Origin of the sequence: Blautia sp. OF03-15BH, assembly GCF_003463065.1 — a bacterium.
In the GTDB taxonomy this organism is placed as follows: Bacteria; Bacillota; Clostridia; order Lachnospirales; family Lachnospiraceae; genus Limivivens.
Genome location: NZ_QSCM01000007.1, coordinates 29,827 through 87,497 on the forward strand (window position 1 = coordinate 29,827; position 57,671 = coordinate 87,497).

Here is a 57,671-nt window from a genome sequence, read left to right on the forward strand (position 1 = left end):
TAATAGAAAAGTACCAAAGAAAGGCAGCTTTATGACAAATATACAAAGTACAGATGAAAAATACATGCGTGAAGCCCTGAAACAGGCAAAAAAAGCACAGGCTCTCGGAGAAGTTCCGATTGGCTGCGTCATTGTCCATGACGGGAAGATCATTGCCAGGGGCTACAACCGCCGCAATACGGATCAGAGTACCCTTTCTCATGCAGAGATCACCGCGATACGGAAAGCCGGGAAGGTTTTAAAAGACTGGCGGCTGGAGGGCTGCACTCTTTATGTGACCCTGGAACCCTGTCAGATGTGTGCCGGAGCAATCGTGCAGGCACGGATTCCCAGAGTGGTTATGGGAAGCATGAATGCCAAGGCGGGATGTGCCGGCTCCGTTCTCAATCTTTTGCAGATGAAAGCCTTTAACCATCAGGTGGAGATCAAAAGGGATGTGCTTCGGGAGGAATGCAGTGCGATCCTTCAGGATTTTTTCCGTGAAATGAGGGAAAAGCAGCGGGCAGAACGGGCACCGGGAACGCTGCTCAGGAGTCTTCGAGGGAGTCTTCCGGGTTATGTGATCGTGGAAGGATCCGAAGAAAATGCAGCGGATATCCAGAAGCTGATGGCAGGAAATGAAGCGTATTTTCATCTGGTGCAAGAAGAAATCCCGACGCTGGAGCAGGCAAAAGAGAGTTATACGGTCCTGCCTCCTGGTACCGGCCGGGATCAGAAGACCTTTGCCGTCTTTTATAAAAAAGGAAAATGTATGGCAGTACTGGATTTCATTTGGGGATATCCGGAAGAAAATACAGGCTTTATCGGACTTTTCATGGTGGCAGCGGATGGTCAGGGAAAAGGGATTGGAAAGAAACTATTCCGGCACATTCGCAAGGCGGCAAGGGAGAATGGTCTGGAAAAACTGCGCCTCGGCTGCTATGCCTCCAATGAACCTGCCCGGAATTTTTGGGAAAAACAGGGATTCCGAACAGTGGATACCCGGGAAAAGGAAGCCGGAGAATTGCTGGTTATGGAGCTGTAAAAGCTTTTACCGGAATGCTCCGGAAGCTTCCTGCTGCAGGTGCTTTGGCGCGAACGGGTAAAATTCAGTTGACAAGCACTCATTTTTCAGTTACAATAGTCTGGTATAAATTTTGTCATAAAGCTTCCGCGCAGCCGGAGAGTTAGCGGTGCTCTGAACCTGCAATCCGCTATAGCAGGGGTGATACCAATCCGAGGACTTTTCGTTGTGGGGCTGCCTTTTATAAGTGGCGTTGACGTCTGGGTCTTACGCAACAGGACTCTGTGAACCGTGTCAGGGTAGGAATACAGCAGCACTAAGCAGATTCTCCTGTGTGACGTGAGGCAGCCTGGGCTGAGCTGGCTGTAGGAGTAACGCCTGTGGCGTATTTTCGAAGTGCGGTGCGCGGATTAAAATATAAACAGAAAAAGGGAGTAGCTGCCAATCTGTTCACAGAGAGCAGAATGGTACATGATGGCGTCAGGACGATAGCAATATCCGCGTCATGTAAGTGATTAGCGAGACTTTTATCTAAGATATAGAGATGCTTAGGTAGAGGTCTTTTTTTATATCCGTTTTGCCGGACAGATTTTTGTTTCCAGGGCAGTCTGGAAATAAAAATCTATCTGGCAGGAAGCCGATAGAGCAAAACGCAAACACCGGTTTTCAGGAAACAGAAACCGGGACAGTCATGAATATGGAGGAAAGATATGGAAGAACAGAATCAGAACTGGAAGGATGTTGTATACGAACAGGATCCGGAAGAAAAGAAACAGAAAAAAGGCAGAAAAAAGATGCCGAAACGAATGAAACTTGTCATAGGAGCTGCAGTGGCGGCAGTGGTCCTTCTGCCGGCAGCAGCAGGCTCCTTCTATCAGATCCAGGAACAGGAGCAGGCGGTGCTGGTGACCTTTGGAAAGCCAAAAGCCGTGACAGAAACGGGACTTCACTTGAAACTTCCGCTGATCCAGCAGGTGAAGAAAGTGAATACCACGATCCAGGGCTTTCCGGTCGGGTACAACGAAGCAGATAATGAAGTGGTGGAATCGGAAAGCATTATGATCACTTCCGATTATAATTTTATCGATGTGGATTTCTTTGTGGAATACCGGATCTCAGATCCAGTGGCGTATCTCTATGCATCCAGAGAGCCGGAGCAGATCTTGAGAAGCATTTCTCAAAGCTGTATCCGGAATGTGATCGGAAGTTATGTCGTTGATGATGTGCTGACTACCGGAAAAAGTGAGATCCAGGCGAAGATCAAGGAAATGATCATGGAGCAGCTGGAAGAGCAGGAGATCGGTCTTATGCTTACCAATATCACGATGCAGGATTCCGAACCGCCCACAGCAGAAGTCATGGAAGCCTTTAAAAAAGTAGAGACAGCCAAACAGGGAAAGGAAACGACCCTGAACAATGCAGAAAAATACAGGAGTGAAAAGCTTCCGGAGGCAGAAGCGGAAGCAGATCAGATCATCAAAAAAGCAGAGGCGGCAAAGCAGACCCGTGTCAATGAAGCAGAAGGACAGGTAGCCCGCTTCAATGCCATGTATGAGGAATACAAAAAGAATCCGGAGATCACAAAAGAACGGATGTACTACGAAGCCATGGAGGATGTTCTTCCTGGTGTCAAGCTTGTGATTGACAGTGGTGACGGGGTGGAAAAGCTTCTGCCGCTGGAAAGTTTTTCCGGTGGCACAGACGAAAACACTGCAGATGAACAGACGGGCGAAACAGAAGAAAGCACAGAGAAATAACGAGAAGAACGGAGGAAAACAAATCTATGAAAAAGAAAATGGCAGCAGGCCTTGCAGTTTGTCTGATCGGAGCGGGAGCACTGGCTTCCTCTCTGACAGTTGCACAGCAGAATGAATACCAGCTGGTCCGTCAGTTTGGTAAGGTAAAACGGATCATTGCGGAACCCGGAATTTATTTTAAGATTCCTTTTGTGGAGTCGGCATCCACGCTTCCCAAAGAGACGCTGATCTATGATCTGATACCTTCCGATGTCATTACGAAGGATAAAAAGACCATGATCTGTGACAGTTATGTTTTATGGCGGATCAAGGATCCACTGAAATTTGCCCAGACCCTGAATTCATCTGTCAGCAATGCGGAGAGCAGGTTGAACACCAGTGTATACAATGCCACCAAGAATGTGATCAGCAGTATGGATCAGGATCAGGTCATCAGCGGAAGGACCGGAAGCCTTTCGGAAAAGGTGATGGAAAACATCGGAACCAACATGGAGCAGTATGGTATTGAACTTCTTTCCTTTGAAACGAAACAGCTGGATCTTCCCAATGATAATAAGGAAGCGGTCTATGAGCGGATGATCTCAGAAAGAGAAAATATAGCAGCAACTTACACGGCAGAGGGTAATTCAGAGGCCAAGGTGATCCGTAACACGACGGATAAAGAAGTGGCCATTCAGATTTCCGATGCGGAAAAACAGGCAGAGATCCTGGAGGCAGAAGGAGAAGCAGAGTATATGCGGATCCTCTCAGAGGCCTATGCGGATGAGGAGCGGACAGAATTTTACACCTTTGTACGCAGCCTGGATGCCCTGAAGAAATCTATGAAGGGCCAGAACAAAACCGTGGTTCTGGATGAAACATCCCCTATTGCCGGAATCTTTTATAAAGAATGAGTAATCCCTCAATCCCCCGCAGAGCAGGCAAATGTCTTCTCTGCGGGGGATTTTTGTGCGGAAATCTTACAGAGGTTTACGAGGATTTTACAAAGCTGCGCTTTTTGACTTTACATTTCTTTTCTATACTTGGAAACGTAAACGAGGTAAAGAAAAAAGAAAGCTCGGAAAAAGGGCATAAAAAAGGAGATTATATTATGAGAAAACTAGTTGCAGCAGCTTTAGTAGGAGTTATGACTATGGGCCTTACCGTATGCGGCGTATCCGCAGATGGAGATTTTGACTCATCCGAAGATATCACCGTTGTTTCCCGTGAGGACGGTTCCGGTACCAGAGGCGCTTTCATCGAGCTGTTTGGTGTTCAGGAAGAGCAGGATGGCGAGAAAGTAGATATGACTACAGAGGAAGCAAACATCACCAACAGCACTTCCGTTATGATGACCACAGTGGCAGATGATGAGTATGCGATCGGTTACATCTCTCTCGGTTCTCTGGATGACAGCGTAAAGGCAGTAAAGATCGATGGCGCAGAGGCAAGTGTAGAGGACATCAATGACGGAACCTATAAAATTTATCGTCCTTTCAACATTGCAACCAAGGGTGATGTAAGTGAAGCAGCTCAGGATTTTATCAACTACATCATGAGCAAAGACGGACAGGCTGTTATCGAAGAGAACAAATACATCTCTGTCGGTGAGCCGGAAGAGTACAAATCAAACGGAGCTGAGGGCAAGGTTGTAGTAGCAGGTTCCTCTTCCGTATCTCCGGTTATGGAAAAACTGAAAGAGGCTTATGAGAAAGTAAACGATAAAGTAGAGATCGAGATTCAGACCAGTGATTCCACCACCGGTATGCAGAATACTATCGATGGTATCTGTGACATTGGAATGGCATCCAGAGAGCTGAAAGATTCAGAGACAGAAGCAGGTCTTACCGCTACCGTTATTGCCAATGATGGTATCGCAGTCGTAGTAAACAATGACAATCCGATCGATGAGTTGACCTCCGATCAGGTAAAGAGCGTATTCACCGGTGAGACAACCACCTGGGCTGATCTGGAGAAATAATCACAGGGGACATGAAATATCAGGAACATGGCGGGCCTCTTCTTTCGGCCCGCTGTTTCTGATACTACGATCGGAGAATAAGAATGATGAAAGAAAAACTCATGCAGGCGGTCTTTTTCATTGCGGCCTGTACCTCTATACTGGCAGTTGCACTGATCTGCCTGTTTCTTTTTGCAAATGGTATTCCGGCAATCCGGGAAATCGGTGTTTTCAAATTCCTTCTTGGTACCAGATGGAAACCGGGAAATAATATTTTCGGTATCCTTCCTATGATCATGGGCAGCATTTATGTGACGGCAGGAGCGATCATTATCGGTGTTCCCATTGGAATCATGACTTCCATTTTCATGGCAGAATATTGTCCGAAGAAAATTTACAAGTTTCTGAAATCTGCTACAGAGCTTCTGGCTGGAATCCCCTCTGTAGTATATGGTTTCTTTGGACTGACGGTTCTGGTGCCGCTGATCCGGGAGCTCCCGCACAGCAAAGGAACCAGCATCCTGACAGCGTCCATTCTTCTGGGGATCATGATCCTTCCAACGATCATCGGAGTGACAGAGGCTGCTTTAAGAGCAGTGCCAAGAAGTTATTATGAAGGTTCACTGGCACTTGGAGCAACACAGGAGAGAAGTATTTTCCGTGTCATGCTGCCAGCTGCAAAATCAGGTGTACTGGCAGGTGTGGTTCTTGGAATCGGCCGTGCCATCGGTGAGACCATGGCGGTAGTCATGGTAGCAGGAAATCAGGCAAGAATGCCGGCCGGAATCCTGAAGGGAGTCCGTACCATGACAACAAACATCGTTCTGGAGATGGGATATGCGGCAGATCTGCACAGAGGTGCGTTGATTGCCACCGGCGTAGTACTGTTCGTATTCATCCTGATCATTAACTTTTCCGTATCCATGCTGAACAGGAGGAAGGACAATGAGTGAGTTCAAAAAAAGAATGGAATCATACCGGAGACATCCCGGCTCTTTCCTTTTGTTTCTTCTGGTAATGCTATCCGCACTGACCACCTTTGTGGTTCTGCTGTTTTTGATCGCCTATATCCTGATCAAAGGAGTACCGAATCTGAAGCCGTCTCTGTTTGCCTGGAAATATACCACGGATAACGCTTCCATGCTGCCATCCATCATCAATACGCTGATCATGACGGTAATGTCTCTGCTGATCGCGGTACCTTTTGGAATCTTTTCCGCTGTTTATCTGACGGAGTATGCCAAAAAAGGAAATAAACTGGTAGGGATCATCCGGCTGACGACAGAAACACTTTCCGGAATCCCGTCTATCGTATACGGACTTTTCGGTTCCCTGTTTTTTGTGACGTATCTGAAATGGAGCTATTCACTGGCTGCCGGAGCACTGACACTGGCAATCATGATCCTGCCGCTGGTAATGCGTACCACAGAAGAAGCTTTGAAATCCGTTCCGGATATGTACCGGGAAGGAAGCTTCGGCCTGGGAGCCGGAAAACTGCGTACGGTGTTCTGTGTGGTGCTGCCGAGTGCTATTCCGGGAATCCTTTCCGGTGTGATCCTTTCTATTGGACGTATCGTGGGTGAGACTGCTGCATTGATCTATACGGCAGGCTCCATTCCGCAGATCCCTTCCAGTATCATGGGATCCGGTGCAACGCTGGCGGTACATATGTACAATCTTTCCAAAGAGGGATTGTATACAGACCAGGCTTATGCGGTGGCCGTTGTGCTTCTGCTTCTTGTTCTTCTTATTAACTGGGTGTCTGCCAGAATAGCCAGACAACTGACGAAAGGAAAAGAAAATGGATAAACTGACGATCAAAAACCTGGACCTTTACTATTCTGAATTTAAGGCCCTGAAAAATATCAACCTGAACATTCAGGAAAAAGAAATCACGGCATTCATCGGCCCCTCCGGCTGTGGTAAATCCACGCTGCTGAAATCCCTGAACCGGATGAATGATCTGGTGGAGGGCTGCCGCATAGAAGGAGAAGTCCTTCTGGACGGTGAAGATATCTATAAGGATATGGATGTGAACCTGCTCCGGAAAAGAGTAGGTATGGTATTTCAGAAACCCAATCCGTTTCCTATGAGTATTTATGATAACATTGCTTACGGTCCCCGGACACACGGGATCCGTTCCAAAGTAAAGCTGGATGAGCTGGTAGAGAATTCTCTTCGCGGAGCAGCCATCTGGGATGAAGTAAAGGACCGCCTGAAAAAGAGTGCGCTTGGACTTTCCGGAGGACAGCAGCAGAGAATCTGTATTGCGAGAGCCCTGGCAGTCCAGCCAGAGGTTCTTCTGATGGATGAACCCACCAGTGCACTGGATCCTATTTCCACAGCCAAAGTCGAGGAATTGGCTCTGGAGCTGAAAAAAGACTATACCATCGTTATGGTGACCCACAATATGCAGCAGGCCGCCAGAATTTCTGACCGGACCGCATTTTTCCTTCTGGGTGAGGTTGTGGAATTCGGAAAAACAGAACAGATTTTCTCCATGCCCAAGGACAAACGGACAGAGGACTATATTACAGGGAGGTTTGGATGATGAAGACCAAATTCGACGAGCAGCTTGAAGAAATGCATGTGGAACTGATCAAAATGGGAAGCCTGTGCGAGCAGGCGATCACACTGTCTTCCAGAGCACTCCTGGGAGATGAAAAGAACCAGGTGGAGCAGGTATATTCTGTAGACAGTGAGATCGACCAGCAGGAGCGTGAGATTGAAAATATCTGTATGCGCCTGCTTCTTCTGCAGCGTCCCTTTGCTTCTGATCTCCGGAAAATCTCTGCGGCACTGAAAATGATCTCCGATATGGAACGGATCGGAGACCAGGCCTCTGATATCGCAGACATGGTTCCGTATATCCGCTTCAGTGAGGCGAAGAGTAAGGTACATATCGAGGCCATGGCAAAGGCAACGGTGAAGATGGTTACCGACAGTGTAGAGGCCTTTGTACAGGAAGACCTGGATCTGGCGGAGCGAGTGATCGATTCCGATGATGAAGTGGATGAGCTTTTTACAAAGGTAAAGAAAGAACTGATAGACCTGATCTATGCGAAGGATATTGATGCCAAGGTTGCACTGGATCTTCTGATGACAGCCAAATACTATGAACGGATCGGCGATCATGCGGTGAACATTGCGGAATGGGTGGTTTATTCCATCACAGGAGTGCATAAGAGCAATGAATAAGGGGGAGTAAAGAAGTGACGAAGCGTATCTTTCGCTCCATCTTTTCCGTGTCTGCGGTGATTCTGGTGATCAGCATCGGGCTGATCCTGGGACTTCTTTACGGACATTTCGGAAAGAGACTGGAGAAGGAACTGAAACAGGAAGCCGCCTACCTGGCCCTTGCGGTGGAAAAAGACGGCGAGGAAAGTCTTGCAAAGCTTTCCAAAACGGGAGAAAGAGTGACTTTGATCGACAGTGACGGAACGGTGCTTTATGACAATAAGACCGATCCTGCCGCTATGGAGAACCATCAGGACCGGTCGGAAGTACAGGAGGCTGAAAAAGCAGGAGAAGGGTATGCGTCCAGAACCTCTGCAACCCTGGGAAAGAAAACGATCTATTATGCTCTCCGGCTGGAAAACGGGCAGATTCTTCGTGTATCCAGTACGCAATATACGGTTGCAGGAATCCTGGGAGGAATGATCCAGCCGATCCTGGTAATGATCTTCCTTATGCTGATCCTGTCTCTGGCAGCAGCCTTTCACTCATCCAAAAAGATCGTAGAGCCGTTGAACAGTCTGAATCTGGATGATCCCAAGATGAATGATACTTATGATGAGATCACGCCGCTTCTTTCCAGGATCAACAAACAGCAGAAGACGATCCGTCAGCAGCTTTCCGATGCCAAACGCCAACAGGAAGAATTTGCTATCATTACCAACAACATGAGTGAGGGCCTTCTGGTCATCGACAAACAGACGGAGCTCCTTTCCTGCAATACCAGTGCCGTGAAGCTTCTGGGTGCCAAAAAGGCAGTCACCGATCAGAGTGTTCTGACCATGAACCGGAGCGAACCGTTCCGGAAAGCAGTGGAGGGTGTCCTGAAAGGCAAACATATGGTGGAGACCATGGAGCTGCAGGATGGTGTCCGTCAGTTACTTGCCAATCCCGTCATGGAGGACGGAAAAGTTACCGGTGGTGTGCTTCTTCTGGTGGATGTGACAGAAAAAACACAGAGAGAAGCACTTCGAAGAGAGTTTACTGCGAATGTTTCCCATGAACTCCGGACTCCGCTGACTTCGATCTCCGGCTTTGCCGAGATCATGCAGGATGGCTATGTAAAGCCTGAGGATGTCAAACGGGTGGCAGGAAAAATTTATGATGAAGCCCAGCGTCTGATCGTACTGGTAGGGGATATCATGGAGATCTCACGGCTGGATGAAGGTGTGACAGAGTATAAAAAAGAACAGACAGACCTTCTGGATGTCATTGAGGAATGCAAAGAGCGGCTGCAGGAGTCCGCGGATCGGAAAGAGATAAAGATAGAAGTAGAGGGAAGCCCTCTGGTTTTTGAAACGACGAAACCGATCCTGGAAGAGGTGGTATATAATCTGATGGATAACGCCATCAAATACAACCGGGAGCAGGGAAACGTGACGGTACGGATCTTCCGGAAAGAAAAACAGTTTGGTTTTTCTGTAAAAGATACAGGAATCGGTATCCCTCTGATCCATCAGGATCGGATCTTTGAGCGTTTTTACCGGGTGGATAAAAGCCGTTCCAAAGAGATCGGCGGCACCGGGCTGGGGCTTTCTATTGTTAAACACGGTGTCAGCTGCCTGGGTGCGCAGATCTCTGTGGACAGTATACCGGATGAGGGAAGTACCTTTACTGTGACCTGGGGCTGAACTACTGTACAATGACCAGGTTTAAAAATTCTTCCATGGCACGGCTGATGTATTTGCCGTTTTTCCAGTAAAAATACAGGTTTCTTCGGGTTTCTTCTCCTGGAAGCTTGTAGTAGATCACATCCGGATGCGGGGTGACATGGCGTACAAGGGTGTCACTGATAAAAGAAATCCCCATGCCGGCACAGGTGATGTGATAGGAAGTCATCTGCTGATCCAGCTCCAGAACTACTCTTGGAGAAAAGCCATTGGCCTGGCAAAGACGTGTACTGCGCCTGCGGGTGTCATTTTCCTGTTTCAACAGAACAAAGGGTTCATCTTTAAACTGCCCCAGGGGAACCGGGGCGGTTTTTTTGTCCAGAAAAGCCCCGCTGCAGATATTTTCTACAGAAAGCTGATAGGAGGAAAAGAGCCGGTTGATCGGAAAGACCTTCGGAACAGCCAGAAGCAGATGTTCTTCGTGAAAGAAACGCCTTCCGAAAACAGCTTCATTGAATGGATAATTGTCAATGGCCAGATCCAGAACGCCGGCGAGGAGGAGCTCTTCCAGGCGTGCAGTGCTTTCCTCAATGAGGTTGATCTTTACCAATGGGAAGTGTCTGGTAAATTCTCCGATCAGACGGGGCAGGAGGCAGGAAGAAAAAAGACTGCTTCCGCCGAGCGTCAGATGACCGGTTTTCAGACCGCCAAGATCATTGACAAAGCTGGCAAAGGAATTTTCAATGGCAAGGATCTCCTCTACAGACTGGATGTAGCGTTCCCCGCATTCTGTGAGGGTGAGAGGGGAGGTGTTCCGGTTGAAGATGGGATAACCGATCTTTGCCTCGACCCGGCGGACATTGGCACTGAGGGAAGGCTGGGAAATGTAGAGATTTTTTGCAGCTTTTGAAAAACTTTTTTCTTTGTATACTTCATATACGTAATTCATACCCTGGAACATAAAAGGCATTCTCCTTTGTTTTTTAATTATAATTTGAAAGTTATAACTGATATAGTAATATATGTATTTGATTATATTTTACCATGCTCCTATAATGGGGGCAACGAAAAAAAAGCTGTATTGCGGAGGGAAAAAACGAAATGGAAAAAGAGAAGAAAACTATGGATTATCGTGTAGAGAAGGATTCCATTGGAACAAAGGATGTACCGGAAGGCGTATACTATGGAGTACAGTCCTTACGTGCTGCTGAGAACTTTCATATCACCGGTCTTAGCATGCATCCGGAGATCATCAACAGCCTGGCTTATATCAAAAAAGCAGCAGCTATCACCAACTGTGAGGTAGGTCTTCTTGACAAAAAGATCGCCAATGCGATCGTAAAAGCCTGTGATGAGATCCTGGAGGGACAGTTCCATGAGGACTTTATCGTAGATCCGATCCAGGGAGGTGCAGGTACTTCTCTGAACATGAATGCCAATGAGGTTATCGCCAACCGTGCCATCGAGATCCTGGGCGGCCAGAAAGGTGATTACAGCATTGTAAACCCCAATGACCATGTAAACTGCGGTCAGTCTACCAACGATGTGATTCCTACTGCCGGAAAAATGACTTCTCTCCGTCTGCTGAAGAATCTGAAAAAAGAACTTCTCCGTCTGTATGAGGCACTGAGCAAAAAAGCAGAGGAATTTGACCATGTGATCAAAATGGGCCGTACACAGATGCAGGACGCTGTGCCCATCCGTCTGGGTCAGGAGTTCAAAGCGTATTCTGTAGCGATCAAGCGTGATATCAACCGTATGGATAAAGCCATGGATGAGATGCGTACCCTGAATATGGGAGGAACTGCAGTCGGAACCGGAATCAATGCCGACGAAGCTTATCTGAAACGGATCGTTCCGAACCTGGTAGAGATCTCCGGAATGGACTTTGTACAGGCATTCGATCTGATCGATGCGACACAGAACCTGGATCCCTTCGTAGCTGTTTCCGGCGCGATCAAAGCCTGCGCTGTAACGCTTTCCAAGATCGCCAACGACCTGCGTCTCATGTCTTCCGGTCCCAGAGCCGGTTTTGGTGAGATCAATCTTCCGGCAAAACAGAATGGCTCTTCCATCATGCCCGGAAAAGTAAACCCGGTTATTCCTGAGGTTGTGAACCAGGTAGCTTTCAATGTTATCGGTAATGATGTAACCATCACCATGGCAGCAGAGGCTGGTCAGCTGGAGCTGAACGCTTTTGAGCCGATCGTTTTCTATTGCATGTTCCAGTCCATCGACACGCTGGCTTATGCAGTACAGACATTTGTTGAGAACTGTGTTTCCGGTATCACTGCAAATGAGACACGCTGCCGTTACCTGGTAGAGAACAGTGTTGGTGTGATCACTGCTATCTGCCCTCATGTCGGTTATCAGAAAGCAGCCGATATTGCAAAACAGGCGATCAAGACTGGTGAGTCTGTTCGTGAACTGATCCTGAAAGAGGGACTTCTTACAGAGGAAGAGCTGAATGAGATCATGGATCCTGTAAACATGACTGAGCCGGGAATTTCCGGAAAAGAGCTTCTTGTAAAGAACGCCACAAAAAACGCATGATAATTCCTTCATAAAATAATAAAGAAAACTGCCGTCCGGTGATTGCCTGGACGGCAGTTTTCTTTTCCATAAAAAAGGCAGACACAAAAACTGCGCCTGTCTTTTTGTCTGTTGATTATTTAGTACGGATAGAAGTTTCCGTTGGAATCGGTTACGCCTTTTTCTCCAAAAGTGTAGATATTTCCTTCGCTGTCCACCCAGTTTCCGTTTTCATCCATGGTACAGATGATGTGGTTGCCCTGAGTATCGTAGAAGTCTGCTTTGCTGCCGACCTCAACGGAGCTGTTTCCGTTTGCAGGCGGATCGTAGTAATACTCATTTCCGTTGGAATCTTTGACACCGTTCTCATAGAAGGTGTAAGAGGTTCCGTTGGCATCCTGCCAGCTTCCGTCCGGCATCTGGGTGACATCCACACGGTTTCCGCTGCCGTCATAGAAATAACGGGGAGCTTCGGTGGAAGTAGAGGTTCCGGTATTGGAAGAATCGCTTCCGGTGGAATTACCATTACCGTTGTTGTCCGTGTTTCCGGTGGAAGTGCCGCCATTGCTTCCGTTGGAGCCATTGTCCGCTCCTGTAGTGGTACCTGTGCTGCCGCCGGTGGAAGTGCCACCATTGGTTCCGGTGGTGCCGCCTGTGGTGGAGCCGGTTGTACCGGAAGTAGTACCGGAAGTAGTGCCGGTAGAAGTGCTGTCAGAACCGGTGCTGGTGTTGGCAGAAGCCTGGTTATTATTGGAAGCAGCACTGGTCTCAGACTCGGTGGTCTTCTCAGTTGCTTTTTCTGTTGTCTTTTGGGTAGCTTTTTCTGTCTCAGACTCAGACTCCGTGGAAACAAGGGTGGTCGTCTCAGACTGGCCTACCTGGATTTTTTCTCTCTGTTTGCGGCAGCCGCTTAAACTCAAGGTAGCTGCCATTATAACTGCAAGAACGAGTGCGCCCCATTTCTTTTTATTTCGCATAATTAGTTACCTCCATGTAAACAGATTTCGAGTTACGACTGCTATTATAGAAGATTTGGGGGAGAATTGCAACTTTGTGACGGGAAAAAAGTCTTAACTTTCTGTGAAGTACCGTTATTCTGCGGTGGTTTGGATGTAGGTCAGGAGGTCTTCACATCGGGCAAGGGTGCGGGCAGAGAGGTCGAGGCTGGCCTGCATTTCGGAAGAGGAGCCGTCGTTTTCCTGGCGGATCTTGTCGGCGGCAGCTTCTTTTTCGTTGATCCACTGGAGCTGTTCTTTCAGGATCTCCTGGTATTTGTCTTCCGGGACATTGTCTTTCAGGAGCTGCCAGAGCTGGTTCAGGCAGGTGTCTGTGGTGGTGTACATTTCTCCGGCACAGGTATTCATTTCCTGCTGGGTAGAGGCAGCGGTAAGCTTCGTGTTGAGATCATCATAAGCTGTTTTGCAATCATCGTAGAGGCTCCTGGCTTCTTCGGAGGGCGTGGATCGTTTGTAGGAATAGATGCCGAGCTCTTCTGCTTCATTGACGATGATGGGAAGCGTGAGCTCAGTGTCGTTATCGTTGGCTATGGAGACCCAGCTGTATACTTCAGCTGACAGGGCACTGACCGGTGTTCCTGGAAGACAGATTTTAAAGGTGTCGGTGCCGGTCAGCCCATAGGCTTCGGAATAAACATATTTTATGCTGTCAATGATCTCGGTTTCGCCGACGGTATTCTGGTAAGCAATGTCAGAAAGCGTCATCTCATAGGTGGTGTCGTCCACTTTGGTCAGATCGGTGAAATGACCGGAAAATTCGCTGTAGTAGAGCGTGCCGTGGTCATAGCCGTCTCCTGTGGAGCCCATATCGGAGTCGTGGTAGTTTCCTGCAAAAGAGCCATCCTTTTCAATGGTAAAATAGGTAGACCAGGCGCCTGCACCGCTGCTGAATTCAAAGGTATATCCGGAAAGATCCTCGAAAGTCAGGGTATCTGTTTCGGAAGCCTCTGAGCTGCTTTCCATTTCTGTGGCAGGAGTTTCTGCAGCAGTGGCAGTTAAAGCTGCGGCAGAAAAAGTGAACAGAAATAAGGGGAAAAGTAGTTTTTTCTTCATAAAAGTACCTCCTGATAAAAAATAGGTGACAGTTCCTGTTTGTAAACGGGCAAAAGATCTTTCTGCCTCGGGCATTATCCTCTTGATTTTGAGTATAGCAGATAAACCGGCGGAATGCTATGGAAAATAGAAAGGATAATAAATATTTAAGGTTTGCCGGATGCAGGGAGGAAGCGCGAAAAAGAAAACAATCTCTTGACGCATCTTACTTCACCCGTTATAATAAAACATGGTTCGTTTTATAAGGAGATGTACTCAAGTGGCTGAAGAGACCGCACTCGAAATGCGGCAGGCCGGGCAACCGGTGCGAGGGTTCAAATCCCTCCATCTCCGTAAAAGTGTGAGGCTCTGATCATTTGACCGGCTTCACACTTTTTTCTTTTAAAAATGCCCAATTTCTTTGTTGTGAACCATAAAAAATATGGTATAATGAATAACAGTGAACGGGAACAGGCAAAGCCTGCTCATCGTGAGCGGCGAATGGTATATGAAAATCATCAAACGAAAAGGATGTGATACAAAATGAAGCGAATTGGGTTATTAACCAGCGGCGGTGACTGCCAGGCATTAAATGCCACAATGAGAGGTGTTGTAAAGGGCCTCAGCAACAGCCTTGACGAATTGGAAGTGTACGGCTTCATGAACGGATACAAAGGTCTGATCTACGGCGATTACCGTATGCTTACAGCCAAAGATTTTTCCGGTATTCTGACAAAAGGAGGCACGATCCTCGGCTCTTCCCGTCAGCCTTTTAAGCTTATGCGCGTTCCGGATGAAAACGGACTGGATAAGGTGGAAGCAATGAAACAGAATTATTACAAGCTCCGTCTGGACTGCCTTGTGATCCTTGGAGGAAACGGCACACAGAAGACAGCCAACCTTCTCCGTGAAGAGGGACTGAATATCATCCATCTGCCGAAGACCATCGATAATGATATTTATGGAACCGATATGACCTTTGGTTTCCAGAGCGCTGTGGACATTGCTACAGATGCGATCGACTGCATCCATACGACAGCAGCCTCTCACAACCGTGTATTTATCGTAGAAGTTATGGGACATAAAGTCGGCTGGCTGACTCTGTACGCAGGTATCGCAGGCGGAGCAGACATCGTGCTGATCCCTGAGATCCCCTATGATATCGATAAAGTTGTGGAAGCCATTGACAAGCGGACCAAGGCCGGAAAAGGATTTACCATCCTGGCTGTGGCAGAGGGAGCGATCTCCAAGGAGGATGCAGCCCTTCCGAAGAAGGAATACAAAGAGAAAATGGCAAGCCGCAAGCATCCGTCCGTTTCCTATGAGCTGGCAGAGCAGATCCTGGAGAAAACCGGTGTGGAAGTGCGTATCACGGTTCCGGGTCACACACAGCGAGGCGGAAGCCCCTGTCCGTATGACCGTGTCCTGTCTACCAGACTGGGTGCAGCAGCAGCACAGCTGATCCTGAAAGAGGATTACGGCTACATGGTTGGAATGGTCAATGGCAAGTGCAAGAAAGTCCCGTTGGGTGAGGTTGCCGGCAAACTGAAAATGGTTTCCCCGGATGACCAGATCATCCGTCAGGCAAAGCTTACCGGAATCAGCTTCGGAGATTGATGATCCATGGGTTATACCGCATTATATCGTAAATTTCGTCCTGACTCCTTCGCTTCGGTGAAGGGTCAGGACCATATTGTGAAGACACTGAAAAATCAGATCATGGCGGACCGTATCGGCCACGCCTATCTTTTTTGTGGAACCAGAGGTACCGGTAAGACAACCGTAGCCAAGATCCTGGCAAAGGCGGTCAACTGTGAACACCCGGTGGATGGAAATCCCTGCGGAGAATGTGAGACCTGCAAGGCGATCGCAGCCGGTACATCCATGAATGTGATCGAGATCGATGCCGCATCCAACAACGGTGTGGACAACATCCGTGAGATCCGGGAAGAGGTCGCCTATTCACCGACCACAGGAAAATATAAGGTCTATATCATCGATGAGGTGCATATGCTTTCCATCGGAGCGTTCAATGCTCTTTTGAAAACACTGGAAGAGCCGCCCTCTTATGTGATCTTTATCCTGGCTACGACAGAGGCACACAAGATCCCGATCACGATCCTGTCCAGATGCCAGCGTTATGACTTTAAACGGATTTCCATCAATACCATCAGCAGCCGCCTTATGGAACTGATGGAGAAGGAAAATGTGGAAGTGGAAGAAAGAGCCATCCGTTATATTGCAAAGAAAGCGGACGGTTCCATGCGTGATGCTTTGAGCCTTCTGGATCAGTGTATTGCTTTTTATCTGGGACAGAAGCTGACGTATGATCATGTACTGGATGTTCTGGGAGCTGTGGATACGGAGGTGTTCAGTCGTTTTTTAAGGGAGATCCTGAAAAACGATGTGGCTCAGGTCATGAAGCATCTGGAAGAGCTGGTGATGCAGGGGCGGGAACTGGGACAGTTTGTTTCTGATTTTACCTGGTATCTTCGAAATCTTCTCCTTTTGAAATCCTCAGAAGAACTGGAAGAGGTATTGGATGTGTCCAGCGACAATCTGGTGCTTTTAAAGGAAGAAGCAGGCATGGTCCGGGAAGATACGCTGATCCGTTTTATCCGGGTCTTTTCAGAACTGTCCGGTCAGATGAAGTTTTCCGGCTCCAAACGGGTGCTTCTTGAGGTGGCACTGATCAAACTCTGTCGTCCGCAGATGGAGACAGATGAAGTATCTCTTCTGGAACGGATCCGGATGCTGGAAAAAAAGCTGGAGTCCGGTATGATCGCCGTGCGTCAGACACCGCCGGGACAGAGGATGCAGGTGCCGGATCACGGAACGGGAGAGGATGCCTTTTTCGGTGGACTGGATATTCCGGGAGACGGAAATGGAGCTTCTGGTATGGATGCACTTTCTTTTGAGGAAAAAGCAGCCCCGGAAGATCTTCAGAGAGTCATGTCCATGTGGCCAAGTATCGTAGCGCAGACAACGGGCCGTTTTAAAATGACACTGATCAGTGCAGTGCCCAAATACAATGCAGCCGGAGAGGATAACCGTCTGTTCGTGGTCTTTTCTGATTTCATGGGAGAACGGTATGCCAATGACCCGGAGGCGAAAAAACAGCTGGAAACCATTATTTCCGGCAGACTCGGCAAAGAGGTGGAGGTCAAGATGGTGCTTCCTGACGAAGAGCATCTGGCTCCCGGCCGGCTGGCAAAGATCAATGTCAGCGATGGCCTGAGTAAGATCCATGCCGATATAGAAATAGAAGAATAAGGAGGAATTGATCCATGGCAAAACGTGGAGGTTTCCCGGGTGGTGGAATGCCCGGAAATATGAATAATTTAATGAAGCAGGCGCAGAGAATGCAGCGCCAGATGGAAGAGAGCCAGAAAGAACTGGAGGAGAAGGAGTTTACTGCCACTGCAGGCGGCGGAGCAGTAGAGGTTTCTGTATCCGGAAAAAGAGAAGTTACCAAAGTAAAACTGCAGGAAGAGGCTGTTGATCCCGATGACATCGAAATGCTGGAGGATCTGATCATGGCAGCCACCAATGAGGCGCTCAGAAAAGTAGATGAAGCATCTGCCAATGTGATGGGCAAACTGACCGGTGGACTTGGAAGCCTTGGCGGTCTTGGCGGAGGCCTTCCTTTCTGATGGATTACTACAGCAAGCAGATCAGCCAGCTGATCGAAGAGCTTTCCAAGCTTCCGGGGGTGGGGAATAAATCCGCCCAGCGTCTGGCGTTCCATATCATCAACCGTCCGGTGGAGGAAGTGGAGCGTCTGGCAAATACGATCCTGGATGCCAGGAAAAATGTCCGTTACTGTAAGGAGTGCTTTACTCTGACGGATCAGGAGCTTTGTCCGATCTGCCGGAATGAAAAACGGGATCACAGTACCATCATGGTGGTGGAGAACAGCAGAGATCTGGCGGCTTATGAAAAAACCGGAAAATACGAGGGAGTCTACCATGTGCTTCACGGCGCAATCTCGCCCATGCTGGGCATTGGCCCCAATGATATCCGGCTGAAAGAGCTGATGCAGCGTCTGCAGGGAGATGTCAAAGAGGTCATCATCGCTACCAATTCCAGTCTGGAAGGGGAGACCACAGCCATGTATATCAGCAAGCTGATCAAACCTACCGGCATCAAAGTGAGCCGGATCGCCAGCGGTGTTCCCGTGGGTGGAGATCTGGAGTATATTGATGAGGTGACGCTTCTTCGGGCATTGGAAGGAAGGACGGCGTTGTAAAACAGTGTGTAAAAATAAAAGTGACAGAGTTTCCACAAAAGGAGATTTCTGTCACTTTTTTGATGTGCAGATAAAGATTCAGCGGCCAATGTTCCGTGGAATATTTTCGCAAGAATATGTCAGAATCACGGGCAGTGCATGCAAGAATACGATCGGCAGAGGCATTGTGAAGACAGCGAACCGTTACGACTGGACAGAAAAGTTTTCATACAGCCCACAGCTTTCATGGATATAGTTTCGTGTAAGGTCAGAAATCCTCTGCCATCGCTTCTGGTCTTCCGGATTTTCCGGAGCATATCGCCGGAGAATTTTTTCTATATAACCATTTTCACGGATCCAGACAAAGGAAGCGGGAAAATTGAGGTCAAATAGATAAGCCACATAAGAGAGCCACATATCCGGCCGGGTCTCCCGGAGGGCGTTGATGAGGGGCTCTTTTTTCATAAATGTATCATAGGCGTAATCGCTGAGCGTTTCCCGGGCGAGATCTGCTTCTGTAACGTCTAACATCGTTTCCATGGAATCCGTGGCCTTTACACGGAAATTGTCAAGTTTGTCCGCATCACGGATCAAGCGGGCAAAAAGCAGGATATTTTCCGGGAGTCCATCGGGAATCTGGAAAACGCCGTGATACTCGATGGCAGCCTCAATGACAGGTTCCCAGACTTCGTATTTTGGTGGCAGGTAATCTCTGATATGGCCATCCGGGAAAAGAAATTCCACACTGAGTTTCGCATGGGGAATGATAGAATCGTCGAAACTGTGAAAACGGGTCAGCTGCTCAAAACGGCCAATATCATGAAGCAGGCCGATGAGGCAGGCAATATAGCACTCTTCATCCGGAAGCTTCAGAGCCCGGCTGAGATAAAAACAGGCATCCACCACATGGAAGGTATGGCGCAGTTTCAGATCGATCTTCGGGTCTGTGAGATCAAAACCGGAGGCAAAGGCGAGGAAGGTTTCCGCATTTTTTCGAAAATCCGGTTCCGGAACCGGAGGTAAAGAAGAAAGATAATCAGAGTTCATAAAATCTCCTTTCTGGCTGATGCCTGCGAATTGCTACGCTGCGAAGCAGCTCCTGCAAGGTCTCCGCTCCGCTTCGATCCGTGCAAAACAAACATTCACTGGATATTCGCACCTCATTATAACATTTTGATAAAGAAAAGGACAGAAAATTTTGTGTTTACTCAGTCTTTTGTTTGCGTTATACTGATACTGAAAATTCGGCGTATCTGATGCGGAATAAATATTTACGGCTTCCGGTGTACAGAGCATGGAACCCCGCACTCATGAGCAAATAGCAAAAGCGGATGGAAAACGTCCGTTTTATAACGACGAAAATGAGATTCAGGAGGAGAAAAACCTATGGCAATTTTAAAGCTGGCACCCAGTTTCAAGGATTATATCTGGGGCGGCCGAAGACTGATTGAAGAATATCATAAACCGTACGAGGGAGACATTCTGGCAGAAAGCTGGGAAGTATCCTGTCATCCGGATGGCCCGTCTTTTGTGACAAACGGAGCATACGCAGGAAAGACCCTGCAGGAATATATTGATCTGGCAGGCAGAGAGGTACTGGGAACCAACTGCCGCCGTTTTGATGAGTTTCCGGTACTGATCAAATTTATTGATGCAAAAGATAATCTGTCCATTCAGGTACACCCGGACAATGCTTATGCACTGAAATATGAGCATCAGTATGGAAAGACGGAAATGTGGTATGTGGTGGACTGTGAGGAAGGTGCTTATCTTTATTATGGCTTTAACCGTGAGGTCAGTAAGGAAGAGTTTGCAGAGCGTATCAAAAACAATACGCTTCTGGAAGTGCTGAATCCGGTAAAGGTAAAGAAAGGAGACGTTCTTTTTATCGAATCCGGCACGATTCATGCTATTGGCAAGAATATCCTGATCGCAGAGATCCAGCAGAACTCAAACGTGACCTACCGTGTGTATGACTACGGCCGCATTGGCAAGGATGGCAAGCCCAGAGAGCTCCATGTGGAGAAGGCACTGGAAGTGACCAGAAGAGAGCCGGTTCGTCCGAGAGAAAACTGTGCACCTCATGTGGCTGCCTGCGATTACTTTGTGGTGGATAAACTGAGTGCGGAAAATGAGAAACTTACCGGTTTTGTGGGAAAAGAATCCTTCAAGAGTATCCTCGTGATGGAAGGTGAGGGCGAAATCGTCAACGGCGATGAAAAGATGAGCTTCAAGAAGGGCGACAGCCTGTTTCTGCCGGCCGATTCCGGTGCTTACGAGATCAGCGGTACTTTTGAGGCTCTGGCAACCAGCGAGGGCGCAAAAAAAGATCCGCTCCGCATCGGTATCGATATGGGTGGTACCAGCATCAAGATCGGCGTGGTCAATGAGAAAAATGAGATCATTGCGAGGACGGTTCTTGAGACCCGGCTGGATATTGCTCCGGAAGAGCTCATTGCCAATATGGGAAAAGTGACGAGAAAGCTTCTGGAGGATTCCAACATTCCGCTGGATCAGTGTGTAGGTGTGGGAATCGGAAGCCCGGGAACCATTGACGATGAAAACGGCGTGGTGATCTATTCCAATAACTATGCCTGGGAAAATGTTCCGCTTCGGGCAGAGTTGAAAAAATATCTTCCGCTTCCTATCTACATTAACAATGATGCAAACTGTGCCATGCTGGGAGAGACTGCAGCGGGTGCGGCAGCAGGCAGAAAAAATGTGGTCTTCCTGACTCTGGGAACCGGCGTAGGCGGCGGCTTCCTTATTGATGGCAAGCTCTTCAACGGCGGTCTTTTAGGAGGAACGGAGTTCGGCCATACCGTTGTCCAGGTAGGCGGCGTGCGCTGTACCTGTGGAAGAGAGGGCTGTCTGGAGTCTTATGCCTCTGCTACCGGTCTGATCCGCATGGCAAGAGAACAGATGGAGAAACGTCCGGACTCTCTGCTCTGGAAACTCTGTGATGGTGATAAGAGCAAGGTGAATGCAGAACTGGCTTTCAAGGCTTCTGATGAGAAGGATGAGGCAGGCATATTGGCGGTGAAAGAATATATGAAATATCTGGCAGCCGGGATTGCAAATGCCATCAATATGTTCCGTCCGGAAGTCGTTGTTCTCGGAGGCGGTATCTCCAATCGCGGTGAGAAACTGGCTGAGAAACTGAATGAGATGGTGAAGGATGAGTGTTTTGGTCACACTTTTGTAAAACCGGCGAAGGTTGTTATTGCAACTCTGAAAAATGATGCGGGTATCATCGGAGCAGCAGCGCTTTGCTGATAAAAGACTGAATTAAAAAGGCGGCCGTTCCTCAAATGGATGTGACCGCAGAAGAAAAACGCTCCGGCTGACAGAGAAATCTGCCATGCCGGAGCGGTTTTTTTGAACGCAGTCGCGAAGCAACCGGGTTCATGAGCAAGTAGCGAATGCGGATTACAAATGTTCGCTTTACAAAGATCACCGGTTAAAGTATTTATCCAGCTGTGCCATAAATTCCGCGGGAATCTCCTTCGGGAACGGGAATGTCGGAAGATTTCCCAGACGGTCGGCGATGTAGCCTAAAAGCATGGCACTGCGTTTTAAGGACCAGGAGGAGATGAGCGCTACGGTATCGTGACGGGTGTGCATGCCGAAGCCGTCACGGTTCAGGGTCATGGCCGGGATGCCTTTCCAGGCAAAGGTATTGGAATCACTTCCCCAGATGGCGTTGGAGGTCCGCATGCCGAGACCGATCTCATGTGCCATGTAGGTGATCATCTGACAGATGGCCGGATCAGCGGTGACACCGATCACAGTGCCGCCAACCAGCTGGCCGGCCAGATCCACGTTCATGTTAAACTGATGTGAGGAAAGCTCTGCTTCATGGGCGCGGACGTATTCCTGGCTTCCCAGGAGACCTTTTTCCTCCGCACCAAACCAGATGAATTCCATGGTGCGTTTCGGGCGGTGTGCGTTGAAGTAACGGCAAAGCTCCATGATGATGGCTCCGCCGGAGATATTGTCATAAGCACCGGGACCGGCGGGAACAGAATCATAATGAGCGGTGAGAGTCAGGATCTCCTCCGGCTTTTCTGTACCGGTGATCCTGGCTGCCACATTGGCAGAGGTGCGCTGTACCAGGGTCTGCTGCAGGACCAGTCTGGCCCTGGAAGCGCCACGGCTTACCAGATCAACGGCATCTTTGTGATGGATGCAGACACACTGGATCGGTGTTTCTTTCATGGAAGGAAGAGAATAAAGAGCGGGTTTCAGATCCTCACCTTCGTCGATGGGACTGCCGCTGATGCTTAAGCAGGCTACAGCACCTGCTTTCACCAGTTTTTCATACAGATCCCGACGGACAGGACCATTTACCATAACAATCTTTCCGGCGGCGTAGGAAAGGCTGATATCGTCTCCGTTTTCCGCATAGAGGAAGGGTGCTTCCACACCATCTGCGGGTGTGCTGCCGCATTTGCCGTAACCGGTGACAAGATATTCTTTTTCAAAAGGCTCTGTGATAAAAAAGCGTGCTTCCCGGATCTCAAAGGCTTCAAATGGAAATTCTTCCAGACGGCTTTCCAGACCGAAGGAGCGAAGCTCTTCCTGGATGGAAGCGGCAGCTTTTCTTTCTCCGTCAGTTCCGGCTTCACGGATATAATCAAATTTTCTGACAAAGTCAAGCTGACGTTCTCCACTAATTTCTTCAAAGTTCATGATAAACCTCCCAATTATGTAAAATCTGCGTAACTGTTCAGTACCTTCACAGTTACAGGCAAAAATCCAATAAAAATCGCCTTTGGAGATGGGATTTTTGCATGCACCTCTCGGGATTTTGGCATATTCATGCCAAAACACCTCGCGGGACAGTGAATGCTGAATAGTTACAAATCTGCTTCTATTTTAACATGGGAAGAAATTTCTGACAATCGTTTCCGGGATATCTTTACATTTCTGGAAAGAAAAGAGTATAATAGACCAATCCGTGAAGATAAGAATTCAGGATGCAGTATCAAAGATATGGAAGAGGAAAAGATATGAATGAAAAAAATCATCTGTTTAGTAATCATGCACTGAAAATGCTGCTGATCCCCCTGATCGTGGAACAGTTTCTGACTTCTCTTATGGGAACAGCGGACAGTATGATGGTGAGTAATGTCGGATCAGCGGCGATCTCTGCCGTATCACTGGTAGATTCCATCAATATCCTGGTGATCCAGGCTTTTGCAGCGCTTTCCGCAGGAGGAACGATCGTCTGCTCGCAGTATATCGGTCAGAAAAACATAGAAAAGGCGACAGAAAGTGCAAGACAGCTTCTTCTGGCAGTGGCGTCCATTTCCGTGCTGGTGATGGCCATCTGTCTGAGCTTCCGTACACCGCTTCTTCGCCTGGTATTTGGAAAAGTAGATGCGGAGGTCATGGAAGCGTCTGAGATCTATTTCTTTTTTACAGCATTATCCTTTCCTTTTATAGCTCTTTATAATGCAGGGGCTTCTGTATACAGGGCACAGGGAGATTCAGCAACTCCTCTCCGGATTTCCGTAGTGGCAAACGGGTTAAATATTATTGGAAATGCAGTGCTGATCTTTGTTTTTCATATGGGAGTTGCAGGTGCAGCAATCGCAACACTTGGTTCCCGTGTGTTTTCCTCTGTTGTGGTTCTCTCTTTTCTGCGAAGTCCGAAAAATAAGATCGCGGTAAAAGATTATTGGAGCATCCGTCCGGACGGAAAACAGATCGGAATGATCATGAAGATCGGAATTCCTTCCGGTGTGGAAAACAGTATGTTTCAGTTTGGAAAACTGGCCATTCAGTCAACAGTATCGACAATGGGAACAGTAGCTATCGCAGCCCAGGCAATGACTAATATCCTGGAAAATCTGAATGGAATTGCAGGTATTGGTATTGGAATCGGCCTTATGACTGTCGTAGGAGAGTGCATGGGAGCAAAACGAAAAGACGAAGCGGTTTATTATGTAAAAAAACTCACTCTGATCGCAGAGGTGGTTGTAACGGTCTGCTGTCTGGGGATTTTCCTTCTGACAAAGCCGATCACGATCCTCGGAGGTATGGAGCCGGAAAGCGCCAGTCTCTGTCTGTATATGATGGGCTGGATCACCGTTATAAAGCCGCTTGTATGGACGGGAGCCTTCATTCCGGCCTATGGTCTTCGTGCCGCAGGAGATGTGAAATTTTCTATGATTATTTCCTGCCTGACGATGTGGTTCTGCCGGGTAAGCCTCTGTATCTTCCTGAGCCGGCATTTTGGCATGGGACCTATGGCAGTCTGGATCGGTATGTTTTCTGACTGGACCTTGAGAGGAATCTTCTTCGGAGCACGTTTCCACAGCCGAAAATGGCTGGAGAAGAAAGTCATTCAGTAAGGGTGTGAAAAATAATAACAGGGACGGTTGACGGAAAAAACAGATGTGCTATACTGATTTTACAAGTTGCAGAAATTATTTTCAAGGAGGAAAAGCTATGAGATTTTTCGTGGATACAGCAGATGTGGAGGAAATCCGTAAAGCAAATGACATGGGAGTGATCTGTGGTGTGACCACAAATCCGTCTCTGATCGCCAAGAGCGGAAGAAAATTTGAGGACGTGATCAAAGAGATTACCTCTATCGTAGACGGTCCCATCAGCGGGGAAGTAAAAGCTACGACGACAGACGCTGAGGGAATGATCAAAGAAGGTCGTGAGATCGCAGCCATTCATCCGAATATGGTCGTAAAGATCCCCATGACGGTAGAAGGCTTAAAGGCAGTCAAGGTTCTTTCCTCAGAGGGTATCAAGACCAATGTGACGCTGATCTTTTCTGCAAACCAGGCGCTTCTGGCAGCCCGGGCAGGTGCAACTTACGTATCTCCGTTCCTTGGAAGAATTGATGATATTTCCGGATACGGTATTGATCTGGTACGTCAGATCGCAGATATTTTTGATGTGGCAGAGGATATTGATACAGAGATCATCGCTGCCAGCATCCGTAATCCTATCCATGTAACGGACTGTGCTCTGGCAGGAGCTGATATTGCCACGGTTCCCTATAAAGTGATCGTTCAGATGACCAAACATCCGCTGACCGATGCCGGAATCGAGAAATTCCAGGCAGATTATAAAGCTGTATTTGGAGAGTAACAGGAAAAAAAACTTGCATCAGACAGGGACTTTTCGTATAATGGAAGAAGCGGCATCCGGCCATTTGAACGCAGCTGCAAAGCGTCTGCGTTCATGAGCAAGTAGTGAAAGCGGATTGCGAATGTCCGTTTTACCGTAGAATACGCATTCTCACGCCTCAAGTGCAACGAGCACCGGGCGGTTGCTAAGGATCTGCTGCACTGATTTCACGCCATGCGTGATAACATTGCCATAAATAAAGGAGCGAGGAATTTAAGATGAACAAGTTAGAGCTTCAAAAGACTGCTAACGAAATCCGCAAAGACATCGTAACAGCTGTTCATAGTGCGAAGTCCGGTCATCCGGGTGGATCTCTTTCCGCAGCTGATGTTTTCACTTATCTGTATTTCGAGGAGATGAAAATCGATCCGAAGAATCCGAAGGATCCGGACAGAGACCGTTTTGTACTGTCAAAAGGTCATAATGCACCGGGACTTTATTCTGCACTGGCTGAGAGAGGATATTTTCCGAAAGAGGATCTTGTGACACTGCGTCATCTGGATTCTTATCTGCAGGGACATCCGGATATGAAGCATATCCCGGGCGTAGATATGTCCAGTGGTTCTCTTGGACAGGGAATTTCCGCAGCTGTTGGTATGGCTCTGGCAGGAAAAATGGACGGAAAAGAGTATCGGGTATTTACCCTTCTGGGAGATGGAGAGATCCAGGAAGGACAGGTCTGGGAGGCAGCCATGTTTGCCGGTGCCAGAAAACTGGACAACCTGGTAGTGATCGTGGACAACAATGGACTTCAGATCGATGGAAATGTGGCTGACGTCTGCTCTCCCTACCCCATCGATAAGAAGTTTGAGGCCTTCAATTTCCATGTGATCTCTGTGGCTGACGGAAATGACTTCGACCAGCTGAAGCGTGCTTTTGACGAGGCAAAGAGCGTAAAAGGCATGCCGGTTGCCATCGTGATGAAGACAGTCAAAGGAAAAGGTGTTTCCTTCATGGAAAATCAGGCCGGCTGGCATGGAAAGGCTCCCAACGATGAGGAGTACAAGATCGCAATGCAGGATTTGGAGAAAGCAGGTGAAGCATTATGTCAGAAGTAAAGAAGATCGCTACCAGAGAGAGTTACGGAAATGCCCTGGTGGAGCTGGGAAAAGAGCATGAAAATCTCGTGGTTCTGGATGCTGACCTTGCTGAAGCCACCAAAACCGGCATGTTTAAAAAAGTATTTCCGGACCGCCACATCGACTGCGGTATTGCAGAGTGTAATATGGCAGGCATTGCAGCAGGTCTTTCCACAGCGGGAAAAGTTCCCTTCATGAGTACGTTTGCCATGTTTGCAGCAGGCCGTGCTTTTGAGCAGGTGAGAAACTCCATCGGTTATCCGCATCTGAATGTAAAGATCGGAGCCACTCATGCAGGTCTTTCTGTAGGAGAGGACGGAGCAACCCATCAGTGTAATGAAGATATTGCCCTGATGCGTGTGATCCCCGGTATGGTTGTTATCAACCCCAGTGATGATATCGAGGCAAAAGCAGCTGTAAAAGCCGCTTACGAGTATGTAGGACCGGTATATCTCCGTTTCGGCCGTCTGGCTGCACCGGTGATCAATGACCGTCCGGATTATAAATTTGAACTCGGAAAAGGTGTGATCCTCCGGGAAGGTAAGGATCTGACTATCGTAGCAACCGGTCTTATGGTATCTGAGTCTCTGGCAGCAGCTGAGATGCTGGCAAAAGACGGCATTGAAGCAAAAGTGATCAACATCCACACAATCAAACCGCTGGATGAGGAGCTTCTTGTCGAGGCAGCAAAAGAGACCGGAAAAGTCGTTACCGTTGAGGAACATTCCGTGATCGGCGGCCTGGGAAGTGCAGTCTGCGACTGCCTGAGCGAGAAAGCTCCGACCCGGGTGCTGAAGATCGGTGTCAATGATGTCTTTGGCGAGTCCGGTCCGGCAAAAGAAGTCCTGCATAAATATGGACTGGATGCAGAAGGAATCTATACAAAGGTCAAAGCATTTGCGTAAAAGAGATGTTGTTTAAGAAAGAGGGCTGTCGTACGAGTGTGCGGCAGCTTATCTTGTATTTTAGTGGATTTTTGCTGTGAAGGTACTGAACAGTTATAAAATATGCCCTACAAGGAGAAGAAAATGAAAAAGAAATGGATAACAGCAGTGCTTTGCCTCAGCGTTCTGACTACGACGACAGGAACTTTTGTCAAAGCAGATGATACGGTGCAGGAAGAAAGTATCCTTGAGAAATACGAGCATCAGCATCGGGAGGTTGGGGAGGCAGTATATCGTAAGGCAGCCTCTGCATTCTCGGGCGGAGATGGAAGTGAGAGTGCACCTTACGAGATCAGTTCGGCGGAGGAACTGCAGTATCTTGCAAATCTTCTGGCGGAGGATGCGCTCAATGACTATCGGGGAAAACATTATATCCTGACAGCCGATATCAGCCTTAACGATGTTTCTAATTATAAAAACTGGGGGGAAGAGAGGCCGGCCTATGACTGGAAGCCAATCGGAACAGAAGCAGCCTTTACCGGTGTCTTCGATGGAAACGGGCATGTAATCAGCGGCTTGTATCTGAACAGAGATATTGAGGAAAGCAATGAGGAGGATTCCTCTGACTACGGTGGATTGTTTGCATCTGTGTATCAGGGTACGATTAAAAACCTGAACCTGACAGAGGTATACATCGAGGTGTCCGGAGAACGTTCCAGAGTGGGAGGAATTGCGGGCATGGCATCGAAAACGCAGATCCTTGACTGTACCGTGGACGGAAAACTGATCGGATACGATGGATATTATGGTGGAATTGCAGGAAGCGCATCCGGTACGATCAGTGGCTGTGCGTTTGCCGGAACCGTGAGTGCGGCGAAAAATTTGCAGAATGGTCAGAGTGGACAGGCTTATCTGGGAGGAATTGCAGGAGATTTTTCATCCGCGATCGTTGGTACAGGTGATGAGAGTGCGGATGCTTTTGAAGGAATTACAAACTGTATCAATAAGGGAACGATAGAGGTCGAAAACGGCTGCCAGTCTGCATTGGCAGCAGGCGGAATTGCAGGTACGAACTCTGCCAGGATCACAGGCTGCACAAATGAAGGAACCGTGGAAGCAAAAGCAGCAGCGGAAGAGAGAGAAGAACCGGGCACCTCAGCCTTGTCCATAGGAGGAATTGCAGGAAGCTTTGTTGTGGCTGTTCTGGGAGAGGACGGCGTGATCCGTGACTGTGAAAACACCGGAACGGTTGTGGCTGACAGCGCAAATACAGGTGGGATCGTGGGTACTATAGATCTGGCAGACCCCAGATATGCGGTAACGATCGAGAACTGTAAGAATACAGGAAAGGTATTTTCGGCAAATCATTATTATGCCGGAATTGCAGCAGATGCAGGGGTTAAAGCAGATAATACCCTCACGATTGCCAACTGTACAAATGAAGCCGATTTTACAGAGGGAGAAGGCGCCGGAATCGTCTATGAACTGGTGATGCAGAAGGGAAAGGTGCTGCTTTCAGGCAATGCCAATCATGGAAAGATCCTCTCATCCGGACAGAATGCCGCAGGTATTCTCTGTTATACGGCAAATATGGGTGATGACTGGCAGCTGGATCTTGAGAACTGTGAAAATACAGCAGACATCACTTCTGAAGGAAATGTAGGAGGGATCGCAGGTTTTACAGCTTATTATAAGACAGATACGGCAGCCACCTCTTTTTCCATTCTGAATTGTAAGAACAGCGGAAACCTCTCTTCATCGACGACGAATGGCTATATCGGCGGTATTCTTGCAGTGGATGGCTTTATGCAGACACAGACCGTCATGGATGGCTGTGAAAACAGCGGAAAAATTTCTTTCACAGATCCCTGGGTCATGGGAGAAACGGATCTTAAAACGGAGAATGACGAGGGTGAAAAAGAAGATGCAAGTCTCTTTACCCTGTCTGTTATGGGTGGTGGAATCGTCGGCAGGATCGGTGAAGCAGTCCTGCTATCTGTTGACGCAGATCAGCCGGATGGGCAGGAAATCAATAAAAAAGACGCACTTGTCCGGATCAGCAACTGTGTGAACACCGGAGATCTCAGCTATGAGAAACCGAAGAAAGGAGACGGTGTAACCGAAGAAGAATTCCAAAAAGCAGCAGAAACATACTGGAAAGCGAGCATGGGCGGAATCTTGGGAGACTGTTCCTGTACAAATGGTTACAGCGTAAATTTTGAGAATTGTACTTACCATACAGAACGCGGAATCGGAAATACAGAGCTTCCGGATATAGAGTAAGGAAAGAGGGCTGTCGCACGAATATGCGGCAGCTCATTTTATACTTGACGTTTTTTTAACAATGCGCTATAGTACCATTCAATCTTAGTACAGTGTTTTCGAAATAACCAGCCCATTGACAGATCGCGAAGCGACTGCGTTCATGAGCAAGTAGCGAAGCGGATTGCGAATGTCCGTTTTACAAAGCCTCAGCGCTAGTTGGAAGGGATGAAAGGAGAAGTGTATGAAGAAATTAGTTTTCAGACTGTTACAGGTGATCCTGATCTTGATCCTTGTGATCGCTGCAGTGAATATCCTGGAACCGCTGCGTCCGGTGAAACTTTCGGAAGAAAACCGGAAATGTCTGGAAGAAAACGTCGGCAGGATCCGGGAAGGGATGGAGAAAAGCGGAACAGCAGAAAAGACGTCAAAGGGAAAAAACACAGTTTCAGAAGAGAAGGAACGCATCGCCTGTATTGACAACAACGAGGAGGCTTTGCTTCTTCGTCTTCGGATGATCGAAGCGGCGAAGGAAGAGGTTGTATTTGCCACGTTTGATTTCCGTGAGGATGAAAGCGGAAGTGATATGATGGCAGCTTTTTATGCGGCCGCGGAGCGGGGCGTGAAGGTGAAGCTCCTGCTGGACGGGATGAATGAATTTCTGTATCTGGAACGGAGCGAACGTTTCCATGCACTTTGCACGCATGAAAATGTAGAGCTGAGGATCTACAATCCCATCGATGCGCTCCATATCCTGAACGTGAATTACCGGATGCATGACAAATATCTCATTACAGATGAACAGATGTATCTTCTGGGAGGCAGAAATTCCAATGATATTTTTCTCGGTGACCGAAAGACTGGGATCAATGAGGACCGTGAGATTTTTGTATATGAAACGAAAACCGGTGAAGGGGCGTCTTTTCTGGAACTGGAAGAGTATTTTTCTTCCATCTGGGAAGAAAACTGTGTCAAAGCAAAGAAATTCTCTCTGAAAGCAGAGAAAAAAGAAATGGCAGAAGCAAAGCTTCTGGAGCGTTACAAAGAAATCTGTGAAAAGTACCCGGAGCTTTCCCAGGCAGCAGATACGGACTGGACAGAGGAAACATATCCCGTCGAGAGTATCACGCTCATCCATAATGGGACAAGAGCAGAAAAGCATGAACCCATGATGCTTTTTGCAATGGAAAAACTACTGGAAAACGGAAAAGACATCTTCATACAGACCCCTTATGTCATTGCAGATAAAGCCATGTATGAGGTGATGGAGAAAGCCGCATCCCATGCGGATACGAGGATCATACTCAACGCGGTGGAGAAAGGCTCCAATCCCTGGGGCTGTACAGATTATCTCAACAACAAAAAGAAGATCCTGGGTACGGGCTGTTCGGTCTATGAACTTATGAATGAAGCAGCGGTCCATACAAAGACGATCGTGGTGGATGACCGGCTTTCGATCGTAGGATCCTATAACTGGGATATGAGGAGCACCTATCTGGATACGGAACTGATGCTGGTGATCGACAGCCAGGAATTGAATCAGCATTTACGGCAAATGAATGAGGGATACATGGAGAAAAGCCGGGAAGTGCTGCCGGATGGAACGGAAACAGAAGGGAAGGCGTTTCAGAAAGTCGAGATGACCGGGACCAAGAAAGGAATTTACGGGGCGCTCCGGGTGATCATCCGGCCGTTTCGGCATTTGCTGTAGGGGAGAAAAGTTTGTTGGATGCGTTCTGGAACGTTGTGATACAATACGGATTGCTTACGCTGCGAGGCAGCTCCGGCAATCCTGACCCAGGGACAGAATCCGCTGATTGTATACATGTATTCTAAAAAACTCTTGACAGAAAATACCGGTTGGTATTACAATAGCAGAAATTAAAAAAGAGTTACAGACGCAGGGGTCTGAGCCATTCGGGGCCGGACTGCCTGCGTTTTTCCATATAAAAGCATCAGTGACAGGAAGGCTCTTAAAAGTACGGAGGCATTATGGAGGAAAAAAAGCAGGAAGTCATACTGGAAATGAAAGATCTTTCCATTTCCTTTTTCAATAAATCAGGTGAGATCCAGGCGGTTCGAGGAATCAGTTATACCCTGCATAAGGGCGAAGTTCTGGGAATCGTCGGAGAGTCCGGAAGCGGAAAATCCGTATCCAGCCACGGGATCTTACGCCTGACCCCGGATACCGGAAGGGTAAAGAACGGCGAGATCCTTTTCCACGGAAAAGATATTTTGAAAATGAATAAAAAGGAGCTGCAGGAGCTTCGGGGAAATAAGATCGCCATGATCTTCCAGGACCCCATGACCTCTCTGGATCCTCTGTTTACTGTAGAATATCAGCTGAACGAGTCGTTGAAAAAGCATACGACACTGGATGCTGCAGCGCGGAAAGCAAGGATGATCGAGCTTTTAACACTTGTAGGCATCAATCAGCCGGAACGGCGGATCAAACAGTATCCTTATGAATTTTCCGGCGGTATGCGTCAGAGAGTCATGATCGCCATGGCACTTTCCTGTGATCCGGAACTTTTGATCGCAGACGAACCGACGACGGCTCTGGATGTGACGATTCAGGCACAGATCGTAGAACTGTTAAAAGATCTGAAAGAGAAACTGGGAATGGCGATCATTTTCATTACGCATGACCTTGGCGTGGTTTCCGAGATCTGCGACAAGATCATTGTCATGTATGCGGGCAAGATCGTGGAGGAAGGAAAGAGCCGCCAGATCTTTTATGAAAGATGCCATCCTTATACGGAAGGTCTTCTGGCTTCCGTACCAAGGCTGGAGAGCGATGTGAACGAGAAACTCAAACCCATCAAGGGAAATCCGCCGGACATGAGTGCGGTGAAGCCGGGGTGTGCGTTTGCTCCCCGCTGCAGCTGTGCCATGAAAATCTGCGTCCGGGAGGAGCCGCCGGAATACGAGCTGGATGAGACCCATAAGGCGTCCTGCTGGCAGGTGATCAAAAAAGCGATGCAGAATACTTGAAGGATGGGATGATAGAGCATGGAAAAGAAAAATGTGGAAAGCGGAGAGATTCTGCTGGAAGTAAAAAATCTCAAAAAATATTATCCGGTGAGAACCGGATTTATCAAAAAGACGGAACTGAAAGCAGTCGATGATGTGAGCTTTTTCATCCGGAAGGGTGAGACCCTCGGAATCGTAGGTGAAAGCGGCTGCGGAAAGACAACACTTGGAAGAGCGGTCCTCAGACTGGAAGAACCTACCTCCGGAGACATTATTTACGAGGGCGAATCCATCATCGGTAAAAACATGAAGGACTACCGGAAAAAGATGCAGATCGTTTTCCAGGATCCTTACGCATCTCTGGATCCCAGAAAGACGGTTTCAGACATCATCGGAGAAGCGATGGATCTGCAGAAACTCTGTAAGACCAAGGAAGAACGAAAGGAAAAAATCCTGGAGCTTATGAAGCTGGTTGGTCTGAATGCGGAATTTTATAACCGTTTTCCTCATGAATTTTCCGGAGGTCAGAGACAGCGTATCGGTATTGCCCGGGCGCTGGCAGTCAATCCCGGGTTTATCATCTGTGACGAGCCGGTATCAGCTCTGGATGTTTCCATCCAGGCACAGATCATCAATATGCTGGAGGAACTGCAGGAGACAAGAAAACTGACGTATCTTTTTATTGCCCACGATCTGGCGATCGTAAAACATATCAGCAACCGGATCGGTGTTATGTATCTGGGTCATATGGTAGAGCTGGCAGAAAGTGCAGAGCTTTACCGCAGTCCCATTCATCCTTATACGGAGATGCTTCTTTCGGCAATTCCCATTGCGGATCCGGATCTTTCCGCAGCGAGAAAGCGGATCCGGCTGGAGGGGGAGGTGCCAAGCCCCTTGAATCCTCCGTCAGGCTGTCCGTTCCGGACGAGGTGCCCGAAGGCAGGAAAGGCCTGTGCGGAAAGCATGCCGGCACTCCGGGAGATCACACCCGGACACTTTGCCGCCTGCCATAATGCATAAAAAGTAAGGAGAATAAAAATGCAGACTTCAAGATACATTGTAAAGCGGATCCTGCTGGCTCTGGTCAGTCTTTTCGCTATCATTACCATTACTTATTTTCTGATGAATCTGATGCCCGGTGATCCCTTCATGTCAGAGAAGGCTTCCGAGGAGAACAGGGCGATCCTCATTGCCAAATACGGACTGGATCAGCCGGTATATGTGCAGTATGGAAAATATCTCACCAATCTTCTGCATGGAGATATGGGAACCAGTTATGTACTGCAGAAGGGCCGTGCAGTAAAAGACATCATTTTTGAATCGTTTCAGGTTTCTATGGGCCTGGGTGTACGAGCCTTGCTTCTTGCCATCGTGTGTGGAATTATCCTGGGCTGTATTGCAGGACTCTGTAAGGATAAGCTGCCAGATGCAGTCATTCGTGTTCTTTCCTCTGTCGGGATATCCATGCCGGGTTATGTGATCGCTTCCGGACTGATGATCCTTCTGGCAGTCAACTTAAAGGTTCTTCCGGTCAACTACAATAAGCCCGGCGGCTGGCTTATGCCGATGCTGACGCTGGCGATCTACCCGACCTCTTATCTGACGCGTCTTACGAGAGCCAGTATTCTGGAGGTCATGAATCAGGACTATCTCCGGACGGAACGGGCCAAGGGAATGTCAGAATTCGTTGTGGTATTCATTCACGCACTGAAAAATTCACTGATTCCGGTCATTACGTATCTGGGGCCTCTGACAGCTTCCATTCTGACCGGTGGTTTCGTGGCAGAGAGCGTATTCAGCGTACCGGGACTCGGCCGGTATTTTGTAAGCTCCATCAGCAGCAGAGATTACACCATGATCATGGGTGTGACGATCTTTTATTCCGCACTGATCGTGTTCATGAACCTGATATGCGATATCCTCTATAAAATCGTTGACCCGAGAATACAGTTGGATTAAAGGAAGAAGCCATGAAAAATATTTTAAGCCTACAGAACAAAATCTCACCGGACGATTTCGCACCGCTGGATGAGAATTATTTTAAAGAAGAATCCCTGGAGACAGAGGAGATCGGCTACTGGAAAGCCAGCTGGATCCGTCTGAGATCCAATAAGATCGCCATGGTAGCGCTGGTGCTCATTGTGATCATGTTTATTTTTGCCTTTGTCGGTCCGATGCTTTCACCCTATTCCTACGATCAGCAGGTAAGAGGAGACGAAGCTTTGTGGCCCTGTTTCAGACATCCCTTCGGCACCGACCGTCTGGGACGTGACATTCTGGTCCGCTGTATGATCGGAACCAGGATCTCCATGATCGTCGGTCTGGTGTCCGCTGTGATCGTTATGATCGTGGGAAGTATTTACGGAGCCATTTCCGGTCTTGTCGGCGGTAAGGTGGATATCTTTATGATGCGTATCGTGGATATCATTTATTCCGTTCCGGAGATCCTTCTTATTGTTGTCATCAAAATGGTCATCAGCGAACCACTGCAGAATCTCATTGACACGGTGCCAGCCTTCCATGGCCTGCAGAAGATCGGTTCCGGCCTGATCGCTATTTTTATCGTTTATGGCTGCCTTTACTGGGTAGGTATGGCCCGGATCGTCCGTGGTCAGATCCTTCAGCTGAAGACGCTGGATTTCGTTACCGCCGCTGAGGCACTGGGCTGCGGAAGGGCGACGATGATCCGGGAACATCTGCTTCCGAACTGCATCGGTCAGCTCATTGCCACGGTAATGCTTCAGATCCCCTCAGCTATCTTTACAGAGGCCTTCTTAAGTTACCTCGGGATCGGCGTATCTGCTCCGATGGCGAGCCTTGGCTCTCTGACCTCCGAGGCGCTGAATGGTATCAGCAGCTATCCCTACCGGGTAGTTTTTCCGGCAATACTCATCAGTCTGATCATCCTGTCATTCAACCTTTTTGGTGACGGACTTCGGGATGCATTGGATCCGAAGATGAAAAAGTAGAAGAGATATATACTCCGGCGGGAGTTTATATAATATGATGCCAGGGTCAAAAGGTCAAAAAGCCGTTCATGCTTGCATGATAAGGCTTTTGAACTTGGGACCCACTAAACATGAGAAAGTAGCGATTTACGCAGTAAATCAGCGGATTTCGAATGTTTATAGAATTGCGGGAGCTGCTTTGCAGCGGAGCAATTCGTAGGCATCAGTTGGGGTCAAAAGACCTTTTGACCCCAACATCATAATATCACACGATCATAATGTCAAAAGGAGGAAGAAGACATGAAAAAAATGAGCAAAATCGTATCTTTGACAATGGCAGCCGCTCTTGCAGCCGCGTCTCTTTCCATGAGTGCCTGTGCAGACGGAGAAGAGAAGATCGAGATCGCCGTCACCGGCGGCGGAGAGGATTCCATGCAGCTGAATACAGCTACCAGTGGTTATCTGAATGGACTTTCTGCTCTGCACCATTTGTATGAAGGTCTCTATAAGCTGGATGCCAACGGCGAGATTGCTTTGGGTCAGGCAGCTTCTGTAGAAACAAGCGAAGATAAGCTGACATGGACCTTTACGCTGCGAGATGATATTACCTGGTCAGACGGCCAGCCGGTGACAGCAGGAGATTTTGTCTTTGGTTTTGACAACCTGGCAGCACAGGGAGGAGATTACAGTACGATCCTTTCTGATGTGGCAGAGAGCTATGAAGCACCGGACGACAAGACTCTGGTGATCAAGCTGAAACAGCCCTGTGGCTATCTTCCCTCCATCCTTGCTTTCCCGTCCACCTATCCGGCAAGACAGGATTATGTGGAAAAATATGGCGAAGCTTATGCGACTGATCCGGACAAGGCTGTTTATAACGGACCTTATGAGATGGAGAGCTGGGCACATGAGTCTGAAGTCGTTATGAAGCTCCGTGACGATTATTACGATGCGGCCAATATCGAAGTCGGTACCATCAACTGGGAACTGATCACAGAGGAAAGTTCTGCACTGGCTTCTTTTGAAAGTGGTGATTATGTATATTCCGATATGTGTCCGGATGAAGAAAAACCGCGTATGGAAGGAAACGGACTGGTTTATACCGAAGGAAACAACAACTATTGCGTGATGTTCAACCTGGGTGACAAGGGAAATGAAGTTCTGAAGGATGAGAAGGTCCGTGAAGCACTTTCTCTCACGATCGACAGAGACCGTCTGATCTCCATCCGCGGACTGAATGACGAGATGGGTGTGACTCTGGCCTGCCGTGGATATGTGAATGCGGATGGCACCGATTTTGTGGATTACTGTGATCCCTGGGAGGATGTATCTGCATATGAAGAAAACTGTGAGACGGCAAAACAGCTTCTCTCAGATGCCGGTTATCCGGACGGAGAAGGCTTCCCGGCTCTGACCTATATCGTAAACAATGACAGCCGCAAAGAGATTGCAGAGGCGATCGTAAATGACTGGAAAGAGGTACTGGGAATTGATTCCATCACCGTGGAAAAAGTGGAGAACTTCTCTGCTGCCAGAAGATCCGGAGATTATGATCTGGCATATTACGGATGGTTCATGGACTATAAAGATCTCTCCAACATGTATGGAACCTTTATCAATACCGAGAACTCCAACTCCTTCTATCACAGCGATGAGTACGATGCCGCATACGATGAAGCCGTCAGCGCAGATACAGAGGAAGCACAGTGGGAGGCATACAAGAAATGCGATGCGATCCTTGCAAAAGATCTTCCGGTGTCTGTGATCCTTCATTCTATGAGTACCTATCTCTTTGATGATACCAACTATGAAGGTCTGGTTTACTCCTGTGGTAACTTTGTATTTACCTATTTGAAAGCTCTGTAAAAGAAAAACGGAAGGCTGTGCGGATATCCGTGCAGCCTTTTTACTTTATTGTTGCAAAGAAAAGAGGATTTTATTATTATGAGATTGAAAGAAATTGCCATCGGATACATTGAGATTCCTCTGGTGACGCCATTTAAGACAGCACTGCGTACAGTGAACAGCGTGAATGACCTGATCGTAAAAGTGACGGCAGAGGATGGAACGGAAGGTTACGGAGAGGCTCCGCCAACAGCAGTTATCACCGGTGATACAAAGGAATCCATCGAAGCAGCCATCCGTTATTATATTGCCCCGTCGATCAAGGGCATGGATCTGGACGAGCTTCCTGCGATCATGCAGAAGATGGAAAAATGTCTGGCGAAGAATACCACCGCCAAGGCTGCTGTGGATATTGCATTGTATGATCTCTATGCAAAATTGCAGAAAAAGCCTCTGTTCCGTCTCTTAGGAGAGAAAGAACCGGAGCTGGTGAAGACAAAACTGGAGACCGACCTTACGATCAGTGTCAATGAAACGGAAGAAATGGTCCGCGACAGCCTTCTGGCAGTCGAAAAAGGCTTTCATGTACTGAAAGTAAAGGTGGGAAAAGGCGGAGCAAAGGATGTGGAACGCATCCGTGAGATTCGGAATGCTGTCGGAAAAGACGTTGTGATCCGGGTGGATGCCAACCAGGGCTGGACACGGGAGGAAGCAGTTTCCACCATTACAGCCATGGAAGAGGCCGGCCTGAACATTGAACTGGTCGAGCAGCCGGTTTCTTACCACGATTTCAAGGGCATGCAGTATGTGACCTCTCATGTGGAGACGCCGATCCTCGCAGACGAGAGTGTTTTTTCTTATGAGGATGCCATCCGGCTGATGGAAGAAAAAGGAGCCGACCTTATCAATATCAAGCTGATGAAGACCGGCGGTATCCATGAAGCCGTTCGCATCTGTGATGCAGCAGACCAGTTTGGTGTCAAGTGCATGATCGGCTGTATGCTGGAAAGTAAAGTATCTGTCAGTGCCGGTGTACATCTGGCAGCGGCCCGATCCTGTGTGACCATGGCAGATCTGGATGGTCCGTCCCTTTGCCGGCTCGATCCCTATGAGGGAGGCCCGGTTTATAAAGGCCCGGAAATCTTTCTGAAGGAAGACTGTGGTATTGGTATCACGGGTGTTCCGGTAACATTTGAGCCGGTTTGACGGACTCGGAAAAGTTCCCTGTTTTCATTGTGACAGGGATCCAAAAGATTCTTGAAAAAAGGGGGATTACAGACAATGGAAACACAACTGGCCTTGATAACAGCGGAGCACGCATACTTACGGAGCGGCTCCGGCGAGAAGGACGGAAGCAACCGAACAGGGATCGAGGATGAGATCTTTTCCGGCTGGGCCGTGGAAATCCTGGAGGATGAGCCGGAGAAGGCTTATGTAAAAGTACTGACCCATTACGGGTATGAGGGATATATCAGGAGAAGTGAGCTTCGGCTGGTCACAAGGGAAGAACTGGAAGAACGACAGGACAAAAGCCGTTTTTTCCGGATCGGTATTTCCGAAGCGGATCTTCTGGATCAGCCGAAGGTGCAGGGACTTCCCAGGGAACTGCTTTTGAAGAACAGTCTGGTAGAATATCTGGAAGACGCTCCGGATGGCTGGTGCCTGGTACGGAGTGCGGCAGGAAGAGAGGGTTATATCCATAAGGAAAATCTCAGGGAACGGCGGGAAAACGATGGTTTTCTGCTTACCAGAGACCGGGACGGCTATTTTCTGAAACAGCAGGCAGAGCTTTCTGAAGGGGAAGAGGCCTTCCGGGAGAAAATCGCAGCAAGCGCTATGGAATTTTTAGGGACACAGTACCGCTGGGGCGGCAAATCCTCCCAGGGCATTGACTGTTCCGGACTGGCCTTCATGAGTTATCTGGATAACGGACTTCTCATTTACCGGGATGCTTCTATTGTGGAAGGTTATCCGATCCGGAAGATTCCGGCAGAAGCACTGAAAAAAGGGGATCTGATCTTCTTCCCCGGCCATGTGGCCGTTTACCTGGGAGAAGGGAAATATATCCATGCCACCGGTTTCACAAAGACCCCTTATGTGACCGTGAACAGTCTTCGAAGAGAGGATCCGGACTGCCGACAGGATCTGGTGGACAAAATTACAGAATGTGGGAGTGTATTATGATGAAGATGAAAGATTTTTCCTGTGAAGAATTAAAAGCGCTGGCAGTGGAGCTGCCGGATGAAGTGAACCGTTACAAAATGGCAGGAGATTTTGAAGGAGCAGCAAAGGCCATCGACCGGTGGATGGATAAGCCGGTGGGAGAAGCCATGAAAACAAGACTTCTGTATGAAACCTATATTCTGCAGAAGCTGTCCAAGGAATTTCCGGATACGGAAGAGGAAGTGATCCGGAAATTCCGGGAAATACTTCCGGATTTTTCCATGGAGGATCTTCGAAGGGCAGAAGAAGAAAATCTGGCGGAATGGATCCTGGTGGATGGAAGAAAGCATTACATCCACAACCTGATCCGGAACCTTTCCGATAAAGAGCCGGAGATCAGACGGAGACTTGGCAAGGCAGATGAGAAAAACGAGGCAAAACGTCTTCTTCTGGAGGCAATTCATGAGATGCAGGAAAAAGGCGAGAAATCCGTCCGGATCCACTTGAAAACAGCGATCCGCCTGAAAGAGGAATGCTTTGAGCCGGGTATGAAGATCCGGGCACATCTCCCGCTTCCGGCAGAACTTTTCCACACTTCAGATGTGAAGCTTCTGGATCATGCGCCGGGCAGGGTGACGGTGGATGCACCGGATGCACGCTGGCGTTCCATCTGTTTTGAAGACACACTGGAAGAAAACAGGACCTTTTTTGCAGAATATGCGTATACTGTAAAGGCAAAATATGTGGATCTCTGGAAAGAAGAGCTTCCGGAGGCAGAAACGAAGGCTGCTTCAGACGGAAAACCCGGAGAGGAGTATCTGAGTGAGCAGTATCCTCATATCCGTTTTACACCTTATCTCAGATCCCTGGCTTCCGAGATCGTCGGCACGGAGAAACGGCCTGTGGAGATCGCCCGCCGGATCTATGATTATGTTACGAAAAATGTGCAGTATTCTTACATGCGGAACTATTCCATTCAGACCTGTATCCCGGAATACTGTGCGACAAACCTCCGGGGAGACTGCGGCGTTCAGGCGCTGCTCTTTATCACACTTTGCAGGATCGCCGGTGTACCCGCCGGCTGGGAATCCGGGCTCTACAGCAATCCGGTCAGCCTGGGAGCACATGACTGGGCCATGTTTTATGCGGAGCCTTATGGCTGGCTGTATGCCGATCCTTCGTTTGGCGGATCTGCCTATGCAGCAGGCGATGAGAACCGCCGCCGTTTCTATTTCGGTAATCTGGAGCCCTTCCGGATGGCAGCAAACCATGCTTTCCAGCAGAAATTTACAGTAAAGAAAGAGTTTCTGCCCATTGACACCTGTGATAACCAGACGGGTGAGATGGAATGTGAAACATGCGGCTTTACGGAAGAGGAACTTGAGGTCACCAAGGAGATCATATCTGTAGAAATGCTGTAATAAAGAAAAATCCCACTGCCTTTGGCGGTGGGATTTTTCTGTTCCGGTCAGAGAATGACTACGGCCATCCGGCCAAGGGCATCATAGATTTCCGTGAAGCGCTGTTCCTCTCTCCAGACAAGACCGCTCAGAGCATCACTGACCAGGACGCGGCGGTTCAGCGGATCATAACCGCAGAGAACGATACAGTGCTCATTGTGATAAAAATGCCAGGTTCCTCCGTCAGTTACATACTCTGCCACATCCACGGGCGTTTTGAGATAAACGGAATCATAGACGATGACAGGGATCTTCTGGTCAAGATACGGATAGAGTTCCGAAAGAGGCGTGCCGGTAAGATCTGCCGCTTTTTGGGGAGCGTTCTGTTCGGACAGGAAGCGGCGGGCGGTTTCTGTAAGACCGGGAGCATAGATGCCGTCTCCTGAAATATCATGCGGATCTCCTTTGAAGCGGGTGACGAAGTTTTCAGGATCCTTCCGTAAGTATCTGTCTGCAATCTCCGTTTTGGCGAGTCGATGACCATAATAGTTCAGTACCATGGTGAGCGCTACCGATTCGCAGCCGGTGGGGAGCTCCGGATTCTGCAGGATATTTTCCACAGGAAGGCTCACCGCCTGGGAGGAAGGGACAAAATCCGGATACTCGCATGCGGGATCCGGGATATTTCCAAGGATATAGCGTTCGTGGCCGCCATATTTCATCAGACGCTTCTGGATCTCAAAGCCCTCTGCCTGGACATTTCGCAGGCTGTATTCATTGTAGGGAGAGACGGTAGTCAGGACGTTACAGCCGGGGAGAAGCTCTCTCGCATAGGAAAGGCACTCCCGGGTCAGCCTGCGCTGAAGACCGTGACCCCGGTAATCCGGATCCACAACAATCGTATCAAGAGTTGCTGTATGAAAGAGTTTTTCCCGGTTCCATGCAAGATCCCAGCCCAGGTTTTCCGGGGCATCGTTGGAAAAAATGATGGAGCCGTAAGCGGCGAGCCGTTCCCCGTCATAAACACCAAAAATAGCATTGGGGGAGATGAGATAGTCCCGGTTGTCTGACCGGTCCGTGGAAACGAAAAGATCCGGATTTGTCATGGTATCGGAAATATGCTGCTGAAGCTCCATAATGGAATCAAGCTCATCGAGCATACAGCGGCGTATGGAAAGAGAAATGGATTCTGCTGGATTTTTCATAAAGACCTCCTTATGACCCGTGTGAGGGCTTTGATCTGGCGAAGTGCCACAGCAGGGTGGCCGGACATCGCCGGTGAACAAGGAAAGTATAAGCGCCGGAGAGAAAAAAGTCCAGTTTTGTTTTGTATAAACCTTCTTTTCAGGGAAATACTCAGAACTATCAGACAGGGAAGAGGAGGTCAGGAAATGATCTACAGAAAATGGAAAGGAAGGCTTCTGCTTTTTCTTGCAGGGCTTTTTGCGGCACTGTTGTTTATCAGCCAGGCGGCAGCAGCGGGACACATTGAGGAAAAGGTGCTCCGCCTCCATGTGATCGCAAACAGTGACAGTGAAGCGGATCAAAAACTGAAACTTAAGGTCAGGGATCAGGTGCTTGCAGCTTTACAGCCGCTTCTTGAAAAGACAGAAGACCTTGGCAGCAGTGAAGCCATCGTACGGGAACATTTATCTGAGATCGAAGCGCTTGCCGGAGCAGTTGTCCGGGAAGAAAAACCGGGGGAAAAGGTGACAGCAGAGCTGATCAATACCCGCTTTCCGGAAAAAACATATGGGGACTGTACATTTCCTGCAGGAAATTATGACGCCCTCCGGATCTGTATCGGAGAGGCGAAGGGAAAAAACTGGTGGTGCGTGCTTTTTCCAAGCCTCTGTTTTGTGGATACGGTCCATGGCATCGTGCCGGAGGAATCCAGACAGCTGCTTCAAAAGGTGCTGACGGAGGAAGAATACGAAAGTCTTTTTACTCCCGGGAAAAGTGAATACAAAATCCGATGGAAGGCGGCCGAGATCTGGCAGGCGATTTTTGAACGCAGATAAGCATTCCCCCGCTTCAAGTGCGCGGAGCACTAAGCGGCGGGTGAGGGGGGAGGCTTAGTCAGTGGGAGTTGAAAGCTCCCACTGACAGATCGCGAAGCGACTGCGTTCATGAGCAAGTAGCGAAGCGGATTGCGAATGTCCACTTTACTGACAGTCACGAACGAAAAAAAGACCCCGAAAAAATCCGGGGTCTGATTTTTATGCGTTTTTATTTTTGAAAGAAGCTCTCTTTCTTAAAGTAGGATCGAGGATCTTCTTGCGGATACGAAGAGACTTGGGAGTAACCTCAAGAAGCTCGTCGCTGTCGATGAACTCCAGGCACTGCTCCAGGCTCATGATCTTGGGCGGTGTCAGCTTCAGTGCTTCATCCGATCCGGAGGAACGGGTGTTAGTCAGATGCTTGGTCTTGCAGACGTTGAGCTCAATATCCTCCGGTTTTCCGCTCTGGCCGATGACCATACCGGCATAAACCTTGGTACCGGGCTCGATGAAGAGGGTACCGCGGTCCTGAGCATTGAACAGACCGTAGGCAACGGCCTCGCCACTCTCAAAGGCGATCAGGGAGCCCTGTTTACGGAACTGGATATCTCCCTTATACGGAGCATAGCCGTCGAAGATGGAGTTCATGATACCGTTACCCTTGGTATCGGTCATGAATTCCCCACGGTAGCCGATGAGTCCGCGGGCAGGAATGGAGAACTGCAGACGGGTGTTTCCGCTGTTGTTTACGCTCATTCCCTGCAGCTCACCTTTCCGGAGAGCCAGCTTCTGGATGACGTTTCCGGAGAATTCGTCAGGAACATCGATGTATACAAGCTCCATGGGCTCCAGCTTTTTACCGCGTTCGTCCGTATGGTAGATAACCTCTGCCTTACTTACGGCAAATTCATAACCCTCACGGCGCATATTCTCGATGAGGACGGACAGATGAAGCTCACCACGGCCGGAAACCTTGAAGGCCTCGGTGGTCTCAGTCTCTTCCACACGGAGGCTGACATCCGTATTCAGCTCACGGAACAGACGGTCTCTTAAGTGACGGGAGGTAACAAATTTTCCTTCCTGACCGGCCATGGGACTGTCATTTACGACGAAATGCATGGAGATCGTCGGCTCGGAAATCTTCTGGAAGGGGATCGCTTCTACATGATCCGGCGAACACAGGGTATCACCGATGTGGAGATCGGAAATACCGGAGATGGCCACGATGGAGCCAACGGTAGCTTCACTGACCTCAACTTTGTTCAGACCGTCAAACTCGTAGAGCTTGCTGATCTTTACACGGCGCTGCTTGTCCGGCTCATGATGGTTGACAAGGACGCAGTCCTGATTGACCTTGATGACACCGTTCTCTACTTTACCGACACCGATACGTCCAACGTATTCGTTATAGTCGATGGTACTGATCAGGATCTGGGTTCCGGCAGTCTCATCACCTTCGGGAGCGGGGATATAGCTCAGAATTGTCTCAAAAAGGGGCACCATGTCGCTGGATTTTTTGGTCAGATCCAGGGTGGCAAAACCACTCTTTGCGGAAGCATAGACAAAGGGACAGTCCAGCTGCTCATCGGAAGCATCCAGATCCATCAGAAGCTCCAGAACCTCATCCACGACTTCATCCGGACGGGCTTCCGGACGGTCGATCTTGTTGATACAGACAATAACAGGAAGATCCAGATCCAGAGCCTTGCTCAGTACGAAACGGGTCTGGGGCATGGGACCTTCGAAGGCGTCAACGACAAGGATAACGCCGTTTACCATTTTAAGGACACGCTCTACCTCACCGCCGAAATCTGCATGGCCCGGGGTATCGATGATGTTAATTTTTGTATCTTTATAAAAGACTGCCGTGTTTTTAGAAAGAATCGTGATTCCACGCTCTCTTTCGATGGCATTGGAGTCCATGACACGTTCAGCGACTTCCTGGTTTGCGCGGAAAACGCCGCTCTGTTTCAAGAGCTCGTCCACAAGAGTCGTTTTACCGTGGTCTACATGAGCGATAATCGCAATGTTACGCACATCTTCTCTTTTCATAAAATATCGTTCCTCTCAAGAAAGAATCTCTTCTACTTATATGTTTATCAGTTCACAACTAATCCAGTTTATCATATTTTTTCAGGATTACAAGGGGCTTTTGAAAAAAAATAGATTTTCCGGAAAAGAGTTCTAAAGTGAAAAAGAAGTGCATAGATATACTTACTAAGTAAACGCTTCGGAGGAAAAACCGTTTCCGACGGAGACTGCTTACAGGAGATTACGGGAAAGAGAAGGGAGAAGATTTATCTATGGATAAAATTATTGAAAACAATCAGGTAACTGTCATGGGCGAGATCGCTTCGGAATTTGAATTCAGCCATGAGGTGTTTGGCGAAGGCTTTTACATGCTGGAGCTTCTGGTAAAACGCCTGAGTGACTCCTTTGACCGGATTCCGGTGATGATCTCGGAACGTCTCATTGATGTGACAAAGGATTACCGGGGAGAATTCATACAGATCTCCGGTCAGTTCCGGTCGTATAACCGTCATGAGGAGAAGAAAAACCGTCTGGTGCTGTCTGTTTTTGCAAGAGAGGCTGTTTTTGCAGAGGCGACGGATGATAAGATAAAAAGCAACCAGATTTTTCTGGACGGTTTTATCTGCAAACCGCCGGTCTACCGGAAAACACCTCTGGGCAGGGAAATCGCAGATATGCTGGTAGCGGTAAACAGACCTTATGGGAAATCGGATTATATCCCCTGTATTTCCTGGGGAAGAAATGCCCGCTTCGCCGCCAATTTTGAAGTGGGGAGCCGGGTGCAGATCTGGGGAAGGATCCAGAGCCGGGAATATGTAAAAAGACTGGAAGACGACCGGACGGAAAAACGGACCGCCTATGAAGTATCCGTCAGCAAACTGGAAGAGATCTGCTGACAGTTCCGGAAAGCAGTAAGATGTGCGAACCGTTTTCCGTCAGAGCAGGGTTAAAATCCTCTTGTAAATCCATGGGAAGTGTAGTAAGATGGTCTGGCTCAAAATGAAAAAAGGTTGATTTTCCGTTGCAGGGCGAAACCCCTCCGGGAAAAAAGAGGTGCGGAAATGGATAAAGGTACAGTACATATTTACTGTGGAAAAGGAAAAGGAAAAACCACCGCTGCGATCGGCCAGGCCATCAAAGCTGCCTGTGAAGGCCGGAATGTGGTATTTATTGAATTTCTGAAGGCGAAGGAGGAAGACGAACTTGGTTTTCTCAAACGCCTGGAACCGGAGATCAAGGTTTTCCGTTTCGAAAAATTCCAGGAATCCTTTGATGAGCTTCCGGAAGAGAAAAGGGCGGAAGAGATCCAGAATATGAAGAATGCTCTGAATTTTGCCAGAAAAGTTCTGGTAACGGAGGAGTGTGATGTGCTGATCCTGGATGAGGTTCTGGGGCTGATCCCCTATGGAATCGCGGGAGAAGCAGAGCTTCGGAATCTTCTGGAGGTCAGAAGCGCATCCACAGATCTTTATATGACCGGTGTTTACGGAGCCAGAGAGATCTGGGATGCCGTGGACGAGGTGACAGAACTGGTTGCTCACAAAAGCCTGGTCCAGGACAGCAAAACAGCGGTTGACAAGGAAAATCAATAATGATATAGTTAAGAAAAACGGGGGATTTTCCCGTGGTTTGACAGAGGTTGCGTATTTCATCAGTAGTCTGCCGGATGTGGCCCGCACAGAGGAAAGCAGGAGAAAGGGAAAGACGCCGAAAGTGAAGGAATGGGTTTCCGGATCTTGGGCATGCAGTGAAAAACTGTATGACTGTCATCGTTGATACGATGGAGCGCTGATCAGGACAGAAAATATTCAGGAAATAGAGAGTTTGTCAGGATAGCTTTCTATTCATGATGCAGGATGATCGGGGACAGACTTCATCGGGTCTGTCCCCTGTTTTATGTCAGAGCATGAAGTAAATCGAAATCCCATCGCCAAAGGCGGTTTTACTGGATTTTTTTGTAAGGAGGAAATGAAATGGCAATTTTCAAAGGAGCCGGTGTTGCAATCGTGACACCTATGAAAGCGGACGGAGAAGTAAATTATGATGTTTTAGGAGAGATGCTGGAGGCACAGATCCAGGGTGGGACCGATGCCATCATCATCTGTGGCACCACAGGTGAATCTGCAACCCTCACAGAAGAGGAGCATTCCGCAGTGATTCGCTATGCGATCAAAAAAGTCAACAAACGGATCCCGGTAATCGCAGGTACCGGTTCTAATTGTACGGCTACTGCCATCAAACTTTCCAAAGAGGCAGAAAAAGACGGGGCAGACGGCCTTCTGCTGGTAACTCCGTATTACAACAAAGCAACCCAGAACGGTCTGATTGCTCACTATACGGCAATCGCAAACGCAGTGAACATCCCTATCATCCTTTATAATGTGCCCAGCCGTACCGGCTGTAATCTTCTGCCGGAGACCATTGCAAAACTGGTGAAAAACGTAAAAAATATCGTAGGTGTGAAAGAGGCCAGTGGAAATATTTCTCAGATCGCCAAGGTGAAACTTCTCTGTGGTGATGATATTGATCTCTATTCCGGAAACGACGACCAGGTAGTACCCATCCTTTCTCTGGGTGGAATCGGAGTGATCTCTGTACTTTCAAATGTGGCTCCGAGAGAAACGCATGATATGGTTATGGATTACCTGAACGGAGATCTGGAGAAGGCAAGAGAGATGCAGCTGAAGGCACTTCCGCTGATCAATGCGCTGTTCTCTGAAGTAAACCCGATCCCGGTGAAAAAAGCGATGAGCTTCATGGGCTGGGAAGCAGGTCCTCTTCGTGCTCCCTTAAGTGAGATGGAGGATGCTCACGCAGAAGTCCTCAGGCAGGCAATGAAGGATTTCGGCATCAAAGTAGTGGACTGAAAAGCCTGAAATACGGAGGAAGAAAAATGGTCAGAATTATCATGCATGGCTGTAACGGTCATATGGGCCAGGTGATCACTGGCATTGTAAAAGAAGATAAAGATGCACAGATCGTGGCTGGTATCGATCTGGTGGATAACCGTGACAATGGCTATCCGGTATTTACCAGCTTAAAAGACTGTGATGTGGAAGCGGACGTAGTGATTGATTTCGCTTCTGCAAAGGCAGAGGACGCTCTGATCGAGTGCTGTGTGGAGAAAAAACTGCCGGTAGTCGTTTGTACGACAGGGCTTTCCGAGGAGCAGCTTCAGAAAATCCGTGAGGCATCCAAAGAAGTGGCTGTACTGAAATCTGCAAATATGTCTCTCGGAGTGAACACTCTTCTGAAGCTTCTTCAGGATGCTGCCAAAGTTCTGGCTCCGGCCGGTTTTGATATGGAGATCGTAGAGAAGCACCATAAGCATAAAGTAGATGCACCCAGCGGAACTGCTATTGCTATGGCAGACAGCATCAATGAGGCTTTGGGAAATGAGTATACCTATACGTATGACCGCAGCGGCCGCCGTCAGGAGCGTGATCCGAAAGAGATCGGTATTTCTGCTGTCCGCGGCGGAAATATCGTGGGTGAGCACGAAGTGATCTTTGCCGGACTGGACGAGGTCATTGAATTCAAACATACGGCATATTCCAAAGCAGTATTTGCCAAAGGCGCGGTATCAGCAGCCAAGTTCCTGAAAGGAAAAGGCCCCGGTTACTACGATATGAGCGATGTGATCAACGGATAAAAGAAACAGAAAGAAAACGCTGTACCTTTTTGGTATGGCGTTTTTTTCAGAGAGCGAAGGAGCATTTTTATGGAAAAAGAAATGGAACTGAAATACCTGAAAAGCCTTGCAAAGCTCTATCCAAGTGTGGCTGCGGCTTCCACGGAGATCATCAATCTTCAGTCTGTGTTGAATCTGCCAAAAGGAACGGAGCATTTCATGACAGACATCCATGGAGAATATGAACAGTTTTTTCATGTGCTGAAAAACGGTTCCGGTTCTGTGAAAAAGAAGATCAATGAAGAGTTTGGCAACACCTTAAGTAAAAAAGATAAGAGTGGTCTGGCTACGCTCATTTATTATCCGGAGCTGAAAGTGGAGCTGGTGGAAAAAACGGAAGAAAATCTGGAGGACTGGTATAAGATCACACTTCACCGTCTGATCCAGATCTGTAAAAGGGTATCCAGTAAATATACCAGAGCCAAGGTACGGAAAATGCTGCCGCCGGATTTTGCGTATGTGATCGAGGAGCTTATTACAGAGAAAGAAGAACTGCTGGACAAGGAAGCCTACTATAATGCCATCATCAGCACCATCATCCGTGTGGGAAGCGCAAGAGAATTTATCATTGCCCTCAGCAATCTGATCCAGCGCCTGGCAGTGGATCACATCCATATCGTGGGAGATATCTTTGACCGGGGACCGGGACCGCATCTGATCATGGATAAACTCATGAGTTACCATTCTGTGGATATCCAGTGGGGAAATCATGATGTCGTGTGGATGGGAGCTGCCGCCGGTCATCTGGCCTGTATTGCCAACGTCATCCGGGTTGCCTGCCGGTACGGAAATCTTGACATGCTGGAGGAGGGCTATGGCATCAACCTGATCCCGCTGGCAAATTTTGCCACCTCCGTGTATGGCTCTGATCCCTGCGAGTGCTTCAAGATCCATTATACGCCAAGCGAGTACAATACCAGCGATCTGGCCTGGGATCTCAGGATCCAGAAAGCGATTTCTGTCATCATGTTCAAGCTGGAAGGGCAGATCATCCGGGAAAATCCGGAGTTTGAGATGGAAGATGAGCTTTTCCTGGACAAGCTGGATCTGGAAAAGGGAACAGTGAAGATCCGGGGAAAGGATTATACCCTTCTGGACAGTCGTTTTCCGACGGTGGATCCGAAGGATCCTTATGCTCTGACGCCGGAGGAGGCTGAGGTCATGGAGAGGCTTCAGTCTGCCTTCCTGAAATGCGAAAAACTCCAGCGTCATGTACGTTTTCTGTATACAAACGGAAGTCTGTACAAGGTATTTAATGGAAATCTTCTTTATCACGGCTGTGTGCCTCTGAATAATGACGGAACCTTCCGGAAAGTGCGGATCTTCGGGAAGGATTACAGCGGCAAAGCCCTTTATGATATCCTGGAGGTTTATGCCCGCAAAGGCTACTATTCCATGGATAAAGAGGAGAAGAAAAAGGGACGGAATATTCTCTGGTATATCTGGAAAAATAAAAATTCACCGGTTTACGGAAAAGACCGGATGACTACCTTTGAACGTTATTTTGTGGCGGAACCGGAGACTCATGTGGAGCAGAAAAATCCTTATTATGCGTATCTCAATGAGGAACGGGTCATCGACAGGATCCTGACAGAGTTTGGACTGGATCCGGAAAATGCCCATATCGTCAACGGGCATATGCCAGTGAAGGTGGTAAAAGGTGAGACTCCCATCAAATGCAACGGAAAGCTCTTTATCATTGACGGTGGTTTTTCCAAGGCTTATCAGAAGGTGACCGGCATTGCAGGTTATACGCTTGTATACAATTCATATGGTCTTCTTCTGGTGGCGCACGATCCGTTTGTTTCCGTGGAGGAGGCAGTGCGTACAGAATCCGATATCCATTCGCAGAGCATGCTGGTGGAGCGGACCTTTCAGCGTCTGACGGTGGCGGATACGGATGCCGGAAAGGAGATCCAGGAGAGGATCCATGATCTGGAAGAGCTTCTTCATGCCTACCGCTCCGGTGAGATAACGGAGAAAAATTAAGGCTGCCCGGTACTCTGCCTTGATTCCATCAAAGATTCATGATAAACTTTTCTTATCGAAGGGAAAAGCTCCATCAGACGGCGCAACGGCTCTCTGATGGAGCTTTTTCTGAGTGTCTGCTTTACTAAAACCAAAGGAGGAACAATATGTCGGCCAGAAAACGTATTGAATACGTGGATGTAGCCAAGGGAATTGCCATTCTTTCCGTGATCGTGGGTCATACCTTTTCTGCTTATGATCCGGGAAGTCTTTTGAACCGGTTTATTTATTCCTTCCATATGCCGCTCTTTTTTATCCTTTCCGGATTTTTTTACCGGCCACAGGATTTCAAGACGGCGTTTGGAAGAAAAGTAAAAAACCTTCTGGTTCCCTATCTTATCATTAATGCGGTACGCTGTCTGATCGCTTTGGAGAAAAGTGGTTTTGAGACGATGCTTCAGGGATATCTGTTCCCGGCCTTGTACGGAAACGGCTCCACGCCAAAGATCGCCTTATGTCTTTTTGATGTGAAGATCGTCGGAATGACCTGGTTTCTCATTGCTATGTTTGTCTGCCAGGTACTCTATCTTTGCCTGGAGGAATTTTCAAAAAAATACGGAACGCCCATGTGGATCCTGGTGATCCTGATGGCTGTCACGGGAATGGGGCTGAATGACAAGGTCTGGCTGCCTTTTTCCATCCAGCCGGCCATGAGTGCCCTGCTTTTTTATCATGCAGGAAGGCTCATGCGGGAAAAGAAGGTCCTGGAAGAACCGGTGCGGGCTGTGCCGGCAGGAATCCTCATCATGGGTGCTGTGATCTGGATCGTGGCTGTTTTTTATGCATCTCTGGGTATGCATGCCAATTCCTATCATGGAGCAGCTTCTGTTCTGGGAGCCATTGCAGCCACCTATTTCATCACCCAGTTTTCCAAGGGACTTTATCATGTGCCGGTTTTAGGCGGTTTTTTGAACTGGTGCGGAAGAAATTCCATCTATATTTACTGTTTTCATGCCATTGATAAAAATATCCTGCTTTCCATCAAGCATGTGGTTTTGCGGTTCTTCCCGCTTCCTTCTACCAAGGGAGCCCTGCTCTTTTCCGGGATGCGTCTGCTTTTTGCACTCCTGGGAGCACTGGTTTTTCTTGTAGTGAAGAATCTTGTAAAAGAATTCAGACGCGAACAGAAAAAGAAAAAGGAAAGACAGATGGAAATGCAGAGGCGCAGACAGCAGCGGATGCAGCGGCAGCGCCGGAGAGAAATACAAAGACGATAAAAAATACGAGGAGGAATGAAATGCTGAACATCAGAGAATATGTGAAGGTTCAGAGCCTGGAAGAGGCTTATGAACTGAACCAGAAGCGGACCAATAAGATCATCGGCGGAATGCTCTGGATGAAAATGGGAGACCGGAACATCCAGAAGGCCATCGATCTTTCCGGTCTGGGTCTTGATCAGATCGAGGAAGAGGAGGAAGAATTCCGGATCGGCTGTATGACCACTCTTCGGGAGCTGGAGCTGCATCCGGGGCTGGATGCTTATACCGGAGGAGCACTCAGGGAAAGCCTTCGTCATATCGTTGGCGTACAGTTTCGGAATCTGGCAACAGTGGGAGGAAGCATTTTCGGACGTTTCGGATTTTCAGACGTGCTGACTCTGTTCCTGGGACTGGATACGTATGTGGAGCTTTATAAAGGCGGGATCCAGCCGCTTTCCACCTTTGCCTGGAGCAAGAGGGACAACGACATTCTGGTGCGGCTGATCGTAAAAAAGAAACCGGTACGGATCGTCTATCAGTCCCTTCGTCTGACACGGACTGATTTTCCGGTGCTGGCAAGCGCCGTAGTCTGTCTGGACGGAAAATGGCAGGCAGTGATCGGCGCCAGACCGCAGAGAGCTTTGCTGGTTGAGGATGAAGAAAAGATTCTGGAAGGCGGACTTACCGAAGAAAATATCCGGAAATTTGTCGCTTATGTAACGAAAAAAACGCCCACAGGCTCCAATATGCGTGCCGGAGCGGACTATAGAAGTCATCTGGTGGAAGTACAGGTACGCCGGGCTCTGGAAGAAATGAGAGGTGAAACGAATGCAGATTAATCTGAAATTAAACGGAAAACTCATCAAGGAAGAGATCGCAGACGAACTGCTTCTCATCGATTTTGTACGGAAACATGGCTGTTACAGCGTAAAAAGAGGCTGCGAAACGGCAAACTGCGGACTCTGTACGGTTTTTCTGGATGGAAAACCGGTCCTTTCCTGTTCACTTCTGGCAGCCAGAGCCAATGGAAGAGAAGTGACCACTCTGGAAGGTCTTCAGGAAGAAGCAGAAGAGATCGGATCCTTTGTGGCAAATCAGGGAGCAGAGCAGTGTGGCTTCTGCAATCCGGGATTTATGATGAATGCGATCGCTCTTTTCCGGGAAAATCCCGATCCGACAGATGAAGAGATCCTGGAGTATCTTTCCGGAAACCTTTGCCGTTGTTCCGGTTACGAAGGACAGCTCCGGGCGATGAAAAATTATATCGCATGGAAAAAAGAAAAACAGGAGGTGGGTGCATGAAGGTAGTAAATCAGCCGGTGATGAAAAAGGATGCCATGTCTCTGGTGACCGGAAAACCGGTATTCCTGGATGATGTGGTGCCGGACAATGCCTTGGTGGTAAAAGTAAAAAGAAGTCCCTATGCCCATGCACTGATCGAGGAGATCAAGATCGATACGGCACTGAAGGTGCCGGGGATCGAGGCCATCTATACTTATAAAGATGTGCCGGATATCCGTTTTACCATGGCTGGACAGACCTATCCGGAGCCCAGTCCCTATGACCGTCTGATCCTGGATCAGAGAGTCCGTTTTGTGGGGGATGCAGTGGCGATCGTAGCCGGAGAAAATGAAAAGGCGGTAGAGAAGGCTCTGCGCCTCATCAAGGTGAAATATCAGGAACTGGAACCGGTGCTGGATTTCCATACGGCGAAGGATAATCCGATCCTGGTTCATCCGGAAGATAACTGGGAGTCCAAGTGTCCGGTAGGTGCAGACAATAAACGAAATTTGTGTGCAAGTGAAGTTTCCGGTCACGGGGATATCGAGGCAGTATTGAAGGACTGTGATCTGGTCGTTGAGCATACCTACCACACGAAGGCCGATCAGCAGGCAATGATGGAGACCTTCCGTACCTATACCAACATGGATGCCTACGGCAGACTGAATATCATCAGTTCTACCCAGATCGTTTTCCATGTACGCCGCATCGTTGCAACGGCTCTTGGGATCCCCAAGTCCAAAGTACGGGTGAGCAAGCCGAGGATCGGCGGCGGTTTTGGAGCGAAGCAGACCCTTGTGGCAGAGATTTATCCGGCGTTTGTCACCTGGAAGACCGGAAAAGCGGCAAAGATGATCTTTACGAGAGAAGAGTGCCAGATCGCTTCGACTCCGCGTCATGAGATGGAAGTGACGGTAAAAGTGGGAGCCGATAAAGATGGGCGGATCCGGGGAATCGATATGTATACACTGTCCAATACAGGTGCTTTCGGAGAACACGGACCGACAACGGTAGGGCTTTCCGGTCATAAAGCCATTTCTCTGTATGGAAATCTTGAGGCCCACCATTTTGCCTATGATGTGGTTTATACCAACCATATGTCTGCCGGTGCTTACCGGGGATACGGAGCTACCCAGGGAATCTTTGCGGTAGAGTCAGCAGTGAATGAGCTGGCAGACCGCCTCGGCATGGATCCGGTAAAACTCCGGGAAAAGAATATGGTCCGTCAGGGTGAGGTAATGCCCTCCTATTATAATGAAGTCAATGCCAGCTGTGCCCTGGACCGCTGTATGGCCCGGGCAAAAGAGATGATGCACTGGGATGAGAAGTTTCCGGCACGGGATATGGGCAATGGCAAAATCCGAAGCGTCGGTGTGGCTATGGCCATGCAGGGCTCCGGTATTTCCGGCGTGGACGTAGGTTCCGCTACGATCAAGCTTAACGATGAGGGCTTCTATGTGCTGCGGATCGGCGCTGCGGATATGGGAACCGGCTGCGATACGATCCTGGCTCAGATGGCTGCAGAGTGTCTTTCCTGCGGCGTGGAGGATGTGGATGTCTTCGGCGCAGATACAGACGGTTCCCCCTATGATTCCGGTTCTTATGCGTCCAGTACGACTTATGTGACCGGTATGGCTGTGGTAAAGGCCTGTGAGAAGCTGAAACATAACATCATCGCCCGTGCGGCACAGATCCTCGACTGTCCGGAGGAGGAACTGGAATTTGACGGCAAAACAGTTTCCGGTGAAAAGGGCCGTGTGCCTCTGGCAGATATTGCGACCAGCTCCATGTGCGGAAACAACATTCCCATGGAAGTTTCCGAGAGCAACAGCTCACCGACCTCTCCGCCACCCTTTATGGTCGGTATGGTGGAGATCGAGCTGGATAAAGAGACGGGAGTGGTAGAACTTCTGGATTATGTGGCTGTCGTAGACTGCGGAACACCGGTAAACCCCAATCTTGCAAGAGTGCAGACGGAAGGCGGTCTGGGACAGGGAATTGGTATGGCGCTCTATGAGGATATTCAGTACAATGCAAAAGGAAAGCTCTGGAACAATTCCTTCATGCAGTATAAGATCCCAAGCAGGCTGGATGTGGGAAGACTTCGCGTGGAGTTTGAGAGCAGCTACGAGGAAAGTGGTCCCTTCGGTGCCAAATCCATCGGCGAGATCGTGATCAATACGCCCTCCCCGGCCATTGCCCATGCAGTACATAATGCATCCGGCGTCTGGGTACGGGAGCTTCCCATCACTCCGGAGAAGATCTGGAAGGGAATGCAGGAGAAAAATGAAGACTGACCTGATCTTAATGGCGGCTGGAAACAGCCGCCGTTTTGGAAGCAACAAGCTGTTGTATGAGTGGAAAGGGAAAAAACTGTACCGGTATATGCTGGATGCACTGCTGGAAGCGGCAGAAGAGCTGGAGAAAAACAGCGGTGCGGACACAGGAAACCGAGATGTGTCCGGCGGGGGAAGCGAATCAAGGCCGAGGAACATCCGGGTACGGGTAGTGACGCAGTATGAGGAGATCCTGGAGGAGGTGGAGCAGCCGGGGGGCGACGAGGTTTTCCTGCCTGTCAGTGGGAATGCCTGCGGAGTCGGTGGGAGGCAGGAGAAAAGAGCTGAAAATCAGAGAGCAGATTTCGTGTGCGAGAGAGAAGAAGAAAGCTTTCCTGCGGGCATTTACAGTCCCGAAAGTGTCAAAGGTCTTTCCTATACGATAAGGAAAGCGCTGGAGTTTGAGGCTGCTGATCCGCCGGACTATTTCGCCTTTTTCACGGCGGACACGCCGGAGCTTTCGGCGGCGGATATCCGAGATTTTCTCGAAGAGTTCTTCGCTTCCGGCCATTCTGTGGCCTGCGTCCGCTGCGGGAAAGCCTATGGAAATCCTGCTGTTTTTTCCTGGAAATATGCCCCGCTCTTTCAGACCCTCACCGGGGATCAGGGCGGAAAAAAGGTGCTGAATCAGCTGCTCGACGACTGCTTTTTCTATGAGCTTCCGGAGCGCAGCCGGAGGGATATCGATACACCGAAGGATCTGTGACTTACGGATGCTCGGAACTGGTATAAAAAAGACTTGAAACGTTTGGAAGATATGCATACAATAGAGTAAATGTGAAAAACAACTTAGGAGGAGAATCATTCATGAAGCTTTTGGAAGACAGAATCCGCAAGGATGGTGTGGTTAAGGAAGGAAATGTGCTGAAAGTAGATCGTTTTCTGAATCATCAGATGGATATCGAACTGTTTCAGGAGATCGGAAAAGAGTTCAAACGCCGTTTTGCAAATGAAAATGTAAACAAGATCCTCACAATCGAGGCTTCCGGAATCGGAATCGCCTGTGTTGCGGCAGAATCTTTCCATGTGCCTGTAGTGTTTGCAAAGAAGACCCAGACCAAAAATATTGCAGGAGAAGTTTACAGAACACAGGTGGAATCCTTTACCCATGGAAGAATCTATGACATCATCGTATCTAAGGAATTTCTGGGAAAAGGTGACCGGGTGCTTCTGATCGATGATTTCCTGGCAAATGGAAAGGCGCTGGAGGGACTGGCACAGCTGGTACAGGATTCCGGAGCAGAGCTGGTCGGAGCCGGTATTGTGATCGAGAAAGGTTTCCAGAGAGGCGGAGATGTCATTCGTGCCAAGGGGATCCATCTGGAATCTCTGGCTATTGTAGACGGTATGAATGATAAGACAGGAGAGATCATCTTCCGCGAGCAGTAAAACACACAGAACAGTGACCAAATCAGAAAAATGACAGCAGGGAGGGTATCAAAATGGAACGTATAAAACAGGCATTGGCAGAGGGCAGGACTGCTCTTGGTATCGAATTTGGTTCCACCAGGATCAAGGCAGTGCTGGTGGATGAAGAGAGCCACCCGATCGCACAGGGAGGCTATGACTGGGAAAATCGTTATGTGGATAATATCTGGAGCTATACAATGGAAGATATCTGGAAGGGACTCCAGGGCTGTTACCGGGAAATGGCAGAAGATGTGAAGAAAACCTACGGCATCACCTTGAAAAAAATCGGAGCCATCGGTTTCAGCGGTATGATGCACGGCTATATGCCCTTTGATAAAGAAGGAAAACTTCTGGTGCCCTTCCGTACCTGGAGAAACAACATCACAGGACAGGCTTCCGATGCGCTTTCCGAGCTCTTCAATTTCCAGATTCCCCAGAGATGGAGCATCGCCCACCTTTATCAGGCGATCCTGAACGGGGAAGAGCATGTGAAGGATGTGGACTTTTTCACGACTCTGGCAGGTTATATCCACTGGAAACTGACAGGAGAAAAGGTCATCGGTATCGGTGAAGCTTCCGGTATGTTCCCCATTGATGTGGAGAAAAAGGATTTTTACCCCCAAATGCTGGATCAGTTC

The 57,671-nt window shown here is 48.6% G+C and carries 49 protein-coding genes, 1 tRNA gene, 1 other RNA gene, 1 pseudogene and 1 riboswitch (1 of these 53 running past the window's edge); of the genes and pseudogenes, 45 read left to right on the forward strand and 7 right to left on the reverse strand.

Translation table 11 applies throughout. The features are described 5' to 3' along the window. Nucleotides 1-31 precede the first annotated feature (31 nt). The 11 genes and pseudogenes from tadA to DXA57_RS09220 all read left to right on the forward strand — a co-directional run. Nucleotides 32-511, forward strand: a pseudogene (gene tadA, locus DXA57_RS17810) (tRNA adenosine(34) deaminase TadA); the annotation flags it as partial. 96 nt (nt 512-607) lie between these two features. Then, nucleotides 608-1,024, forward strand: coding sequence for a GNAT family N-acetyltransferase (locus tag DXA57_RS17815; protein ID WP_334294763.1), 417 nt, complete (start codon nt 608-610; stop codon nt 1,022-1,024). 126 nt (nt 1,025-1,150) lie between these two features. Further along, nucleotides 1,151-1,412, forward strand: an RNA gene (gene ffs / locus DXA57_RS09180) — signal recognition particle sRNA large type. A gap of 301 nt (nt 1,413-1,713) precedes the next feature. Further along, a complete protein-coding gene (gene hflK, locus DXA57_RS09185; protein WP_243005757.1) occupies nt 1,714-2,760 on the forward strand; it encodes an FtsH protease activity modulator HflK in 1,047 nt (348 codons plus the stop codon). A gap of 26 nt (nt 2,761-2,786) precedes the next feature. Continuing rightward, complete coding sequence (gene hflC / locus DXA57_RS09190) at nt 2,787-3,653, forward strand: protease modulator HflC (protein WP_117766845.1); 867 nt, start codon at nt 2,787-2,789, stop codon at nt 3,651-3,653. A gap of 197 nt (nt 3,654-3,850) precedes the next feature. Beyond that, entirely contained in the window at nt 3,851-4,720 is an 870-nt protein-coding gene (locus DXA57_RS09195; RefSeq protein WP_117767067.1) for a substrate-binding domain-containing protein, read from the forward strand. An 83-nt stretch (nt 4,721-4,803) separates the two neighbouring features. Next, nucleotides 4,804-5,652, forward strand: coding sequence for a phosphate ABC transporter permease subunit PstC (gene pstC / locus DXA57_RS09200; RefSeq protein ID WP_199612710.1), 849 nt, complete (start codon nt 4,804-4,806; stop codon nt 5,650-5,652). After that, on the forward strand, nt 5,645-6,508 hold the full coding sequence (pstA, locus tag DXA57_RS09205) for a phosphate ABC transporter permease PstA (protein ID WP_117766849.1): 864 nt from the start codon (nt 5,645-5,647) through the stop codon (nt 6,506-6,508). Before pstC ends, pstA begins: the two co-directional genes overlap by 8 nt. Continuing rightward, a complete protein-coding gene (gene pstB / locus DXA57_RS09210) occupies nt 6,501-7,250 on the forward strand; it encodes a phosphate ABC transporter ATP-binding protein PstB (protein WP_117766850.1) in 750 nt (249 codons plus the stop codon). Before pstA ends, pstB begins: the two co-directional genes overlap by 8 nt. Further along, a complete protein-coding gene (phoU, locus tag DXA57_RS09215; protein WP_117766852.1) occupies nt 7,250-7,897 on the forward strand; it encodes a phosphate signaling complex protein PhoU in 648 nt (215 codons plus the stop codon). Before pstB ends, phoU begins: the two co-directional genes overlap by 1 nt. A gap of 14 nt (nt 7,898-7,911) precedes the next feature. After that, nucleotides 7,912-9,564 (forward strand): sensor histidine kinase, encoded by a 1,653-nt coding sequence (locus DXA57_RS09220; RefSeq protein ID WP_117766854.1) that lies wholly within the window; start codon nt 7,912-7,914, stop codon nt 9,562-9,564. A 1-nt stretch (nt 9,565) separates the two neighbouring features. Here DXA57_RS09220 and DXA57_RS09225 read toward each other — a convergent pair whose 3' ends face one another. After that, on the reverse strand, nt 9,566-10,504 hold the full coding sequence (locus DXA57_RS09225) for a LysR family transcriptional regulator (RefSeq protein WP_117766856.1): 939 nt from the start codon (nt 10,502-10,504) through the stop codon (nt 9,566-9,568). A gap of 140 nt (nt 10,505-10,644) precedes the next feature. Here DXA57_RS09225 and DXA57_RS09230 point away from each other — a divergent pair, with 140 nt between their 5' ends. Further along, nucleotides 10,645-12,096 (forward strand): aspartate ammonia-lyase, encoded by a 1,452-nt coding sequence (locus DXA57_RS09230; protein ID WP_117766858.1) that lies wholly within the window; start codon nt 10,645-10,647, stop codon nt 12,094-12,096. 119 nt (nt 12,097-12,215) lie between these two features. Here DXA57_RS09230 and DXA57_RS09235 read toward each other — a convergent pair whose 3' ends face one another. Together DXA57_RS09235 and DXA57_RS09240 are read right to left on the reverse strand one after the other, a co-directional pair. Next, nucleotides 12,216-13,052 (reverse strand): hypothetical protein, encoded by an 837-nt coding sequence (locus tag DXA57_RS09235; RefSeq protein WP_117766860.1) that lies wholly within the window; start codon nt 13,050-13,052, stop codon nt 12,216-12,218. Nucleotides 13,053-13,166: 114 nt separating this feature from the next. Further along, nucleotides 13,167-14,144 carry a lysozyme inhibitor LprI family protein gene (locus DXA57_RS09240; RefSeq protein ID WP_158571280.1) on the reverse strand — a complete coding sequence of 326 codons (978 nt, stop codon included), beginning with the start codon at nt 14,142-14,144 and terminating at the stop codon, nt 13,167-13,169. A gap of 245 nt (nt 14,145-14,389) precedes the next feature. Here DXA57_RS09240 and DXA57_RS09245 point away from each other — a divergent pair. The 5 genes from DXA57_RS09245 to recR all read left to right on the forward strand — a co-directional run bounded on the left by DXA57_RS09245 (nt 14,390) and on the right by recR (nt 18,372). After that, a tRNA-Ser gene (locus DXA57_RS09245) sits at nt 14,390-14,477 on the forward strand. Between the two features lie 189 nt (nt 14,478-14,666). Continuing rightward, on the forward strand, nt 14,667-15,740 hold the full coding sequence (locus DXA57_RS09250; protein WP_117766864.1) for a 6-phosphofructokinase: 1,074 nt from the start codon (nt 14,667-14,669) through the stop codon (nt 15,738-15,740). A gap of 6 nt (nt 15,741-15,746) precedes the next feature. Continuing rightward, complete coding sequence (dnaX, locus tag DXA57_RS09255; RefSeq protein ID WP_117766866.1) at nt 15,747-17,396, forward strand: DNA polymerase III subunit gamma/tau; 1,650 nt, start codon at nt 15,747-15,749, stop codon at nt 17,394-17,396. Nucleotides 17,397-17,410: 14 nt separating this feature from the next. Next, nucleotides 17,411-17,776: a YbaB/EbfC family nucleoid-associated protein gene (locus tag DXA57_RS09260; RefSeq protein ID WP_117766868.1), complete on the forward strand. Its 366-nt coding sequence runs from the start codon at nt 17,411-17,413 to the stop codon at nt 17,774-17,776. Further along, nucleotides 17,776-18,372 (forward strand): recombination mediator RecR, encoded by a 597-nt coding sequence (gene recR / locus DXA57_RS09265; RefSeq protein ID WP_117766870.1) that lies wholly within the window; start codon nt 17,776-17,778, stop codon nt 18,370-18,372. The genes DXA57_RS09260 and recR overlap by 1 nt, the downstream gene beginning before the upstream one ends. Nucleotides 18,373-18,555: 183 nt before the next feature. Here the strand turns inward: recR and DXA57_RS09270 are convergent, their stop codons facing one another. Then, nucleotides 18,556-19,398 (reverse strand): HD domain-containing protein, encoded by an 843-nt coding sequence (locus tag DXA57_RS09270; protein ID WP_117766872.1) that lies wholly within the window; start codon nt 19,396-19,398, stop codon nt 18,556-18,558. Between the two features lie 339 nt (nt 19,399-19,737). Between DXA57_RS09270 and DXA57_RS17730 the strand changes: the two genes are divergently transcribed. Next, nucleotides 19,738-21,627, forward strand: coding sequence for a type I phosphomannose isomerase catalytic subunit (locus DXA57_RS17730; RefSeq protein WP_117766874.1), 1,890 nt, complete (start codon nt 19,738-19,740; stop codon nt 21,625-21,627). 177 nt (nt 21,628-21,804) lie between these two features. On the opposite strand, the gene DXA57_RS09280 is transcribed toward DXA57_RS17730, so the two are convergent. Continuing rightward, on the reverse strand, nt 21,805-23,043 hold the full coding sequence (locus DXA57_RS09280) for a M28 family metallopeptidase (RefSeq protein WP_117766876.1): 1,239 nt from the start codon (nt 23,041-23,043) through the stop codon (nt 21,805-21,807). A gap of 320 nt (nt 23,044-23,363) precedes the next feature. On the opposite strand from DXA57_RS09280, the gene DXA57_RS09285 reads away from it, so the two are divergent. The 14 genes from DXA57_RS09285 to DXA57_RS09350 all read left to right on the forward strand — a co-directional run bounded on the left by DXA57_RS09285 (nt 23,364) and on the right by DXA57_RS09350 (nt 41,078). Further along, nucleotides 23,364-24,710, forward strand: a complete 1,347-nt coding sequence (locus tag DXA57_RS09285) for an MATE family efflux transporter (RefSeq protein ID WP_117766878.1) — start codon at nt 23,364-23,366, stop codon at nt 24,708-24,710. 97 nt (nt 24,711-24,807) lie between these two features. Then, nucleotides 24,808-25,464 carry a fructose-6-phosphate aldolase gene (fsa, locus tag DXA57_RS09290; RefSeq protein WP_117766880.1) on the forward strand — a complete coding sequence of 219 codons (657 nt, stop codon included), beginning with the start codon at nt 24,808-24,810 and terminating at the stop codon, nt 25,462-25,464. A 257-nt stretch (nt 25,465-25,721) separates the two neighbouring features. Then, nucleotides 25,722-26,561: a transketolase gene (locus DXA57_RS09295; protein ID WP_117766882.1), complete on the forward strand. Its 840-nt coding sequence runs from the start codon at nt 25,722-25,724 to the stop codon at nt 26,559-26,561. Then, on the forward strand, nt 26,549-27,487 hold the full coding sequence (locus tag DXA57_RS09300) for a transketolase family protein (RefSeq protein WP_117766884.1): 939 nt from the start codon (nt 26,549-26,551) through the stop codon (nt 27,485-27,487). The genes DXA57_RS09295 and DXA57_RS09300 overlap by 13 nt, the downstream gene beginning before the upstream one ends. A gap of 123 nt (nt 27,488-27,610) precedes the next feature. Beyond that, nucleotides 27,611-29,749 carry a hypothetical protein gene (locus DXA57_RS09305; RefSeq protein ID WP_117766886.1) on the forward strand — a complete coding sequence of 713 codons (2,139 nt, stop codon included), beginning with the start codon at nt 27,611-27,613 and terminating at the stop codon, nt 29,747-29,749. Between the two features lie 223 nt (nt 29,750-29,972). Then, the gene (locus DXA57_RS09310; protein WP_117766888.1) at nt 29,973-31,439 is read left to right on the forward strand and encodes a phospholipase D-like domain-containing protein; all 1,467 of its coding nucleotides are present in this window, start codon (nt 29,973-29,975) and stop codon (nt 31,437-31,439) included. Nucleotides 31,440-31,720: 281 nt separating this feature from the next. Beyond that, entirely contained in the window at nt 31,721-32,722 is a 1,002-nt protein-coding gene (locus tag DXA57_RS09315) for an ABC transporter ATP-binding protein (protein WP_117766890.1), read from the forward strand. Nucleotides 32,723-32,740: 18 nt separating this feature from the next. Continuing rightward, nucleotides 32,741-33,721: an ABC transporter ATP-binding protein gene (locus DXA57_RS09320; protein WP_117766892.1), complete on the forward strand. Its 981-nt coding sequence runs from the start codon at nt 32,741-32,743 to the stop codon at nt 33,719-33,721. Nucleotides 33,722-33,739: 18 nt separating this feature from the next. After that, nucleotides 33,740-34,660, forward strand: coding sequence for an ABC transporter permease (locus DXA57_RS09325; protein ID WP_117766894.1), 921 nt, complete (start codon nt 33,740-33,742; stop codon nt 34,658-34,660). Between the two features lie 11 nt (nt 34,661-34,671). Further along, complete coding sequence (locus DXA57_RS09330; protein ID WP_117766896.1) at nt 34,672-35,670, forward strand: ABC transporter permease; 999 nt, start codon at nt 34,672-34,674, stop codon at nt 35,668-35,670. A gap of 279 nt (nt 35,671-35,949) precedes the next feature. Continuing rightward, entirely contained in the window at nt 35,950-37,515 is a 1,566-nt protein-coding gene (locus DXA57_RS09335; protein WP_117766898.1) for a peptide ABC transporter substrate-binding protein, read from the forward strand. A 78-nt stretch (nt 37,516-37,593) separates the two neighbouring features. After that, entirely contained in the window at nt 37,594-38,700 is a 1,107-nt protein-coding gene (locus tag DXA57_RS09340) for a dipeptide epimerase (protein WP_117766900.1), read from the forward strand. A gap of 75 nt (nt 38,701-38,775) precedes the next feature. After that, nucleotides 38,776-39,678 carry a C40 family peptidase gene (locus DXA57_RS09345; RefSeq protein ID WP_117766902.1) on the forward strand — a complete coding sequence of 301 codons (903 nt, stop codon included), beginning with the start codon at nt 38,776-38,778 and terminating at the stop codon, nt 39,676-39,678. After that, on the forward strand, nt 39,675-41,078 hold the full coding sequence (locus DXA57_RS09350; protein WP_158571281.1) for a transglutaminase-like domain-containing protein: 1,404 nt from the start codon (nt 39,675-39,677) through the stop codon (nt 41,076-41,078). Before DXA57_RS09345 ends, DXA57_RS09350 begins: the two co-directional genes overlap by 4 nt. Before the next feature lie 47 nt (nt 41,079-41,125). On the opposite strand, the gene DXA57_RS09355 is transcribed toward DXA57_RS09350, so the two are convergent. After that, nucleotides 41,126-42,262, reverse strand: a complete 1,137-nt coding sequence (locus DXA57_RS09355) for a GNAT family N-acetyltransferase (protein ID WP_158571282.1) — start codon at nt 42,260-42,262, stop codon at nt 41,126-41,128. Between the two features lie 186 nt (nt 42,263-42,448). Here DXA57_RS09355 and spoIIR point away from each other — a divergent pair, with 186 nt between their 5' ends. Beyond that, nucleotides 42,449-43,078, forward strand: a complete 630-nt coding sequence (gene spoIIR / locus DXA57_RS09360) for a stage II sporulation protein R (RefSeq protein ID WP_158571283.1) — start codon at nt 42,449-42,451, stop codon at nt 43,076-43,078. 198 nt (nt 43,079-43,276) lie between these two features. On the opposite strand, the gene typA is transcribed toward spoIIR, so the two are convergent. Then, entirely contained in the window at nt 43,277-45,109 is a 1,833-nt protein-coding gene (gene typA, locus DXA57_RS09365) for a translational GTPase TypA (protein ID WP_117766910.1), read from the reverse strand. Nucleotides 45,110-45,360: 251 nt separating this feature from the next. On the opposite strand from typA, the gene DXA57_RS09370 reads away from it, so the two are divergent. The 12 genes from DXA57_RS09370 to DXA57_RS09430 form a co-directional block, all read left to right on the forward strand. Beyond that, nucleotides 45,361-45,984 (forward strand): single-stranded DNA-binding protein, encoded by a 624-nt coding sequence (locus DXA57_RS09370; RefSeq protein WP_117766912.1) that lies wholly within the window; start codon nt 45,361-45,363, stop codon nt 45,982-45,984. Nucleotides 45,985-46,149: 165 nt separating this feature from the next. Beyond that, nucleotides 46,150-46,680, forward strand: a complete 531-nt coding sequence (locus DXA57_RS09375; protein ID WP_117766914.1) for a cob(I)yrinic acid a,c-diamide adenosyltransferase — start codon at nt 46,150-46,152, stop codon at nt 46,678-46,680. Between the two features lie 33 nt (nt 46,681-46,713). After that, nucleotides 46,714-46,888: riboswitch (Lysine riboswitch) on the forward strand. Between the two features lie 173 nt (nt 46,889-47,061). Beyond that, on the forward strand, nt 47,062-47,955 hold the full coding sequence (gene dapA / locus DXA57_RS09385; protein ID WP_117766917.1) for a 4-hydroxy-tetrahydrodipicolinate synthase: 894 nt from the start codon (nt 47,062-47,064) through the stop codon (nt 47,953-47,955). 26 nt (nt 47,956-47,981) lie between these two features. After that, nucleotides 47,982-48,740, forward strand: coding sequence for a 4-hydroxy-tetrahydrodipicolinate reductase (gene dapB / locus DXA57_RS09390; protein ID WP_117766918.1), 759 nt, complete (start codon nt 47,982-47,984; stop codon nt 48,738-48,740). A 69-nt stretch (nt 48,741-48,809) separates the two neighbouring features. Then, complete coding sequence (locus DXA57_RS09395; protein ID WP_117766919.1) at nt 48,810-50,768, forward strand: fructose-1,6-bisphosphatase; 1,959 nt, start codon at nt 48,810-48,812, stop codon at nt 50,766-50,768. Nucleotides 50,769-50,914: 146 nt separating this feature from the next. After that, nucleotides 50,915-52,024 carry an acyltransferase family protein gene (locus DXA57_RS09400; RefSeq protein WP_117766920.1) on the forward strand — a complete coding sequence of 370 codons (1,110 nt, stop codon included), beginning with the start codon at nt 50,915-50,917 and terminating at the stop codon, nt 52,022-52,024. A gap of 20 nt (nt 52,025-52,044) precedes the next feature. Further along, nucleotides 52,045-52,845 carry an FAD binding domain-containing protein gene (locus DXA57_RS09405; protein WP_117766922.1) on the forward strand — a complete coding sequence of 267 codons (801 nt, stop codon included), beginning with the start codon at nt 52,045-52,047 and terminating at the stop codon, nt 52,843-52,845. Beyond that, the gene (locus tag DXA57_RS09410; RefSeq protein WP_117766924.1) at nt 52,835-53,308 is read left to right on the forward strand and encodes a (2Fe-2S)-binding protein; all 474 of its coding nucleotides are present in this window, start codon (nt 52,835-52,837) and stop codon (nt 53,306-53,308) included. The genes DXA57_RS09405 and DXA57_RS09410 overlap by 11 nt, the downstream gene beginning before the upstream one ends. After that, a complete protein-coding gene (locus tag DXA57_RS09415) occupies nt 53,305-55,584 on the forward strand; it encodes a xanthine dehydrogenase family protein molybdopterin-binding subunit (RefSeq protein ID WP_117766926.1) in 2,280 nt (759 codons plus the stop codon). The genes DXA57_RS09410 and DXA57_RS09415 overlap by 4 nt, the downstream gene beginning before the upstream one ends. Next, entirely contained in the window at nt 55,574-56,329 is a 756-nt protein-coding gene (locus tag DXA57_RS09420) for a nucleotidyltransferase family protein (RefSeq protein ID WP_117766928.1), read from the forward strand. Before DXA57_RS09415 ends, DXA57_RS09420 begins: the two co-directional genes overlap by 11 nt. Nucleotides 56,330-56,430: 101 nt before the next feature. Next, complete coding sequence (locus DXA57_RS09425) at nt 56,431-57,012, forward strand: xanthine phosphoribosyltransferase (protein ID WP_117766930.1); 582 nt, start codon at nt 56,431-56,433, stop codon at nt 57,010-57,012. Nucleotides 57,013-57,065: 53 nt separating this feature from the next. Beyond that, a protein-coding gene (locus tag DXA57_RS09430) for a xylulokinase (protein ID WP_117766932.1) crosses the window boundary here: on the forward strand, nt 57,066-57,671 show its beginning. It continues 993 nt past the right edge of the window; only the first 606 of its 1,599 coding nucleotides appear in the window; its start codon is at nt 57,066-57,068; its stop codon lies off the right edge, out of view.

Coding starts and splice junctions, on each gene's coding strand:
- spoIIR (WP_158571283.1), top strand. CDS start 42,449: ATGATCTACAGAAAATGGAAAGGAAGGCTTCTGCTTTTTCTTGCAGGG.
- DXA57_RS09345 (WP_117766902.1), top strand. CDS start 38,776: ATGGAAACACAACTGGCCTTGATAACAGCGGAGCACGCATACTTACGG.
- DXA57_RS09410 (WP_117766924.1), top strand. CDS start 52,835: ATGCAGATTAATCTGAAATTAAACGGAAAACTCATCAAGGAAGAGATC.
- hflK (WP_243005757.1), top strand. CDS start 1,714: ATGGAAGAACAGAATCAGAACTGGAAGGATGTTGTATACGAACAGGAT.
- DXA57_RS09405 (WP_117766922.1), top strand. CDS start 52,045: ATGCTGAACATCAGAGAATATGTGAAGGTTCAGAGCCTGGAAGAGGCT.
- DXA57_RS09340 (WP_117766900.1), top strand. CDS start 37,594: ATGAGATTGAAAGAAATTGCCATCGGATACATTGAGATTCCTCTGGTG.
- DXA57_RS09285 (WP_117766878.1), top strand. CDS start 23,364: ATGAATGAAAAAAATCATCTGTTTAGTAATCATGCACTGAAAATGCTG.
- fsa (WP_117766880.1), top strand. CDS start 24,808: ATGAGATTTTTCGTGGATACAGCAGATGTGGAGGAAATCCGTAAAGCA.
- DXA57_RS09240 (WP_158571280.1), bottom strand. CDS start 14,144: ATGAAGAAAAAACTACTTTTCCCCTTATTTCTGTTCACTTTTTCTGCC.
- DXA57_RS09370 (WP_117766912.1), top strand. CDS start 45,361: ATGGATAAAATTATTGAAAACAATCAGGTAACTGTCATGGGCGAGATC.
- DXA57_RS09395 (WP_117766919.1), top strand. CDS start 48,810: ATGGAAAAAGAAATGGAACTGAAATACCTGAAAAGCCTTGCAAAGCTC.
- DXA57_RS09375 (WP_117766914.1), top strand. CDS start 46,150: ATGGATAAAGGTACAGTACATATTTACTGTGGAAAAGGAAAAGGAAAA.
- DXA57_RS09300 (WP_117766884.1), top strand. CDS start 26,549: ATGTCAGAAGTAAAGAAGATCGCTACCAGAGAGAGTTACGGAAATGCC.
- dnaX (WP_117766866.1), top strand. CDS start 15,747: ATGGGTTATACCGCATTATATCGTAAATTTCGTCCTGACTCCTTCGCT.
- dapB (WP_117766918.1), top strand. CDS start 47,982: ATGGTCAGAATTATCATGCATGGCTGTAACGGTCATATGGGCCAGGTG.
- DXA57_RS09225 (WP_117766856.1), bottom strand. CDS start 10,504: ATGTTCCAGGGTATGAATTACGTATATGAAGTATACAAAGAAAAAAGT.
- DXA57_RS09415 (WP_117766926.1), top strand. CDS start 53,305: ATGAAGGTAGTAAATCAGCCGGTGATGAAAAAGGATGCCATGTCTCTG.
- pstA (WP_117766849.1), top strand. CDS start 5,645: ATGAGTGAGTTCAAAAAAAGAATGGAATCATACCGGAGACATCCCGGC.
- pstC (WP_199612710.1), top strand. CDS start 4,804: ATGATGAAAGAAAAACTCATGCAGGCGGTCTTTTTCATTGCGGCCTGT.
- dapA (WP_117766917.1), top strand. CDS start 47,062: ATGGCAATTTTCAAAGGAGCCGGTGTTGCAATCGTGACACCTATGAAA.
- DXA57_RS09420 (WP_117766928.1), top strand. CDS start 55,574: ATGAAGACTGACCTGATCTTAATGGCGGCTGGAAACAGCCGCCGTTTT.
- DXA57_RS09195 (WP_117767067.1), top strand. CDS start 3,851: ATGAGAAAACTAGTTGCAGCAGCTTTAGTAGGAGTTATGACTATGGGC.
- DXA57_RS09230 (WP_117766858.1), top strand. CDS start 10,645: ATGGAAAAAGAGAAGAAAACTATGGATTATCGTGTAGAGAAGGATTCC.
- DXA57_RS09330 (WP_117766896.1), top strand. CDS start 34,672: ATGAAAAATATTTTAAGCCTACAGAACAAAATCTCACCGGACGATTTC.
- DXA57_RS09305 (WP_117766886.1), top strand. CDS start 27,611: ATGAAAAAGAAATGGATAACAGCAGTGCTTTGCCTCAGCGTTCTGACT.
- DXA57_RS09400 (WP_117766920.1), top strand. CDS start 50,915: ATGTCGGCCAGAAAACGTATTGAATACGTGGATGTAGCCAAGGGAATT.
- DXA57_RS09270 (WP_117766872.1), bottom strand. CDS start 19,398: ATGAACTCTGATTATCTTTCTTCTTTACCTCCGGTTCCGGAACCGGAT.
- hflC (WP_117766845.1), top strand. CDS start 2,787: ATGAAAAAGAAAATGGCAGCAGGCCTTGCAGTTTGTCTGATCGGAGCG.
- DXA57_RS09250 (WP_117766864.1), top strand. CDS start 14,667: ATGAAGCGAATTGGGTTATTAACCAGCGGCGGTGACTGCCAGGCATTA.
- DXA57_RS09315 (WP_117766890.1), top strand. CDS start 31,721: ATGGAGGAAAAAAAGCAGGAAGTCATACTGGAAATGAAAGATCTTTCC.
- DXA57_RS09425 (WP_117766930.1), top strand. CDS start 56,431: ATGAAGCTTTTGGAAGACAGAATCCGCAAGGATGGTGTGGTTAAGGAA.
- DXA57_RS09310 (WP_117766888.1), top strand. CDS start 29,973: ATGAAGAAATTAGTTTTCAGACTGTTACAGGTGATCCTGATCTTGATC.
- DXA57_RS09320 (WP_117766892.1), top strand. CDS start 32,741: ATGGAAAAGAAAAATGTGGAAAGCGGAGAGATTCTGCTGGAAGTAAAA.
- DXA57_RS09350 (WP_158571281.1), top strand. CDS start 39,675: ATGATGAAGATGAAAGATTTTTCCTGTGAAGAATTAAAAGCGCTGGCA.
- DXA57_RS09235 (WP_117766860.1), bottom strand. CDS start 13,052: ATGCGAAATAAAAAGAAATGGGGCGCACTCGTTCTTGCAGTTATAATG.
- DXA57_RS09295 (WP_117766882.1), top strand. CDS start 25,722: ATGAACAAGTTAGAGCTTCAAAAGACTGCTAACGAAATCCGCAAAGAC.
- pstB (WP_117766850.1), top strand. CDS start 6,501: ATGGATAAACTGACGATCAAAAACCTGGACCTTTACTATTCTGAATTT.
- DXA57_RS09260 (WP_117766868.1), top strand. CDS start 17,411: ATGGCAAAACGTGGAGGTTTCCCGGGTGGTGGAATGCCCGGAAATATG.
- typA (WP_117766910.1), bottom strand. CDS start 45,109: ATGAAAAGAGAAGATGTGCGTAACATTGCGATTATCGCTCATGTAGAC.
- DXA57_RS17815 (WP_334294763.1), top strand. CDS start 608: ATGGCAGGAAATGAAGCGTATTTTCATCTGGTGCAAGAAGAAATCCCG.
- phoU (WP_117766852.1), top strand. CDS start 7,250: ATGAAGACCAAATTCGACGAGCAGCTTGAAGAAATGCATGTGGAACTG.
- DXA57_RS09335 (WP_117766898.1), top strand. CDS start 35,950: ATGAAAAAAATGAGCAAAATCGTATCTTTGACAATGGCAGCCGCTCTT.
- DXA57_RS09280 (WP_117766876.1), bottom strand. CDS start 23,043: ATGAACTTTGAAGAAATTAGTGGAGAACGTCAGCTTGACTTTGTCAGA.
- DXA57_RS09355 (WP_158571282.1), bottom strand. CDS start 42,262: ATGAAAAATCCAGCAGAATCCATTTCTCTTTCCATACGCCGCTGTATG.
- DXA57_RS09325 (WP_117766894.1), top strand. CDS start 33,740: ATGCAGACTTCAAGATACATTGTAAAGCGGATCCTGCTGGCTCTGGTC.
- recR (WP_117766870.1), top strand. CDS start 17,776: ATGGATTACTACAGCAAGCAGATCAGCCAGCTGATCGAAGAGCTTTCC.
- DXA57_RS17730 (WP_117766874.1), top strand. CDS start 19,738: ATGGCAATTTTAAAGCTGGCACCCAGTTTCAAGGATTATATCTGGGGC.